This is a genomic window from Bradyrhizobium sp. BLXBL-03 (assembly GCF_051853015.1).
Classification (GTDB): domain Bacteria; phylum Pseudomonadota; class Alphaproteobacteria; order Rhizobiales; family Xanthobacteraceae; genus Bradyrhizobium; species Bradyrhizobium manausense.
The window spans coordinates 3672256-3727155 of record NZ_CP182470.1 but is presented as its reverse complement, the minus strand read 5'-3'; the positions used below and the strand labels follow the sequence as shown (position 1 = coordinate 3727155).

56 protein-coding genes and 1 tRNA gene (2 of these 57 cut by a window edge) are annotated in these 54900 nt (G+C 64.1%); 15 read left to right on the top strand and 42 right to left on the bottom strand.

Features of this window, described 5'->3' with window-relative positions:
* Positions 1-39, top strand: the final stretch of a protein-coding gene (locus tag ACNJX9_RS17850) for a class I SAM-dependent methyltransferase (protein WP_439409770.1). The gene continues 729 nt to the left of window position 1, outside the view; the window shows 39 of its 768 coding nt (coding positions 730-768); its start codon lies off the left edge, out of view; it ends in the stop codon at positions 37-39.
* A 634-nt stretch (positions 40-673) separates the two neighbouring features.
* Here ACNJX9_RS17850 and ACNJX9_RS17845 read toward each other — a convergent pair.
* The 14 genes from ACNJX9_RS17845 to ACNJX9_RS17780 all read right to left on the bottom strand — a co-directional run bounded on the left by ACNJX9_RS17845 (position 674) and on the right by ACNJX9_RS17780 (position 9172).
* Positions 674-2476, bottom strand: a complete 1803-nt coding sequence (locus tag ACNJX9_RS17845) for a hypothetical protein (protein ID WP_439409769.1) — start codon at positions 2474-2476, stop codon at positions 674-676.
* A gap of 118 nt (positions 2477-2594) precedes the next feature.
* Complete coding sequence (locus ACNJX9_RS17840) at positions 2595-2783, bottom strand: hypothetical protein (protein ID WP_439409768.1); 189 nt, start codon at positions 2781-2783, stop codon at positions 2595-2597.
* Between the two features lie 172 nt (positions 2784-2955).
* A complete protein-coding gene (locus tag ACNJX9_RS17835; protein ID WP_439409767.1) occupies positions 2956-3171 on the bottom strand; it encodes a hypothetical protein in 216 nt (71 codons plus the stop codon).
* Between the two features lies 1 nt (position 3172).
* Positions 3173-3442 carry a hypothetical protein gene (locus ACNJX9_RS17830; RefSeq protein ID WP_439409766.1) on the bottom strand — a complete coding sequence of 90 codons (270 nt, stop codon included), beginning with the start codon at positions 3440-3442 and terminating at the stop codon, positions 3173-3175.
* On the bottom strand, positions 3439-3636 hold the full coding sequence (locus ACNJX9_RS17825; protein ID WP_439409765.1) for a hypothetical protein: 198 nt from the start codon (positions 3634-3636) through the stop codon (positions 3439-3441). The genes ACNJX9_RS17830 and ACNJX9_RS17825 overlap by 4 nt, the downstream gene beginning before the upstream one ends.
* Entirely contained in the window at positions 3633-4061 is a 429-nt protein-coding gene (locus ACNJX9_RS17820) for a hypothetical protein (RefSeq protein WP_439409764.1), read from the bottom strand. Before ACNJX9_RS17820 ends, ACNJX9_RS17825 begins: the two co-directional genes overlap by 4 nt.
* Positions 4062-4248: 187 nt before the next feature.
* A complete protein-coding gene (locus ACNJX9_RS17815; RefSeq protein ID WP_439409763.1) occupies positions 4249-4998 on the bottom strand; it encodes a hypothetical protein in 750 nt (249 codons plus the stop codon).
* Between the two features lie 5 nt (positions 4999-5003).
* Positions 5004-5168: a type II toxin -antitoxin system TacA 1-like antitoxin gene (locus ACNJX9_RS17810; RefSeq protein ID WP_439409762.1), complete on the bottom strand. Its 165-nt coding sequence runs from the start codon at positions 5166-5168 to the stop codon at positions 5004-5006.
* Complete coding sequence (locus ACNJX9_RS17805) at positions 5131-5751, bottom strand: hypothetical protein (RefSeq protein WP_439409761.1); 621 nt, start codon at positions 5749-5751, stop codon at positions 5131-5133. Before ACNJX9_RS17805 ends, ACNJX9_RS17810 begins: the two co-directional genes overlap by 38 nt.
* 598 nt (positions 5752-6349) lie before the next feature.
* Positions 6350-7618: an AAA family ATPase gene (locus ACNJX9_RS17800; RefSeq protein ID WP_439409760.1), complete on the bottom strand. Its 1269-nt coding sequence runs from the start codon at positions 7616-7618 to the stop codon at positions 6350-6352.
* Positions 7615-8487 carry a DUF7146 domain-containing protein gene (locus ACNJX9_RS17795; protein WP_439409759.1) on the bottom strand — a complete coding sequence of 291 codons (873 nt, stop codon included), beginning with the start codon at positions 8485-8487 and terminating at the stop codon, positions 7615-7617. The genes ACNJX9_RS17800 and ACNJX9_RS17795 overlap by 4 nt, the downstream gene beginning before the upstream one ends.
* Positions 8484-8648, bottom strand: a complete 165-nt coding sequence (locus tag ACNJX9_RS17790; protein WP_439409758.1) for a hypothetical protein — start codon at positions 8646-8648, stop codon at positions 8484-8486. The genes ACNJX9_RS17795 and ACNJX9_RS17790 overlap by 4 nt, the downstream gene beginning before the upstream one ends.
* Entirely contained in the window at positions 8645-8929 is a 285-nt protein-coding gene (locus ACNJX9_RS17785; RefSeq protein WP_439409757.1) for a transcriptional coactivator p15/PC4 family protein, read from the bottom strand. Before ACNJX9_RS17785 ends, ACNJX9_RS17790 begins: the two co-directional genes overlap by 4 nt.
* 12 nt (positions 8930-8941) lie before the next feature.
* Positions 8942-9172 carry a helix-turn-helix domain-containing protein gene (locus ACNJX9_RS17780; protein WP_439409756.1) on the bottom strand — a complete coding sequence of 77 codons (231 nt, stop codon included), beginning with the start codon at positions 9170-9172 and terminating at the stop codon, positions 8942-8944.
* 115 nt (positions 9173-9287) lie between these two features.
* Between ACNJX9_RS17780 and ACNJX9_RS17775 the strand changes: the two genes are divergently transcribed.
* Both ACNJX9_RS17775 and ACNJX9_RS17770 read left to right on the top strand, forming a co-directional pair.
* Positions 9288-9806 carry a hypothetical protein gene (locus ACNJX9_RS17775; RefSeq protein WP_439409755.1) on the top strand — a complete coding sequence of 173 codons (519 nt, stop codon included), beginning with the start codon at positions 9288-9290 and terminating at the stop codon, positions 9804-9806.
* A 100-nt stretch (positions 9807-9906) separates the two neighbouring features.
* Positions 9907-10995, top strand: a complete 1089-nt coding sequence (locus ACNJX9_RS17770) for a tyrosine-type recombinase/integrase (protein WP_439409754.1) — start codon at positions 9907-9909, stop codon at positions 10993-10995.
* A gap of 90 nt (positions 10996-11085) precedes the next feature.
* Here the strand turns inward: ACNJX9_RS17770 and ACNJX9_RS17765 are convergent.
* A tRNA-Trp gene (locus tag ACNJX9_RS17765) sits at positions 11086-11161 on the bottom strand.
* 149 nt (positions 11162-11310) lie between these two features.
* On the opposite strand from ACNJX9_RS17765, the gene ACNJX9_RS17760 reads away from it, so the two are divergent.
* Positions 11311-12534 (top strand): serine hydrolase domain-containing protein, encoded by a 1224-nt coding sequence (locus ACNJX9_RS17760; protein WP_439409753.1) that lies wholly within the window; start codon positions 11311-11313, stop codon positions 12532-12534.
* 173 nt (positions 12535-12707) lie between these two features.
* Here ACNJX9_RS17760 and ACNJX9_RS17755 read toward each other — a convergent pair whose 3' ends face one another.
* Together ACNJX9_RS17755 and ACNJX9_RS17750 are read right to left on the bottom strand one after the other, a co-directional pair.
* Positions 12708-13475: an SDR family NAD(P)-dependent oxidoreductase gene (locus tag ACNJX9_RS17755; RefSeq protein ID WP_439409752.1), complete on the bottom strand. Its 768-nt coding sequence runs from the start codon at positions 13473-13475 to the stop codon at positions 12708-12710.
* A gap of 113 nt (positions 13476-13588) precedes the next feature.
* The gene (locus ACNJX9_RS17750) at positions 13589-14287 is read right to left on the bottom strand and encodes a histidine phosphatase family protein (RefSeq protein ID WP_439409751.1); all 699 of its coding nucleotides are present in this window, start codon (positions 14285-14287) and stop codon (positions 13589-13591) included.
* Positions 14288-14420: 133 nt separating this feature from the next.
* Between ACNJX9_RS17750 and ACNJX9_RS17745 the strand changes: the two genes are divergently transcribed.
* Positions 14421-15206 (top strand): SDR family NAD(P)-dependent oxidoreductase, encoded by a 786-nt coding sequence (locus ACNJX9_RS17745; protein WP_271597643.1) that lies wholly within the window; start codon positions 14421-14423, stop codon positions 15204-15206.
* A 1281-nt stretch (positions 15207-16487) separates the two neighbouring features.
* Positions 16488-17675: an acetylornithine deacetylase gene (gene argE, locus ACNJX9_RS17740; protein ID WP_439409750.1), complete on the top strand. Its 1188-nt coding sequence runs from the start codon at positions 16488-16490 to the stop codon at positions 17673-17675.
* Between the two features lie 116 nt (positions 17676-17791).
* On the opposite strand, the gene ACNJX9_RS17735 is transcribed toward argE, so the two are convergent.
* The 3 genes from ACNJX9_RS17735 to ACNJX9_RS17725 all read right to left on the bottom strand — a co-directional run bounded on the left by ACNJX9_RS17735 (position 17792) and on the right by ACNJX9_RS17725 (position 21238).
* Complete coding sequence (locus ACNJX9_RS17735; RefSeq protein ID WP_057745667.1) at positions 17792-18418, bottom strand: LysE family translocator; 627 nt, start codon at positions 18416-18418, stop codon at positions 17792-17794.
* Positions 18419-18805: 387 nt separating this feature from the next.
* A complete protein-coding gene (locus ACNJX9_RS17730; RefSeq protein WP_439409749.1) occupies positions 18806-19864 on the bottom strand; it encodes a phosphotransferase family protein in 1059 nt (352 codons plus the stop codon).
* A gap of 138 nt (positions 19865-20002) precedes the next feature.
* A complete protein-coding gene (locus ACNJX9_RS17725) occupies positions 20003-21238 on the bottom strand; it encodes an acyl-CoA dehydrogenase family protein (RefSeq protein WP_057745676.1) in 1236 nt (411 codons plus the stop codon).
* A 331-nt stretch (positions 21239-21569) separates the two neighbouring features.
* Here ACNJX9_RS17725 and ACNJX9_RS17720 point away from each other — a divergent pair, with 331 nt between their 5' ends.
* Positions 21570-22232, top strand: coding sequence for a TetR/AcrR family transcriptional regulator (locus ACNJX9_RS17720; protein WP_439409748.1), 663 nt, complete (start codon positions 21570-21572; stop codon positions 22230-22232).
* Positions 22233-22235: 3 nt separating this feature from the next.
* Here the strand turns inward: ACNJX9_RS17720 and ACNJX9_RS17715 are convergent, their stop codons facing one another.
* The 7 genes from ACNJX9_RS17715 to ACNJX9_RS17685 form a co-directional block, all read right to left on the bottom strand.
* The gene (locus ACNJX9_RS17715) at positions 22236-22628 is read right to left on the bottom strand and encodes a RidA family protein (RefSeq protein ID WP_439409747.1); all 393 of its coding nucleotides are present in this window, start codon (positions 22626-22628) and stop codon (positions 22236-22238) included.
* Between the two features lie 90 nt (positions 22629-22718).
* Positions 22719-22934, bottom strand: coding sequence for a hypothetical protein (locus ACNJX9_RS17710; protein ID WP_057745682.1), 216 nt, complete (start codon positions 22932-22934; stop codon positions 22719-22721).
* 285 nt (positions 22935-23219) lie between these two features.
* Positions 23220-24449 (bottom strand): CaiB/BaiF CoA transferase family protein, encoded by a 1230-nt coding sequence (locus ACNJX9_RS17705; protein WP_057745916.1) that lies wholly within the window; start codon positions 24447-24449, stop codon positions 23220-23222.
* Positions 24450-24631: 182 nt separating this feature from the next.
* Positions 24632-25837 carry an MFS transporter gene (locus ACNJX9_RS17700; protein WP_439409746.1) on the bottom strand — a complete coding sequence of 402 codons (1206 nt, stop codon included), beginning with the start codon at positions 25835-25837 and terminating at the stop codon, positions 24632-24634.
* Positions 25838-25970: 133 nt separating this feature from the next.
* On the bottom strand, positions 25971-26798 hold the full coding sequence (locus ACNJX9_RS17695) for a 3-keto-5-aminohexanoate cleavage protein (RefSeq protein ID WP_439409745.1): 828 nt from the start codon (positions 26796-26798) through the stop codon (positions 25971-25973).
* 115 nt (positions 26799-26913) lie between these two features.
* A complete protein-coding gene (locus ACNJX9_RS17690; protein ID WP_439409744.1) occupies positions 26914-28302 on the bottom strand; it encodes an MFS transporter in 1389 nt (462 codons plus the stop codon).
* A gap of 225 nt (positions 28303-28527) precedes the next feature.
* Positions 28528-29256 (bottom strand): NUDIX hydrolase, encoded by a 729-nt coding sequence (locus ACNJX9_RS17685; RefSeq protein ID WP_057745694.1) that lies wholly within the window; start codon positions 29254-29256, stop codon positions 28528-28530.
* Between the two features lie 101 nt (positions 29257-29357).
* Between ACNJX9_RS17685 and ACNJX9_RS17680 the strand changes: the two genes are divergently transcribed.
* Together ACNJX9_RS17680 and ACNJX9_RS17675 are read left to right on the top strand one after the other, a co-directional pair.
* Complete coding sequence (locus ACNJX9_RS17680; RefSeq protein WP_439409743.1) at positions 29358-30401, top strand: SPFH domain-containing protein; 1044 nt, start codon at positions 29358-29360, stop codon at positions 30399-30401.
* Positions 30385-31320, top strand: coding sequence for a sugar kinase (locus ACNJX9_RS17675; RefSeq protein ID WP_439409742.1), 936 nt, complete (start codon positions 30385-30387; stop codon positions 31318-31320). Before ACNJX9_RS17680 ends, ACNJX9_RS17675 begins: the two co-directional genes overlap by 17 nt.
* Before the next feature lie 5 nt (positions 31321-31325).
* Here the strand turns inward: ACNJX9_RS17675 and ACNJX9_RS17670 are convergent, their stop codons facing one another.
* The 8 genes from ACNJX9_RS17670 to xylB form a co-directional block, all read right to left on the bottom strand.
* Complete coding sequence (locus ACNJX9_RS17670; protein WP_439410077.1) at positions 31326-31529, bottom strand: hypothetical protein; 204 nt, start codon at positions 31527-31529, stop codon at positions 31326-31328.
* A gap of 29 nt (positions 31530-31558) precedes the next feature.
* Positions 31559-32896, bottom strand: a complete 1338-nt coding sequence (locus ACNJX9_RS17665) for a PQQ-dependent sugar dehydrogenase (RefSeq protein ID WP_439409741.1) — start codon at positions 32894-32896, stop codon at positions 31559-31561.
* Positions 32893-33345: a DUF2231 domain-containing protein gene (locus ACNJX9_RS17660; RefSeq protein WP_057745711.1), complete on the bottom strand. Its 453-nt coding sequence runs from the start codon at positions 33343-33345 to the stop codon at positions 32893-32895. The genes ACNJX9_RS17665 and ACNJX9_RS17660 overlap by 4 nt, the downstream gene beginning before the upstream one ends.
* Before the next feature lie 58 nt (positions 33346-33403).
* The gene (gene fcl, locus ACNJX9_RS17655; RefSeq protein ID WP_439409740.1) at positions 33404-34363 is read right to left on the bottom strand and encodes a GDP-L-fucose synthase; all 960 of its coding nucleotides are present in this window, start codon (positions 34361-34363) and stop codon (positions 33404-33406) included.
* Between the two features lie 162 nt (positions 34364-34525).
* A complete protein-coding gene (locus tag ACNJX9_RS17650) occupies positions 34526-35473 on the bottom strand; it encodes an ABC transporter substrate-binding protein (RefSeq protein ID WP_057745920.1) in 948 nt (315 codons plus the stop codon).
* A 96-nt stretch (positions 35474-35569) separates the two neighbouring features.
* Complete coding sequence (locus ACNJX9_RS17645) at positions 35570-36610, bottom strand: ABC transporter permease subunit (RefSeq protein WP_439409739.1); 1041 nt, start codon at positions 36608-36610, stop codon at positions 35570-35572.
* A complete protein-coding gene (locus ACNJX9_RS17640) occupies positions 36603-38126 on the bottom strand; it encodes a sugar ABC transporter ATP-binding protein (RefSeq protein ID WP_439409738.1) in 1524 nt (507 codons plus the stop codon). Before ACNJX9_RS17640 ends, ACNJX9_RS17645 begins: the two co-directional genes overlap by 8 nt.
* Before the next feature lie 123 nt (positions 38127-38249).
* A complete protein-coding gene (gene xylB / locus ACNJX9_RS17635; RefSeq protein WP_439409737.1) occupies positions 38250-39695 on the bottom strand; it encodes a xylulokinase in 1446 nt (481 codons plus the stop codon).
* A gap of 244 nt (positions 39696-39939) precedes the next feature.
* Here xylB and ACNJX9_RS17630 point away from each other — a divergent pair, with 244 nt between their 5' ends.
* Positions 39940-42312 carry a glucose/quinate/shikimate family membrane-bound PQQ-dependent dehydrogenase gene (locus ACNJX9_RS17630; RefSeq protein WP_439409736.1) on the top strand — a complete coding sequence of 791 codons (2373 nt, stop codon included), beginning with the start codon at positions 39940-39942 and terminating at the stop codon, positions 42310-42312.
* 34 nt (positions 42313-42346) lie between these two features.
* On the opposite strand, the gene ACNJX9_RS17625 is transcribed toward ACNJX9_RS17630, so the two are convergent.
* Genes ACNJX9_RS17625 through ACNJX9_RS17595 form a run of 7 tightly spaced genes read right to left on the bottom strand, consistent with a single transcriptional unit; the run spans position 42347 to position 50264 of the window.
* On the bottom strand, positions 42347-43726 hold the full coding sequence (locus ACNJX9_RS17625; protein ID WP_439409735.1) for an amidase: 1380 nt from the start codon (positions 43724-43726) through the stop codon (positions 42347-42349).
* A 3-nt stretch (positions 43727-43729) separates the two neighbouring features.
* The gene (locus ACNJX9_RS17620; RefSeq protein WP_439409734.1) at positions 43730-44236 is read right to left on the bottom strand and encodes a VOC family protein; all 507 of its coding nucleotides are present in this window, start codon (positions 44234-44236) and stop codon (positions 43730-43732) included.
* Positions 44233-45450, bottom strand: a complete 1218-nt coding sequence (locus ACNJX9_RS17615) for an FAD-dependent monooxygenase (RefSeq protein WP_439409733.1) — start codon at positions 45448-45450, stop codon at positions 44233-44235. The genes ACNJX9_RS17620 and ACNJX9_RS17615 overlap by 4 nt, the downstream gene beginning before the upstream one ends.
* Entirely contained in the window at positions 45451-46566 is a 1116-nt protein-coding gene (locus ACNJX9_RS17610) for a ring-opening amidohydrolase (RefSeq protein ID WP_439409732.1), read from the bottom strand.
* Positions 46563-48908 (bottom strand): molybdopterin cofactor-binding domain-containing protein, encoded by a 2346-nt coding sequence (locus ACNJX9_RS17605; protein WP_439409731.1) that lies wholly within the window; start codon positions 48906-48908, stop codon positions 46563-46565. The genes ACNJX9_RS17610 and ACNJX9_RS17605 overlap by 4 nt, the downstream gene beginning before the upstream one ends.
* Entirely contained in the window at positions 48905-49396 is a 492-nt protein-coding gene (locus ACNJX9_RS17600; RefSeq protein WP_439409730.1) for a (2Fe-2S)-binding protein, read from the bottom strand. The genes ACNJX9_RS17605 and ACNJX9_RS17600 overlap by 4 nt, the downstream gene beginning before the upstream one ends.
* A complete protein-coding gene (locus ACNJX9_RS17595) occupies positions 49386-50264 on the bottom strand; it encodes an FAD binding domain-containing protein (protein WP_439409729.1) in 879 nt (292 codons plus the stop codon). The genes ACNJX9_RS17600 and ACNJX9_RS17595 overlap by 11 nt, the downstream gene beginning before the upstream one ends.
* Before the next feature lie 198 nt (positions 50265-50462).
* Between ACNJX9_RS17595 and ACNJX9_RS17590 the strand changes: the two genes are divergently transcribed.
* The 5 genes from ACNJX9_RS17590 to ACNJX9_RS17570 form a co-directional block, all read left to right on the top strand.
* Entirely contained in the window at positions 50463-51296 is an 834-nt protein-coding gene (locus tag ACNJX9_RS17590) for an ABC transporter ATP-binding protein (protein WP_439409728.1), read from the top strand.
* The gene (locus ACNJX9_RS17585) at positions 51286-52209 is read left to right on the top strand and encodes an ABC transporter permease (protein ID WP_439409727.1); all 924 of its coding nucleotides are present in this window, start codon (positions 51286-51288) and stop codon (positions 52207-52209) included. Before ACNJX9_RS17590 ends, ACNJX9_RS17585 begins: the two co-directional genes overlap by 11 nt.
* On the top strand, positions 52209-53330 hold the full coding sequence (locus ACNJX9_RS17580; protein ID WP_439409726.1) for an ABC transporter permease: 1122 nt from the start codon (positions 52209-52211) through the stop codon (positions 53328-53330). The genes ACNJX9_RS17585 and ACNJX9_RS17580 overlap by 1 nt, the downstream gene beginning before the upstream one ends.
* 34 nt (positions 53331-53364) lie before the next feature.
* On the top strand, positions 53365-54354 hold the full coding sequence (locus ACNJX9_RS17575; protein WP_057745753.1) for an ABC transporter substrate-binding protein: 990 nt from the start codon (positions 53365-53367) through the stop codon (positions 54352-54354).
* An 87-nt stretch (positions 54355-54441) separates the two neighbouring features.
* Positions 54442-54900 carry the beginning of an ABC transporter substrate-binding protein gene (locus ACNJX9_RS17570; RefSeq protein WP_439409725.1) on the top strand. Its footprint extends 516 nt past the window's final position, so 459 of the gene's 975 nt are visible here — the first part of the coding sequence; the start codon lies at positions 54442-54444; its stop codon lies beyond the right edge, outside the window.

The window sequence follows — 54900 nt, the reverse complement described above, 5'->3', positions numbered from 1 at the left end:
TCGATCTTCGGCCACAACCTCTTTGCCACCAAGGCGTAGCATTCGACCGCAGATCGGCGGCAAATTGCAGAGGCTTCATGCATTCGCCGGCGTCACGTCGACCGTGCGATCGAAGTGTCAGCTCGCCGTACAAGCGACGTTCGCTCGCGCACCAGCCTCTAGCGGTGCTGGAGATGAATGGCCGATGAACACCGCGCGTCTGCGCGCAGAATCCACTTCCTTCCAAGGAAACCGGCGGGAGCTTTGCTGCGTTTAGTTCCTGCCCGCCAAAGGAGGAACTGAACATGCCACTGACCAGCGCAGCAGCCGCGACGATCCTTGCTCTCCAGCTCGGGACGCCCACCGCGGTCCAGAGCGAAGCACCCGCAATCCAAAGCGACTCCCCGATCGTACAGGTTGGGTACTGCGGAAACGGCTATGACATCGACATCCACGGCCGCTGTTATCCGAACGGGGTGATACCTCCGCAGTTTCAGGCCGCACGACAATACGGTCGGCAACGGCGATATGACGCTTATGCCGGCCCCGTTCCGTGCGGCAACGGCGCTGATATCGATAGCCGAGACGGCCGCTGCTACCCAACCGGGACAGTACCGCCCCGGTTTCAGCAGGGACGGCAGGGTTACTACTATGGTCATCCACGTCGCGGCTACTATTACGACGAAGACTGAGGTCACGAACAAGCGCCCGCGTTCGGGCAGGTCACTGGCTTATAGACGTTCGTCGTCATATTGTTCGTGCCACCCTGCAGGTTGCTGATCGTATTGGTGCAGCCTCCGATAGGGATTTGGCTCATGAGGGCGTTTGACGGGTTGTTGGCAGCAGTGAGCTGAACCACAGAAGCGCAGGCCGGCGCCGGCGCTCCGGTCGAAGCCGAATTGACATTGGTGATCGAGATCAGATCGTTATTGCCCGTACCAGCGGGCGTATCGACTTGAATGCAGATCGCCATGTCCTCGCAGTGAACATTCTCGACGCGGGGGAAGCCGCCGTTGAGCAGGATGCCAACACCGGTCTGATACGTACCTCCGCCCGAAGGGCCGCCCAGAACGATATCGCGAAGGGACTCGATCGTGCTGCCGAAATTGACGCCTGACCCGGTGTTATTTCCCATCCAGACCTGAGGCAATGTCGACTGAGCAGTGCAGCTCAGCTTGTTGACGAATACCGTGCTGGCGCCGCCATAGCCCTTCTCGAAGTGCACGCAGCCGCGCGTGCCAGCATAGATGTAGACGTTATCGATCCCGCCGAAATCCTGCGTGTTGTTCGAATACACCATGTAGGCGTTGCTCGACGAGACGGACGGTCTTGCCGAGAGCTGAATGTTGCGCAGAACTGCATTGAAGCAGGTCGTGTGCCAGTTAGGGTCACAAAGATCAAGAAAGTGAGACGTCGACGTGAAGGTGTCACACATTCTGATAGCGGAGCCCTGGTTGCTGGCTCCTTCTAAGACGACGCCAAAGGGGACAATGAGACCTGCGGTTATGCCGCACGACGACATAAACGTGCCCTGCGGCACCCACAAACGACCGCCCCAGAAGCCACCGTTTCCAGACGTCAGGTTCTGGCCGTTCATGTTTCCGGTGAACCACAGCGCGGCCTGAAGCGCATTGTAGTTATCGGTTGCAGATGCGTCCGTTCCAGCCCAATCGCCAACCGCTCCAAACTGCTTGATGTTCGGAGAGTCGCCGTCATAGACGATCTGCCAGTGATTGCTGGCGCTATCGGTGAACGATCCGCGCGGGGTCGAGCAAGCGGTGGTCGTGATCGAGAAGCCGGTGCCGCCGGGAGGCACGCCGCTGGCTGAAGTATAGTTGTCACCAATCTTGCAGAGGCCGCCGGGGGTTCCCGCGAAGTTGGTCGAGGTAACGGCGCCGCCGGAGACGGTCACGCCACCTACGATCACAGGTTTGTTGGCGTTGGACATAACAACGCCGTTGTAGCTGCCATTGGTGTAGCCGCTGCCACCTGCCGTCGAGTACGACGTGATGAACGAGTCGATGACAGGATTGCTGGTGACGTTCTTGAACGTCGCGCCGCCACCGTCGCCTGGGGTCGCATAGCCCAGCGTGGTTACGGAGGAAAATGCCGATAGATCAAGCGTCGCAGCGGTCGCGCGCGACGGCAGCACTGGGATCAAGCCACACTGCCAACCCGTGCCAGAGACCCACTGTGTAAACTGGTAGAGCGCCGAGCAGGACGCGATCGCGAGATCTGATGTCGTCGTTCCGTTGAGCGAGCCCTTCACGGTGTTTGCCGCACCCGTGACCAGCTTGGCATTAGTGACCGAGCTGTTCGGCAGCGTGGCCGCTTGGATCGAGGAAAACGGGATCGCCTGGGCGGGGCCTGTCCCAGCCTGCGTTCGGCCGATGATCGTTCCACTCGGAACGGTGGGAAATTGCTGTGCGATCGCGGGGAAGGAAGCAGCGAACAGCGCGAGTGTAAGAGCAGCGCGGCGCAGACGGCGGAAAGACATAGACCGACCTCGAGGATCGGCTCAGATCGGTGAGCCGCCGGAGGTCGTTTGCGCCGTTGACCGTGGCGGAGCCTGTTGCGGAAGGCCCGATCCGAGACGCGCTTGAGGTGCGCGCTACCTACTCGACAGGAAGGGACTCGGCCTTGAGCAGATTGCAAAACTGTCCATCATCAAGACCGGCAAGACCGCGGAGCGTACCGCACACCTTGCGCCAGCGTGCGTTCTGCTCCTTCAAGTCTCGCGCCGTCGCGCGGACCGCCTTGATCTCGCGCTTCAGTCCGATGATGGCCGTCTCGCTATTGCTCATATAGTCCTTCAATAAGGCGGGTTGATTTCTCTCCCGCACTCAACCCTAAGCGCGGATGCACGGAGCCATCGCCTAGCTCCTTGGAGCTGCAAAATTGTGGGCCGATTTCTCCCCGCACTCGGCCCGGGCACGGATGAAAGGGCCGCCGGTGCCCCTGGAGCTCTCAAACGCATCACTCGCCACCGGTGCCGAGCTCGCGCAACGCACTCGTGTTGCACTCGAAGCCGATGCTGTTCGCCTTCGCGGAGGCCTTGACGGCGCGGTGGTAAGCGATGTCCGCGGCCTTAATCGCAGCCTGGTTACCAGCAGTCTTGTAGGCGGCCTGCTGCGTCATCTCTGCCAAAAACACGTTGTTATCGTGAGTCCGGTTGCCGGAATATCCACTCATGTCAGTTGCTCCAATTTGTGAGGACGCACATGCCGGCTACAACCGGCGTTTCGAACGACGTCATTTTCAAGAGCGCATCGAAACGATCGACGAGTGACTTGTCTTTGCGCGAAATTATCCACTCCACTCCGCGCAGAAATTCACGCGTATTCTTGTTCGTGCGCGCTTCAACTTCCATCGTCCGATGGACAGTCTCGATCGCGTCGACAAGCTCGGCACCGAAGCAGGGCTGTTCTCGCATCTCAGTCAGAAAGCTCTCGAGCGGGGTCATGCGTTTGCCACCGCTCGCACGGCACAGCTGATGAACATGAAGCCCTTCGGCATGCGGGGGCGCGCCAGCCGCTGAACTTCCCCCATCCAATCGGGACTGGCCTTGGCGGCCGCGACCTGATCGTCGGACAGTTCAACAACGATCGTCCGCTGCGTGCTCTTATTCGGGTTAACGACACCAAGTTCGTATTTCACGGCTTTGCCTCCGCATTGATCATCGTGTTGGCGATCGTTAGCATCCGCAGTTCTTGCGATCCGCCCTGAAGGAGGTTGCGGACAAATTCGGGATTGCGGCCGAGCGCATCAAGCCGCTCACGTGCTTGACGCTGCATCGTCGCATCGATGGTGCCGCCTTGGGCCCATGCCAGAACCTCGCGCCCAGCTTGCTCCGAAGCTGGCAATCCGACGCCAGCGAGGTAATCCGAGAGGCCCGCGGCATCTTGGGCGTCCGCTGCGGCTGCCTGCGCCTTAAGGAGATCATCCACGGTCGGCGTAGACGGCTGCTGCGGCGCCTGTCCGGTGGAAGCCGCGTAATCCTTGGCGATCTGCGTAAGCTTCTCGGTCGCGGCGTCTGAAGACATGGCCCAAATGTCTTGCGGCTCGTTCGTTTGGTCGGTCATGCGGCCTTCTCCGAATGCATGCCGAGCGCCTTGCGGGCTTCCGCGCGGTTCGCCAGCGTCATCGGACCGCAACCCTCGTCAGAGGATTTGCACGGGTGTTTGCAGCAGTTGACCGTGCTGACCACACACCGCTCGTTCGTACAGGCGGATGGGCAGCGATCTCGCGTCAGTCCAGCGAGGTTCAATTTCATGCCGCGTCCTTTCTGGCCGGTTTCAGCCCGTCCAGGTGCTGGCGGAGGAGGCTCACATAGTAGGCTCCCATCCGCGAGAAAACATCGGCGAGCGGCTCGATGCTGGCCGGGTTGTCGATCTGGCTTAAAGCCGGCGACCTCGCACCCGGAAGATAGGCGCCTGAGACGCAGTTCCTGTGCATCTCACCTGCGATCAACACATCGGTGCTTGCCGGGAAGACCGCGCCGCCGATCGTGGTGTCCATCAGGTCGAAGTTGAGCGCAAACGGAATGATCCCGCTCGGCAATGCCTGCTGCAAACCTTGCGTGCAGGTCAGAAGTTCGTCCCGCAATTTCGCGGCCTTTGCGACCGCCGCTGCGAGCTCACTTCCCTTTTCCCGCCACGCTTCGGCGGCTGCCCGGAAGACATCGAACTGCGCTTCTCGCCCGGCCGCTTGCCGGCGGTCCTCATCCTCGATGTCTAGACGCTCCGCCAGCTGCAGAGCCGCCGTAAGCTCGTCAGCGGCCGTTCTGGCGGCGGCGATCTTCGCGCGGTGCGCGCTCAGCCGCTCGGCTGCGCCCGGCTTCCGTTCGACGGCCTCAAGCGTGAGCTCGGCGACCTCGACCTCGAGCGCAGCCAGGACTGCCTTGGCTCCGTCAAGTTTGACTCTTACAGCCGGCGCGCGCGGCCCGCCGTCGGCAGCCACGTCGCTCTGCTCTGGCTGGTCGCTGATCTCGGCGCCAGCTTTCCTGCGAAACATGCTCATGATTTTCACGCTGCTTCGCTGCGCTGCTGGCCGGCCTGCCTGGCGGCGATCGCGTCCTCCACCAGGTTGGCGACAAACTGGCTGACAGTGCGCCGATCGGCTGACGCCGCCGCACGTATGGCCTGTTCGAGCTCAGGCTTCGGGCGGAAGCTGATGTGGGGTTTTGACATCGTTGTTCTCCGTTGTGGACGCCACCATCGTCTCGGCGCGCGGGTCCAACAACGCACCGTCTGTGGCCGGACGTGGTCCAAAGTTCTGCCGGGCAACCCAGCGACGACGCATCTTTGCCGTTTGATCGGGATCCTCGAGCAGCACGATCGCGACAACACCAAGCCCCAACGCCTGGAGGACGAGCTGCAACGTGCCACCGGACAGCCCCTTGCGCGGGCGCGGGCTCAGCACCTTCGAGCTGTACCGGTCCGCCCAGCCGATCAGCGCGTCGATGCCGTCGTGCGACAAATCGAGGAATTCCTTGCGTGCCCGCAGCGCTGCAACGAGCTCGGCACGACTTGTGACAATCCTGGCGACATCCGCAGTCGGCTCGGCCGGAGCGGACACGGCTCCAGGCGCGCAAGCGGCGGGCGCTGGTGGGTCTTTCGGCGGGCGGGCGACCTTCGCGCGCGTGAAAGCTGGCGAAACGCTCAGGCGTCGGCCTCGCCGCTTTGGCAGATACTTGACCAGCGTCGTGCCGGCGTTCGGAGCCGCACTGGACTGATCCGCGATATCTTCCAGGAGTTCGAACTGATCACTCATGCGGGAGGGCGCAGCATTTGTGGACGAGTAATGCTGAAAGACGCGCCGGAATTTTCCAGGCCGCCGCGAAAAAGAGCGGGGAGCTTCGATATAGCGATCGAGTCCTGGCGTCGGCCCCCGGCACCCCACCCACCGGTCAAAAGGGCTCGATCCCCAGCCTTTTCGGAGACTTCAGCCGTTTCGCCAGCGATCGGCCGCCTCGCGCGCGCCTGGACTGCTTCAACAGAGTGAAAGACTGAGTTGGCACCCGCGCGCGAAATCCCCTCCCCGAATGCGCAAACCGGTGGCGAGCCGATGCCAAACGTCTGATCTTGCACGCGATCGTTAGGCTTGTACGCGGTGCCTGTCCCAAGCCATGGCCCAACTAACCGGTTACTTGCTCGGCGGCGGCTGCGGAATATTGCTCTCGCGATTGCTGGCGGATTGATGGTTAGCACACGCTCTCGGCCAATGAGCTCTTCCTGCTTACTGCCTATCACATGAGAGGAGCAGCACGTGCACTGCGTGCTAGCTCCTATGTGTAGGCAGTTGGAGTAGTACACACGGGAGTAAGCAGCCAGTGAGCAGGCAGCACACACGGGAGTAAGCATGGTGTTGGTCATGCTTGCCGCCTCTCTGCAAGCCGCTCGAACTGGCGGGAATGCTGACGGTATGTCTCGACGTAAAGCCTGTTGGTGTTGAACAGCCGGGACATTGCGTCCTCGAAATCGCCCTTCTTGATGCGGAGGCACTTGGCGCCGTCCTCCTTGGCGAAGAGGCTTGGCGCGTAAGTCGGAGCGTTCTTCTTGTGGCTGACGTTGCGTCCCTGCCCATCAAATCGCCGCAGCAGTTCGAGGAACAGGTCCTCGGTCTTCATCTCGCGGGCGAGCTTGTCGAGGCTCGAGGCGCCGCCTTCGGGCAGGAATAGACCGTTCTGATAGCGCAGGACGATGCTTTCGCCGATCGGCCCATACTGATTCTTCTTGAACTCGATCTCGCGCAGATCGCTGTCGGGCTGCTCGCCGTCGGCTGCTTTGACGCCTTTGAGGTATTGTCGGAAGCGGAAAGCGCCGTGCCAAGCCGTCGACCCCGAGATCCCGGAACCTGAATTGATGCCTTGCAAGCTGGGGTGGCTCAGGATCGTCACCGCGCCATCGGCAACAGCAGCCAGTGCCTGCATATGCATCGCGAAGGCGTAGACCTGGACGCGGTCAATCTCGTTTCCGGAGAAGGCTCGCGACAAGGTGTCGATGGAGATGTTCCGCGGCTTGATGTCGCCGGCGGCCTCGTAGAGCCGGCGATAGAGGCCCGTGACCTCTACCCGGCCGGTCCGCGGATTGACGGCGCACAGGGTCGCGTCCTGGCCGAGCAGCGGCAGCACATGCAGGCCGCCCTTGATCAGGTCGGCAAAGGTGACGTTGCAGTGCTTGGCGATGCCAGCAAGTCGGATGTGGATTTCTTCCTGGTCGTCCTCGGCGCCCAGGTAGAAAGCGGGGCCAGGCTCAGGGAGAGAACCGAGCCAATCCAGGCCCATGACGTGAGCGACGTTCTTGTGGAGCTCGACGAGGCTCTTCCCTGTGCCGCCCTCTCCCGAGAACAAGCCCGCCTGCTTGATCGGCACCCGGTCCTTGATCACCCACTTGCGTTCTGGAACGGGCGCGCCGTCCCACACCGACATGTCGAGCCAGGGCAGCTTCTCACCGGGCTTGGCCTCTGCCGGCTTCTCGGGGCCGTCGTCGGTCGAATCTTGAAATTCATCATAGCTCTCCGCCGGCGGTGTATCCGCGCGCGGATCGCTCAGACCAAGCCCGGTGAACGTGTCATCAGGAACAAACCTGGTCAATTTGACGACCTCGGCTGCGCGCGCGGTGGGTGCTGGAATGTTCATGATGCCAAGGCGTCATTCATGTCGCCGACTGCGTGCGGCGTTACGACAATCACTTCACGCTGTTCCGCTACCCACCGATTGCCGCAGGCCTGGACCCCGCGCGCATTGGCGCCGCTGTCGTCCGTCTCAGCCAGTATTGTCAGCGCATCGATGCCGGGCAGCACCGGGAATGTGCTGATTGCGCCAGCCGAGCCGAGCGCCCACACCGGCCTGAAACCGAGTTGGCGGCCCGCAAGGCAAGTCTCAAAGCCCTCACCGATAGTCAGACCCTGCTCGACATCCTCGTCGGCATCGATCTTGATTGCACCGCCGGCCACCGGGCCTAGCATCTTGCGGTCGATCTTCTTGCCGTCGCGCGTGAGCGCTGTACGGTGTATCGCCTGGAGCTTGTCATCGGCGATCGACCGGAACGCGGTGACCATGCACGGCAGGCGGACACCGGGCCCGAACGGGCAAGCGGGATGGAAGCGAACAACGCGGTTCGCAATGTCTTCCGGCAACTCGAGGCGTCGGCTCGCAAGATAGACTTCAGCCAGCGTGCCCCGCGGATCAACCGCTTCGCTCCAGAGCGAAAGCACCGTGCCGTTGTCGTTACGCTTGGCCGTTACGGAAACGTTTCGCTGCCGTTTCACATAATCAGCCGGCGCCTGCCCAAGCCGCTGCAGGATGTGCTTTCGGCAGTCCTGCCAAGCGTCATTGGCGTGCGAGAAACAGACAAAGCCATCGGGGTCCGTCGCCGATGGTGCGACACTGAGTGAACGGTCTTTTGCGGAGTGTCCGGGACCAGGGCAAAGGATGAAGGCGCCATCGCGCCCTTTCATGACGTCGCCGCCGAGTGCCGTGGCCATGCTGCGAAGGGAGAGCGTCATGGCCTCGCCTCCTGGACAAGGTCGCGCGCGGCCTGAACTGCTTCGCGCCGGCTGCCGTAAAGCCAGCCAAAGCGGTCCTTGATGACGAACCAGCCGCCAGGCTCGTCTGGCACGATGCGCGGGATACTCGCAGTGATGATTGTGGTGGGGCGTGCGTTCACTCGTCGCCCTCGCCTTCGCTGATCAGACCGATCTCGCGCGCTTTCGCCACTGCCTTGGCCACTCCCGCGGAAAACTCTTCCAGGCGGCCAGGCGTCACCGTCACGCCGGCTTTCGTCGGGACAGCTTGACCCTGGGCGTTCAGGGTAAAGGTGCGAATATCCAGGTAGGCGTGTCCCTCATATTCGCGGAGCACGAGATGGATGGTGTGCCTCCGATTGCGAGGCGACTTCCACATCTTTGCGATCTCAACGGGCTCGTCGAGCTGCGGGCGCTTGCTCATGATGAAGCGCCCTCACGCCAGCGCCAGAAGCTTCGCGAACGCCGCTTTCGGCACCAACATCCGGTTGCCGAGCTTGATGGTCGGAATGTGCCCGGCCTTGGCGTGGGCGTAGGCCGCAGCCCGTCCCAGCCCCAGCTTGCGTCCGGCTTCTTCGACCGACAGGACCAAGCACGATTCGTCATGGTCGCGAGCGATAACCTGCTGATTTTCTGTGTCTTTTACCTCTTCGGAACGGGTTTTCACCGCTGCTCTCCGTCTGTAATTGTCCAAATTTGTGCGATTTGTATTGCACAAATCACCAAATCTGCTATACGCATAGTCCTAATTTGTATAACTTACAACCGGGAGAACACGGGCTGTGAAAAAACCGGAGAAGGAATCTGTGCAGACGGCAATTCGTCTGCCGCGCCAAACTCATCAATGGCTAAGCGAGCGGTCGGAGGGGATCACCGACACGATCAAGCGTGGGCTCGAGCTCGTCGCGATCGAGGAAACGGCTGATGAGCCAACCCGCGAATTCGCTCGGCTGATTTTCGAGTTAGCGCGAGAGGTTGAGCTTGAAACTGGCGCAGCATGGCACGCTGACGCCGGCGCCTACCGCACCTTCCGAAAGGCCATGAGCATGGCCAATGCGAAGTGGCGCCCTGCAGGTGTCCCCGACAGTACGCTGGAAAAGGTCGAGCTAAAGGCCTTTCAGGACCGATCGCATGCCAGTCGGCCCACAAACGACACGGACGAACTTGGCGTCTGGCTTGCCCATGACGTCGTAGATGCCCCGGATCGTGAGGCTCGCGCTCGAATTCGGGCAGCTCGTGAGAAGGCGCTCAAAGAGATCGTCAAGCTGCATCAGACCGGAGGAGAAGAAGGCAATGGCTAAATCCAGGCGCAAGCGCTCGCACAACAGCGGATCGATCCAGAAGTTTGGCACCGATAAATATAGGCTTCGGTATCGTGTCGACGGCAAGCGGCATTCGCAGATGTTCGACGGCACCAAGGACGAGGCAGAGGCCAAGCTGCGCGATATCTTCACGTCGGCGGACAAGGGCACGTTCGTTGCCCCCACTGACAAGACCGTTGGAGGATGGATCGACTATTGGCTGAAGATCGGTGCACCTGGAAGCCGGCGCAACAAGCCGGTCAGCCCGCGGACGCTGGAACGGTATTCGCAATTGCTCCGCACGCATGTGAAGCCGAGCCTCGATAAGATCCAGCTTCAGAAGCTTACGGCTCGTCGGATTTCGGAACTGTATGCTGAGCTTCAGACCAAAGACATCGCACCTCGTACGCTCGTGCACGTGCATGTGGTCTTCGGTGCCGCACTTGGTGCGGCCGTGCGATCAAAAGAGCTATCTGTCAGCCCGATGGCGCACCTGCTCAACGCACCGACCGCGGACGAGGCAGACCACGGCATCGCGCTCGACGAAGCGCAGATGAAGAAACTGGTCGAAGGCTTCCGGCGCTCAGCGCTTTTCCTGATCGTCGCGATCGCGGCCTATACCGGCATGCGCCGCAACGAGATCCTCGCCTTGCGGTGGAATGACCTCGACGTCACGGATAGAACGCTGCGCATCCGGCGCGCGCTCGAGCAGACCAAGGGCCACATCGGCTTCAAGCCACCCAAGACGAAGCGCGGCATCCGGGACATCGACATCGAGCAGCGTCTAGTCGACCTCTTGATTGCCGAGCGGGAACGGTACTTGCGGCTGAAGGCAGGGATTGTGGATAATTCGGCGCAGGTCGACCTATCGCTGCTGAAGCTACCGGAGGAGGCCCTGATTTTTCCCTCCTTCGCCGGTCCCAAGTCGGACTTCACCCGCCCCCGCGATCCCCGCGCTGTGACCCGAGCGTTCACGAAGCTGGCCGACAAGGTGGGCTTCCCCGGCCTCCGGTTCCACGATCTACGGGGCAGCCACGGCACCCAACTCCTTCGCCGTGGCGTACCTGTCGACGTCGTCGCCCGGCGCCTGGGCCACGATCCCTATACGCTGCTGAAGTCCTACGCGAAGGAGATCGCCACCGATAAGGACCGCATCACGAAAGAGCTTACCGGCATGGTGTCGCTCTAATAGAACGGCCGCAGAACGGCTTTGGGACACGGGTTGGGACAGCGCTAGGAGAGGAAGAGTTTAAGGAGCCGGCTAAACCATTGATTTTGCTGGCAGGAGTGGCAGGGCTCGAACCTGCGACCCCCGGTTTTGGAGACCGGTGCTCTACCAATTGAGCTACACTCCTACGAACCTGCGTCGCCGCGGCTCAGGGGCGCTTTCAAGCACAGGGGACGACCGGATTGCAAGGGAGAAGCGCATTGGGCCCGCTTGTTCACAGTGCCGCTTCTGGGCCAGTGTTGCGCCCGAACGACAAGAACACAGCCGGGAGCCCCCATGAACGCCCACGCCGCCACGACAGTCGCCTCTGCAGCCCGCACACCGGCCCTGCCGGACGCCCGCCCCGAAACCCTCGGCCTGTCGCGGCCCCGCCTGCAGGCGATGTCGGATGCGTTCAAGCGCGAGATCGACAAGGGAACCATCCCCGGTGCGACCGTGCTGGTCGCCCGAGGCGGCCAGGTCGGCTGGTTCGAGGCGCTCGGCAAGCAGAGCCCGGCAGCCGCAGCGCCGATGGCGCTTGATTCGATCTTCCGGATCTTCTCGATGACCAAGCCGATCGTTTCGGTCGGTGTCATGGCGCTGGTCGAGGACGGCCACCTCCTGCTCGGCGATCCCGTCGCCAAGTTCATTCCGGAATTCGCGAACCAGAAGGTCGGCGTCGTCAGCGGCGGCAAATTGGAACTGGTTGCACCAAAGCGGCCGATGACGGTGCAGGACCTGCTCCGCCACACCTCGGGTCTTACTTACGAGCACCAGGGCGAGGGCCCCGTGCACAAGCTCTATCAGGAATCCCGCGTCCGCAGCCGCAAGATCACCAATGCGGAGCACGCCGCACTGGTGGCGAGCTTTCCGCTGGTCTGCCATCCCGGCGACGAATTCAACTACAGCCGCTCTACCGATATCCTCGGCCGCATCATCGAGGTCGTCACCGGCAAATCGCTCGGCGCATTCCTGTCGGAGCGTATCCTTGCGCCCTTGCAGATGACCGAGACCGGCTTCTCGACCTCCGAGGCCAATGCCGGCAGGCTCGCCCAGCCGTTCGAAGCCGACCCATGGACCGGCGACAAGGTCGCGCTGTTCAACATGCTCGAGCAGCCGGTGATGGAGTCCGGCGGCGGCGGTCTGGTCTCGACCACGATGGACTACGCCCGCTTCGCACTGATGCTGCGCAATGGCGGCACCCTCGACGGCGCCAGGATCATCGGTCGCAAGACGCTGGAGCTGATGGCCTCGGATCACCTCGGACCCCACATTCAGACCAACGGCACGCTGCTCGCGCCCGGCCACGGCTTTGGCCTCGGCTTCGCCGTGCGCCGCGAAGCTGGTATCGCGCCGTTCCCCGGCAGCGTCGGCCAGTACTCCTGGAGCGGCATCGCCGGCACGTTCTTCTGGATCGATCCGAAGGAGGACCTGATCACGGTGTTCATGAGCCAGGGCCCGGGACAGCGTGATTTGACAAGGACGCTGGTGCGGAACCTGGTTTACGCGGCGGTGGAGTGAGGTCGCTTCCCGTCGTTTAGTCGCAACGCTGCATCCTAATCCTCGCTGCCATGCCCCGGCTTGACCGGGGCATCCAGTACGCCGAGGCGGATGTTGTGAGAGCGAGCTCTCTATTGCCGGCCACAGCGATACTGGATCGCCCGCCTTCGCGGGCGATGACACCTGTTGTTATCTCAACTGATCGTCGCGCCGCCGTCGATCACCATGGTCTGGCCGGTCATGAAGTCGCCGGCCCTCGAACCCAGGAACACGGCTGCACCCGCGATCTCGTCGGGAATGCCGATGCGCAAGAGCGGCGAACGTGAGGTCGACGCTTTCAAATTCTCCGGATTGTCCCACAGCGCCTTGGCAAAATCGGTCTTGATCAGGCCGGGCGCGATGCAGTTCACGCGGATGTTGTGCTTGCCGTATTCGCAAGCGAGGTTGCGCGCGAGCTGCATGTCGGCGGCCTTCGAGATCGCGTAGGCGCCGAGAATGGTCGAGCCTTTCAGTCCGCCGATCGAGGAGACGATGATGATCGAGCCGTCCTTGCGCTCGATCATCTGCGGCACCACCATCGAGATCAGCCAGTTGTTGGCGACGATGTTGTTGTCGAGAATCTTGCGGAACTGGTCGTCGGAAATGCCGGCCAGCGGGCCGTAATACGGGTTCGACGCGGCGTTGCAGACCAGCACGTCGATCTTGCCGAAGGCGCGGTTGCTCTCGTCGACGAGGTTTTGCAGATTCTCCTTCGAGGAGATGTTGGCGGCGATCGCGACCGCGGTGCCCTTGCCGTACTTCTCGTTGATGTCCTTGGCGACCTGCTCGCAAACGTCAGCCTTGCGCGAGGAGATCACGACCTTGGCGCCGTGCTCGGCCATGCGCTCGGCGATCGCAAGCCCGATGCCGCGCGTCGAGCCGGTGATGACGGCAACTTTACCCTTCATGTCGAACAAGGTCATGCTTTCCTCCCAGATTGATCTTCAATGTCATTCCGGGGCGATGCGAAGCATCGAACCCGGAACCTCGAGATTCCGGGTTCGGCTCTTCGAGCCGCCCCGGAATGACTGCGAACTCACGCGAGCTTCTTGACTTCCGGCCCTGACGGCTGATGCATCTCGGCATGGGCATCGTCGGCGATCCAGGGTTGCTGGTTCACCATCGGCAGCCGCCAGACCGAGCGCTCGGTGCTGGCGAAATAATCGAGCCGCGTGATCGAGACGTTGTCGATGTCGAACGACAGCGCCCGCTCGACCTGGCCGTCGAGCGCTAGGCCGATCGCCGCCTTGATGGTGCCGCCATGCGCGACCGCGATCACGTCCCGCCCAGCCGCCTCATTGTTGATCCGATCGATGGTCCGGCGCGTCCTGATATAGAGATCCATAAAGCTCTCGCCGCCGGGTGCGGGCTCGTTGATGTCGGCAAACCAGTTCGAGCCGACGGGACGGCTCGCAATGAAGGCGGCGCGGTTCATGCCCTGCCAGCGGCCGAGATTCTGCTCGGCGAGGTCCGCCTCCCATGTCATCGATTCAGGCTTTGGATAGCCCGCCGCCCAGATCGCTTCCGCGGTCTGATGCGTGCGCATCAGATTGCTCGAATACCAAACCGCCTGGCGCGGCAGCACCTTGGCAACGGCATTGAAGACGTAGGTGTCGCTGGTATCGCAGGCGATGTCGCTCTGCCCGTAGATGTTGCCGCCGTCGTTGCGCACCGGCGCATGCCGGACCCACCACCATCGCGTGATGACCACATCAGGCTTGTCTTCGGCTGCCATCGAAACCCTTCCATCCTGTCTCATGTCGCTGTACGTGAGGTGTGAACGTGTCTCAAGACACTTTACTGTTTGAAATCTTGTTTGAAATTCCGTCGCGCGGCAAGCGTCGCGTGCCAAGCAAAGGGAGAAACGCATGGGCCGCCTGCAAGGCAAATCCGTCATCATCACCGGCGCCGGCAGCGGCATCGGCCGCGCGGCTTCGCTGCTGTTCACCAAAGAAGGCGCCAAGCTGATCGCGGTCGATCGCACCGAGGCGGTGAAAGAGACCGTCGACGAGGTGAAGAAGGCCGGCGGCGTTGCGGAAGCCATGATCGCCGACGCGGGCTCGGAGAAGGATGTCATTGATGTCATCGACAAGGCGGTGACGACGCATGGAAGGCTCGACGTGATCTGGGCCAATGCCGGCGTCTCCGGCGGGCTCGTTCCGCTCGGCGAGCAGACCGTCGAGCATTGGCAGGAGGTGCTGCGCGTCAATCTGATCGGGCCGTTCCTCGCGGTGAAGCATGCGATGCCGCATATGGTGAGGCAGCAATCCGGCGCGATCGTGCTCACGGCGTCGGTGGCGGGCCTCAAGGCCGGCGCCAGCGGACATCCCTATGCCGCGAGCAAGGCCGGCGTTATCTCGCTGGTGCAGACCACGGCCTATTCGCTCTCCGGCACCGGCGTGCGCATCAATGCGGTCTGCCCCGGCCTGATCGAAACCGGCATGACCAAGCCGATCTTCGACCGCGCCAAGGAGCGCGGCACCCATGACAAGATCGGCCAGCTCAATCCGCTGAAGCGTGCCGGCCAGCCGCACGAGCTCGCGGCGATGGGATTGTTCCTGGCGAGCGATGAAGCCTCTTATGTCAACGGCCAGGCGTTCCCGGTGGATGGTGGTCTCACGGCGTCGATGCCGTATACGGGCAAGCCGGTTTAGTCCAGTCTCGCGTCCCGGACGCGCTGCAGCGTTCTTACGCTGTTGCGCAGAGCCGGGACCCAGCAGGCTTCAGGGCTCGCTGAGAGATGGGCCCCGGCTCTGCAGCGCACCGCACCGGACGATGCTCCGCATCGCCGGGTACGCTGCGCTGCGTCCGGGGCAGGAGAGCGAAGTTTGGTGCGAATCTCTCTCGACACCGTCATTGCGAGCGCAGCGAAGCAATCCAGAGTTTTTCCGCGATGACACTGTACCATCCGTCATCCTGAGGTGCGAGTGGCGCAGTGCATTGGCACTGCGCCGGGAGCCTCGAAGGATGAACGGCCGAGATGCAGCCGGGCCGTCGCCCTTCGAGGCTCGCCGAAGAGGCGAGCACCTCAGGGTGACGGCGATGGGTAAGCGCCCGCCGCAGCATTCGCTCTCTCAGACACAGCTTCGCATCCTCGCGGCCCATCTCGCCCGAGCTTTGCTCTGCAACGTCACCCTCAAATGAAAGAGGGCGCAGGGAAGACCGGGTGCCCGACCGGCACCCACGGTCCACTGTGCAATAGGTTGCGCTACAAGAGGCTGCACAGCGGCATACAGGTGAAGCCGAAACATCCGGCCTTCCCTGCGCAGTGGTTTGACGGCTTATGTCGTGCTCTCCCCGGGGAGCGATGCACTATTGCCCCCGTCGTCTCGCAGATGACTGATGCGAGGACCCGGTTGGGCCACACGCACCACCACGAGCCTTGGCGCCCAGGCTCCGGGCGCCAGGACCACACGATTTTGCCGTACGCAGGAACCACACCGGTCGTTTGCGCGACGTTTCTGCTCACGGTTGCCCGCCCTGCAAAGCCTAATCGCGCCGATGTGGCCTGCGCCTACCACCGTCCGGCCCGCGTCGTGACGATCGCGATACGCCCCTCTTCCATGGGCCGGGATGCGCGATACATACGCCATTTCCGAATTTCGGTAAAGTAGAATACTTTTTGCCGGCCGGCATTGCCCCACGCCTCGTGTGTTTTGCCCGACGGGCAACGCAAGGTTTGGTGGCTCTCCTTCGTCATTCCGGGGCGCGGCGAAGGCGCGAACCCGGAATCCATTTCACCGCGCGTGAGTAGCCTGTAGCCCGGATGGAGCGAAGCGCAATCCGGGATTCCATCCAAGGCGGACAGAGCGGCCCCGGATTTCGCTGCGCTCCATCCGGGCTACGCGCCTGTGTTGATTTGCTTGCCAAGCCGCCCCATTGGTATGGTTCATGCAGGCGATTTCAGCCTCTGCAATCTCCGACAAGAAATGACAATGCCCAATCCGATCTTCCCGAACTCACGCCCCGACCGTATCCGCAACATGCTTGCCGAGCTTGTCGGCTTCGACACGATCAGCGACCGCACCAACCTGCCCCTGATCGCACATATCGAAAGCTACCTCGCCTTCCTCGGCGTCAAAGGCGAGCGCATCACCGACGAAACAGGGACGAAGGCCTCGCTCTGGGTCACGATCGGACCGGAGGATAAGCCCGGTCTCGTGCTGTCAGGGCACACCGACGTCGTACCCGTCGTCGGCCAAGACTGGAGCCACGACCCGTTCAGGCTGGTCGAGCGCGACGGCAAGCTTTTCGGCCGCGGCACCACCGACATGAAGGGCTTTGTCGCGGTGTGCCTCGCCATGGTGCCGGAGATGCTGGAAGCGAAGCTGACGACGCCGATTCATCTTGCGATCTCCTATGACGAGGAGATCGGCTGCGTCGGGGTGCGGCCGATGCTTGCCGAGGTCGCGAAGAAGAAAGTGAGGCCGCTCGGCGCCTTCATCGGCGAGCCGACCGAGATGAAGGTCATCATCGGCCACAAGGGCAAGCACGGCGTGCGCGCGACGTTCCACGGCCTCGCCCGCCATTCGTCGATCGCGCCGGACGGCGTCAACGCCATCGAATATGCCGCCGAGCTGATCACCGAGATCCGCCGCCGCGCGGTGAAGCTCGCTGGCGAAGCCGAGCGCAACGGCCTCTACGACGTGCCGCATTCGACGCTGCTGACCAGCATCGTGCATGGCGGCGCGGCGCTGAACATCGTGCCTGACACATGTACCGTAGATTTCGAATGCCGCGGCATCGGCATCACCGAGTCCAAGGAGGTGACGGATGCGATCATCGCCTGGGCCAGGGCCGAGCTCGAGCCGGCGATGAAGGCGAGACATCCCGAATGCGGCATCGATTTCGAGGAGATCCTCGACTACCCCGCGCTCGACACCAGGGCGGATGCGGCGATCGTCACGCTGGCCAAGAGCCTTGCGGGGCGCAACGACCATGCCAAGGTCGCGTTCGGTACTGAAGCCAGTTTGTTCGCCAGCATGGCCGATATTCCGTCTGTGGTGATCGGACCGGGCTCGATTGCACAGGCGCATACGCCGGATGAGTTCATCGCGATGGCCGAGCTGGAAAAGTGCGCGAGCTTTGTGGAGAGACTGATCGCGCATTGCGCGAACAATTGAAAACGTAGGGCGGATTAGCGCAGCGTAATCCGCCATTCTCTCCGCTCTCAGCACTGTGGCGGATTACGCTGCGCTAATCCGCCCTACGGGTCCGGGCTCAGAGTCAGCGTTGCCCCTCATCGCTCCTGCAACGCCAGTCGCACGCCGACGGCACAGTAGATGGTCCCGACCACCTTGCCCTGCCACTTCACCACGGCAGGGTGGCGGCGCAGGAGATTGCCGAGCCGGCCGGCGCCGAGGGCGAATACGACGGTGCTGACCAGGCCAAGCAGCACGAAGACAATGCCCAGGATCGCAAGCTGAAGTCCGATCGAACCGTGCTCCGGCCGCACGAATTGCGGCAGGAAGGCAAGGAAGAACAGCGCGGTCTTGGGGTTGAGCACCTCGGTCAGCACGGCCTGGCGAAAGGCGCGGCCCGCGCCGATCGCGGGCACGCCGCCGTTCAGCTCGATCGGCGCCTTGTCGAGCATGGCGCGAATGCCGAGATAGATCAGGAATGCGGCGCCCGCATATTTAACGATGCTGAACAGCAGCGCCGAGGTCGCGATGATCGCCGAGAGGCCGACGATGGCCATGCTGGTGTGGATCAGGTCACCGGCGGCAATCCCGGCGCCGGTCGCGATGCCGGCCTTTGTGCCGGAGCTTGCGGCGCGCGCCATGGTAAGCAGCGTCGCCGGGCCCGGGATGAAGACGAAGCCGAGAACGATGAGGACGTAGGTGATGAGAGTGGCGTGGTCGATCATGCGGCGGGCTCCGGGGGCGGATCAGTGCAGAGGAGATATGATGGATGTCGGGGTGTCAAATCCGCCCTACGCACCAGTGCGGATAGGGCGTCTCGCAATTCGCCTCCGCGTCATTGCGAGCGCAGCGCAGCAATCCAGACTGCAACCGCGAAAAGATTCTGGATTGCTTCGCTGCGCTCGCAATGACGGCGGAACGAGCTTACCCTATCGCAGGTGTCATGCCCCGGCTTGACCGGGGCATCCAGTACGCCGCGGCCTTTCGGTCAACATCAGCGTCTCTGGAATACTGGATTGTCCGCCTTCGCGGGCAATGACAGAGAGGCCGTGGAGAGAGTGCTCGATCAAAACAGAAAAAAGGCGCAGCCACCAGCCACGCCTTCGTTGTGTCTACACCGCGCCGGCCCTCTGCGCGTATTCCCACGACGCCTTCGACAGCGGCACGGTGCGCTTGGCTGACTCCAGCGCCTTGGCGTTGGCGGCGGTGCCGTCCCGGACGCGACCGGCGATGCCCTGGGTGATGCCGGCGAGGCGGAACAGATTGTAGGCGAAGTACCAGTTCAGATCGGGCACCGTCATCCTGGTGACATTGCAATAGATCTGCGCGGCTTCCTCGACGCTCGGGATGTTGAGCGCCTTGAGGTCGGCGCCTTCGAGGCCCGGCATGATCCACTGCATCAACAGATAGGTGAAATCGGCCATGGGATCGCCGAGCGTCGACAGTTCCCAGTCGAGCACGGCCTGCACGCGTGGTTCCGTCGGGTGGAAAATCATGTTGTCGAGGCGGTAGTCGCCATGGACGATCGAGACGCGCGCCTGCTCCGGCACGGTCTTGGGCAGCCATTCAGCAACCTTCTCGAACTCCGGAATGTGCTGGGTCTCGGACGCGCGATACTGCTTGGTCCAGCGGTCGATCTGGCGCGCGAAATAATTGCCAGGCTTGCCGAAGTCGCCGAGGCCAATCGCGACCGGATCGTACATATGGAGCTTCGCCAGCGTCTCGATCTTGCTGGTGAAGATCTTTCGGCGCGCATCTTTGTCCTGGCTCGGCAGCGTCGGATCCCAGAACACGCGCCCCTCCTCCATCGACATGATGTAGAAGGCAGCGCCGATGACGCCGTCGTCCTGGCACAGCGCATAGGCGCGCGCGACCGGGAAGCCCTGCTTTCCAAGGGCTGCGATGACGCGATACTCGCGGTCGACGGCGTGTGCGGACGGCAGCAATTTGCCGAACGGTTTTCTGCGCATCACGTAGGAGCGCGTGGGCGTGTTGAGCCGGTAGGTCGGATTGGACTGGCCGCCCTTGAACTGGAGGACGACGAGCGGGCCTTCAAAGCCTTCGACATGCTCGCGCATCCAGGCCTCAAGCCTGAGCTCGTCGAAGCGATGACGCTCCTCGACTGGCTTGGTGCCCGAGAACTCCTCGTCTTTCCTGACGCCGTCAGTCACGTGACGCTCCCCTCTTTTCATTGCCGTCATTCCGGGATGGTCCGAAGGACCAGACCCGGAATCTCGAGATTCCGGGTTCGCGCTTTGCGCGCCCCGGAATGACGGTGAGGAGAGCGCTGCTAGCGCTCTCCGCCGTTTCTAGTGCTTCGGAGAATTTGCATACTTCCGAACCTCGAGCCTTGCAATGGCGCGATTGTGCACTTCGTCCGGACCGTCAGCGAGACGCAGCGTGCGGATGTGGGCGTAGTCCTTGGCAAGGCCGGCCTCATCGGAGACGCCGGCGCCGCCGAACGCCTGGATCGCCTCGTCGATGATCTTCAGCGCCATGTTGGGCGCGGCGACCTTGATCATGGCGATCTCCGCCTGCGCGGTCTTGTTGCCGACCTTGTCCATCATGTCGGCAGCCTTCAGACACAGAAGACGCGTCATCTCGATGTTGGTGCGGGCGTCGCCAATGCGCTGCTCCCACACCGAATGCTCGACGATCTTCTTGCCGAAGGCGGTGCGCGAGGAGAGCCGCCTCACCATCTTCTCCAGCGCTTCCTCGGCCTTGCCGATGGTGCGCATGCAGTGATGAATACGGCCGGGCCCGAGGCGGCCCTGCGCGATCTCGAAGCCGCGGCCCTCGCCCAGCAGGATGTTCTCCTTCGGGACCCGCACGTTCTCGAGCAGCACCTGGGCGTGACCGTGCGGCGCATCATCGAAGCCGAACACCGGCAGCATCTTCTCGACCTTGATGCCTGGCGTGTCGAGCGGAACCAGGATCTGCGACTGCTGCTGATGCTTCGCGGCGTTGAAATCGGTCTTGCCCATCAGGATCGCGATCTTGCAGCGGGGATCGCCGACGCCTGATGACCACCATTTGCGGCCGTTGATGACGTAGTGATCGCCGTCCTTCTCGATGCGGGTCTCGATGTTGGTGGCATCGGACGAGGCCACGGCCGGTTCCGTCATCAGGAAGGCCGAGCGGATCTCGCCGTCCATCAGTGGACGCAGCCATTTGCGCTTCTGCTCCCTGGAGCCGTAGCGGATGAAGACTTCCATGTTGCCGGTGTCGGGCGCCGAGCAGTTGAACACTTCCGAGGCCCAGGTGATGCGGCCCATCTCTTCCGAGAGCAGCGCGTATTCGAGATTGGTCAATCCCGCGCCGCGGAATTCATCGTCCTCATGCTCGCTCGGCGGCAGGAACATGTTCCAGAGGCCTTCGGCCTTCGCCTTCTTCTTGAGGTCTTCAAGGATCGGAATCACCTTCCAGCGGTCGCCGCTCTTGTCCTGCTGATCGTAGATCGGCACCGCCGGACGCACGTGCTTGGCCATGAAGGACTGCACGCGCTCGAGCCATTCCTTCTGCTTGGGCGACATATCGAAGTCCATGGGACGCTCCTCGTCTCTCGCTTTGAAAGCCTGTTTTGCGCCGGACTGTCCTCCCGCGGTGCGCGGCCCGCAACCGCCATAAGGCGGATTGCGGGGCGTGGAACCGGCGGCACCCTGGTGCGGCACAATTCCATCAGGCGGATTGACTTTCGCCGGCCTTCAAACGATAGTTTCATACAAGTGTTTGAAATGCAACTCCCCTCGGCGCTGCGCGGCCCTCCTCACGTCATTCCGGGGCGACGCGAAGCGTCGAACCCGGAATCTCGAAATTGCAGCGCGAGATTCCGGGTTCGGCACTTTCGTGCCGCCCCGGAATGACGAGGTCCCGATCATGGCCAGCGATCATACGAGGTCTGCCATTCTCGCCGCCGCCGAACGGCTCTATGCCGATCGCGGCTTTGGCGACGTCACACTGCGCGACATCGTCGCCGCGGCGGGCGTCAACCTCGCGGCTGTGAACTATCATTTCGGCTCGAAGGACGAGCTGATCGCGGAATTATTTGTCACCCGCTCGATCGCAACCAATCGCGAGCGCTTGCGCGAATTGAAGGCGGCGGAAGAAGCCGGCGGCGGCCGCGCGCCGATCGAGGTGATCTTGCGCGCGCTGGTCGGTCCCACACTGCGCGGGTGCCTGGGCCCCGAGAACCAGCGCTCCACCGCGGCGCGCTTCATGATCCGCGCCTCGATCGAGTCAGTGCCGCCGATCCGCCGCATCAAGAACCGCGAGATCGACCATTTGCGCAAATTCGCGGGCGCGATGCGCAGGTCCCTGCCCGACCGCAGCGACGTCGATATCTATTGGGGCCTGAATTTCGCGCTGGCGATGGCGCATCACACCATCCGCGAGAGCGAGCGCCTGACGAAACTGTCGGAGGGAAAATGCGATCTCGACGACGTCGAGGACGTGGTCGAGCGCGTCGTCAGCGTCGCGACGATGGCGCTGACGGCGGGACGAACGGAGACCAAGGCGGCGCCGAAGGTCGCGGCGCGGTAGTCCTCAAATCATCGCGATGCAGTCGATCTCGACGTCGAACGGACCGAACCATTCCGGCGTCACGACGAAGATCCGCGCCGGCGGATCTTCAGGGAAATAGCGCGCATAGATCGTGTTGAACGTGGCGAAGTGCCTGGTCGAGGTGCAGTAGACGTTGCACTTCATGACATTGTCGAGCGAGGCGCCGGCCGTCTGAAGGCACAGCTTCATCTGCTCCATGACGATTTCGCTTTGGCGCTCGATTCCCATCCCGCCGATCTCGCCCGTCTCCGGGTGAAACGGCGGCAGGCCGGCAACGAAGACCATGTTGCCGGCGCGCGTCACCGGCGAGGTCGGCGCCTTCACACGATCGAGAAAGGACGAGATCGGTTCGACGCGGAGCACTTCGCGTTTCATGGGCCACCTTCGGTTCAAGCGGGACTGCCTGCTGACTACATTATTCCGCAGCCAGCATGTTTCGCTTCTGATCGAAGTGTGGGTGCGGGGCTAGCCCCGCTGCGGCATCTCCTCAGCCTCTTCCTTGGCTAGCAGCAGCAGCATCTCGATGCCCATGTCGCCTTCCTGCGGCGAGCGGATGTACTTGATCTCTTCGGCGCTTTGCCGCAGTGCGGCAATGATCGCGACCGCCTGATTGGCAGTCGCTGCTTCGGTCGCCAGAATTGCCTTCTGGTCCTTCGCCTGGAACCCGATCGTGTAGGACATGCACGTGTCTCCCCGAACTCAGTAATGAGATCGAATCTGAGTCGGAGCCGAAACGAAAGCCTGTGCGCGTACGGACCGGGTTTATCTGGGGATTGCGCGCAAGCCTCAGATAAGGCCGCGCCATCGTCATGCTTTGGTCACCAGATGATGCGCAGGGCTAAAGCATGATCCGGAAAAGTGCGAAGCGGTTTTCCCTCGCGACGAACGAGGAACGCGTTTGCGCGGAGATCATGCTCAAACAATAACCTAAAGCGCGATGACGATTCATCATAGTCTCATCGCGCCTTAGATGATCCCCTGCTTCTTCAGCTCGTCGATCTTCCCGGCATCATAGCCGAGCTTGCCGCCGAGCACCTCCTTTGTGTGCTCGCCGAGCAGCGGCGGAGCGCGGTAGTCGGTGATCGGCGTGCCGGCGAAGGTCAGCGCATTGCGGATCAGCGACAGATCAGGCTGGAAGGGATGGTCCACCTTCACCCGCATGCCGCGCGACTGGACGTGCGGATCGGAAAACACCTGCTCGAAATCGTTGATCGGGCCTGACGGCACGCCGGCCTCCTCGAGCTTGTCCAGCCAATAGGCCACCGGCTTTTTCAGGAACAGGCCGGCGAAGATCGCCATGATCTCCTTGCCGTGCACGACGCGGTCGTTGTTCTTGACGAAGCGCGGATCGCTCGCGAGCTCGGGCTCGCCGAGAACGGCGCAGGTGCGCTGGAACTGGCCGTCATTGCCGACCACCACCATCAGCTCGCCGTCGGTGCAGCGGAATACGCCGGCCGGCATGCCGCCATTGCCCCAGGTGCCGCGGCGCGGCGGGATCTTGCCGTTGACGAGGTAGATCTGCAGCCAGTGGCTGAGCGAGGCGATCACGGTGTCGAACAGGCAGACGTCGAGATGCTGCCCGACGCCGCCATTGGCGTCGCGATGGTAGAGCGCCGAGAGAATCCCGATCGAGGCGTTCATGCCGGTCATGTAGTCGACGATGGAAGGACCGACCTTCATCGGGCCCTCGCCGGGCTCGCCGTCGATATGGCCGGTGACGCTCATCAAGCCGCCCATCGCCTGCAGAATGGCGTCGTAACCGGCACGCGGCGCGTAAGGGCCGGTCTGGCCAAAGCCGGTCACCGAGCAATAGATGATCCTGGGGTTGATCGCCTTGATCGTCTCGTAGTCGAGGCCGTAGCGCTTGAGATCGCCGACCTTGTAATTCTCCATGAAGACGTCGGCGTCCTTGGCGAGTTCGCGGATGATCGCCTGCCCCTCGGGCTTGGCGATGTTGACGGTGACCGACTTCTTGTTGCGGTTGGCGCAGAGATAGAACGAATTGTTGTTGTTGGCCTTGCCCTCGGGGTCGGCGAGGTAAGGCGGGCCAAAGGCGCGGGCGTCGTCGCCGGTGCCGGGCCGCTCGATCTTGATCACCTCGGCGCCCAGATCACCCAGCATCTGGGCCGACAAGGGGCCGGCGAGGACGCGCGTGAGATCAAGGATCTTGATGCCTGAGAGCGGCAAGGCCGACATGCGATTTCCTCCGGGGAACTGGATCTTGAAGCTGATCTTGGCGCAGCGGCGAGAGGCCGTGCCGCGCACCTGCGGATACACCATTTTGGTGCCCTGAGCACTGCACTGGCGGCATACGGCCATCCCCTGCCCGGCAGCGGACGCAGCCCCGCTGCGACGAATTCCGCGCTGCGAGTAACGCCTCAGGTCGCGGCCGCTGCGGCCAGCCGCGGCCGACGCCGTCCGAGCAGGATCAGGATCAGCACCGTCGCGCAGGAGATCACCAGCGTGAGGCCAAGCGCACCGCGGCTGCCGAACTGGGTGAGCAGGCCGGCAAGCAGCGGCGGCGAGATCGCCGAGGCCAGATTGAGCGGCAGTGCGATCATCGACATCGCCTTGGCGAACTCGGCCTGGTCGTAGAAGACCAGCGGGATCGTCGCCCGCGCCACCCCCATCGCGCCACTGCCGGCGCCATAGAGCAGGATGAAGGTTGCGACCGCCCAGGTCGCGCCCTCGCTCAGCATCAGCAGCACCATGGCGATGGGAAGCGCCGTACCGGCAACCAGCCCGGTGGTGATGCCGTCCCAGCGGCCGCCGCCGAGGAAGTCGAGGCCGCGGGCGCTGACCTGGATCACCCCCAGCATCGAGCCGAACGCGAGCGCCTGCGCGGGCGCGAGGCCCTCCGCTCGCAACAGCTCGATCAGGATGGCGCCAATGCCGAAATTGACGAAGGCGTTCATCGTGATCACGGAGGCAACGAGGCCGAAAGTGCTTCTTGGAATCGCAGGCGGCCGCACCGTCTTCACGGCCTCGGCATGTTCGTCGGTCACGATTTTGCGGCGCGGCGCGACGAACGCGTAGAGCGGGAGATTGATGCCGAGCAGCATGACTGCAAAGACCAGACAAGTGCCGCGCCAGCCGAACAGGTCGCTGAGGAAGGACGTCGTCGGCCAGAAGATGCTGCTGGACAGACCCGTCACCAGCATCAGCCCGCCGATGGCATTCTTGGCGCCCCGCCCTGCGACCTCGTTCAGCATGATGTAGGCGCCGGTCGACAAGGTGGCGCTGCCGCCCATGCCGAGAAATATCCAGCCGGCAAAATACAGGATCGGCTCGCGCGCGAAAAACAGAACGACGTAGCCCGGCGCGGAGACGACAGTGCCCACCATCATCACCTTGCGCGCGCCGTGGCGCGCAAAGGCCTTGGCGAGCCAGGGTCCGCACAGGCCCATGGTGACATAGAGCACCGAGCTGCCCGCGAACACCGCCGGCAAGCTCATGCCGAGATCGGACCCGAGGTCGCGGCCGACCACGGCCGGAAGGCCGATCGTACCCCATGCAATGAGCTGGGTGATTGCAAGCACCAGCAGGACCCCGATAAGCCTGCTGTCAGATTTCAAGAACCGCATTCCAGTCGTCGCCTGCCCGGCAGGCGCCGATCACGCCTGTGAGCCCCTCTTACCGGGAGACTCAGCACACGGGAACGCCGGCCGCCGAATGGCAGAAGGCAGCCAGGAGCATGTCAGGTGCGGGACGGTCGCCCTACCGTACGATCCCGAGCAAGGATCGCGCCTCCGTCGCGGTTGCGGCTCGGCGGCCGTGCCGCGCCAAGGCCTCGCAGGCGATGCTCACGAGCTCCGCATTGCTGGCGGCGAGGCGCGTCTTGTCGACCCTGATATTGTCCTCGAGCCCGGTGCGAACCGCATCGGCGCCGCGCGCAAGGGCCCAGTCCATGACCTCGGCCTGATGGCGACCGATGCCGGCCGCGGTCCAGGTTGCCTTCGGGATCAGGCGACGCAGCTCGGCCAGCAGAATGTCGAGCACGTGCTCGTCGGCCGGCATCGCGTTCTTGACGCCCATGACGAATTGCACATGCGGACGCGCATCCATCAGCCCCGCCTCGATCAGGCGTCGTGCGCCGTGCAGATGCGACAGATCGAAGATCTCGATTTCAGGACGAACGCCATTTGCCTTCATGCCGGTGGCGAGAGTCTCGACCAGCGCGGCGCTGTTCTCATAGACAATGGTCGGAAAGTTCACCGACCCCGTCGACAGCGAGGCCATGTCCGGCTTCAGATAGAGCGATGACCCGCGTGCCGAGGGATCGCGGCCGCGCCCGCCGGTCGAGAACTGCACGATCATCCCGGGGCAATGCTTGCGGATGCCTTCCTGCACCAGGGCGAAGCGCTCCGGGTCGGAAGACGGCGTCTCGTCGTCGTTGCGAACATGAATATGGGCGAGCGTAGCACCGGCCTCGAAGGCCTGGTGCGTCGATTCGATCTGCTCGGCGGGCAGGATCGGCACCGCGGGATTGTCCTTCTTGCGCGGAACAGAGCCGGTGATGGCGACGGCAACAACAGCGGGATTCATCCTGCAACCTCATCATGTGCGCTCACGCGCATACCAAGTCGATCGATCGTCAGTCTATACCGTGAAGCCGCGCCGCTGCGAGCGTCATCGATCGCAGCGGCGCCCCCTCTCTCGGTCAGGTCCGGGCGGCGGCAGCACCGCTCGCTGCCTCCGTCCGCTGCCGATCATAGTCGGCCCGCGCGATCGGAACGGCTTTGGGATTACCGAGATCGTCGATGCGGACCCGATAGGTTTCCCGGGCCGTAACGGCTGCCAGCGCCGCGATGACCGTGATGCCGAAGGCGATCGCCCCCACCGTCAAGGGAATGTTGGCGGAGCCGGGAGGCGCCACGGTCGCGAACAGGGCCGGAAGCAGCGCGGTGATGGTGGTGCCGATGTTCTGCGAGATCGCCATCGCCGACACGCGGGTGCGGGTCGGAAACAGCTCCGGATAGAAGCTCGGGAAGATTGCGTTGTAGCCCTGATAGACCACACCCCACATCAACAGCGACAGCACGATCGCCAGCGGCACGCTCTTGATGCTGATGGCATAGAGATAGCCGAAAGCGAGCAGGCCGGAGAGCAGCGCGCCCACGACGATGGGAGGCTTGCGGCCGACCTTGTCGGACAGATTGCCGACGAAGGGAATGACGAAGATGGCCAGCATGTTTCCGAGGACCGGGATCCACAGATAGACGTCCTTGGCAAAACCGATGCCATAGGCCGGCTGCACCGCATAGGCGGCACCGAAGATGGTCGCGACCACAGGGATGACGTTCATCAGCGCCATGCAGATGACCCTGAGCATGTCGGGCCAGCTCAGCTTGATGGCCTGGACGATGGGCGAGCGCGGGGTTTCTCCCCGCCCCTCCTCGCGGGCAAAGGCAGGGGTTTCGTCGACTTCGCGGCGGATGATGTAGCCTGCGACGATGACGAAGAAGCTGAGCAGGAACGGAATCCGCCAGCCCCAGCTGTTGAAGGCCTCGGTCGGCATATAGGCCGCCAGCGGCAGGAAGACGGCGGCTGCGAGAATCTGTCCGGCCTGCACGCCCTGAAGCGCAAAGCTCGCATAGAAGCCGCGACGGCCGAACGGCGCGTGCTCCAGGATCATCGAGCTCGCGCCGGAGATTTCGCCGGCAACGGCAAAGCCCTGGATCAGGCGCAGGACGACCAGCAGGATCGGCGCGAGGATGCCGACCTGATGATAGGTCGGCAGGAGGCCCACCGCCATGGTCGACAGACCCATCAGGAACATGCAGACGATCAGAACGGTCTTGCGGCCATGGGTGTCGCCCCAATGTCCGAGCACGAAGGCGCCGATCGGCCGCGCCACATAGCCGACGCCGTAGGTCGCCAGCGATGCGACGATGGCGACGGTGGGATTTTCCGACGGGAAGAAGATTTGCGGGAAGATCAGCGACGCGGCGGTCGCGTAGATGAAGAAGTCATAATATTCGAGAGCCGACCCGATCCAGCCGCTTGCAGCGGCCTTCCTTGACTGGCTCACCTGATGGATTCCGGTCATCCTGGGAGTCCTCCAAACTGGTTTTTTTGACGTCCCTTGGCGGGCTTCTTGGAGAAATTGGGCAGCCCTCTCCGCGCGCTGTGCGGACTTTTCCGCCAGCGCTTGTCACTGCCGATACGTGCTTGAGTGACGTGATAATAGGCTGTCACCGCGCTAACACAATTACCCTGTTATGCGATAAACCTAACACGATGTTATGCCCGTCCGGAGCGGGCGGACGCTGCATCACTCCGGCGGATTGAAGGTCCGCACGAAATACACCGGCTTGCTGTTCTTCTTCAGGCGATAGAGCTGCGCCGGACGATTCGGGCCGCGCCGCATCTTAGCCACCGGCTCGATCATGTCGGCCGACAGGATCCGGGTGCGGAAGGCGCTCTTCTCCAAGGGACGGTCAAGCACGATCTCGTAGACCCGCTGCAAGTCGGGCAGCGTGAATTCCGCGGGCATCAGGTAAGCGGGCAGCGAGGTGTATTCCACCTTGTTGCGCAGGCGCTGGATCGCGCTGGCCAGGATGTCGCTGTGATCGAAGGCAAGCTTCTCCTTGAGCCTGCCGCCTTGAATCGGAAACCAGCGCGCATCTGGCGTGAGCGCGCCCGCCTCTTCCGGAATCAGCGCGAAATAGGCGTGCGTTGCCGACCAGCCGCGCGGATCGCGCGAGGCGCTCCCCCAGCTTCCGAGCTGCTCCAGATAAGGAGCGGTGACGCCGGTCTTCTCCTTCAACTTGCGCGCTGCACAGGCCGCGAGATCGCGGTCCTTCACAACGTCGACGAAGCCGCCTGGGAGAGCCAGCGCCTGCGGAAAGGGCTCGTCCTCACCGGCCGGACGCCGTACCAGCAACACCTGGAGCTGGTCGCCGCGAATCGAGAAGATCACGACGTCGACCGTGGTCAGCGGCCGCGGGAAGTCCAGATCTCCTGATTTTTCAAAGCCTTCGGCCCGATCCTCGCCTGCCACCGGCAGCCTCCTTCGTTGGGCCTTGACAGTAACATAGTTAGTTGTACAGTCCAACTTACTTAGTTGCTCAGACCAACTTATAGCAGCCATTGGAGACGGCCATGTTCGGCATCAGGTTTATCAAGGCCCAGCCCACCACCTATCTGATGAAGTACCGCGCCGGCGCCGTTGTCGCCGAGGGCACCGGCCTCTCGGCGTTCTACTATGCGCCGGTGACTACGCTCGTCGCCGTGCCGGTCGGCAGCCGCGACGCCTCCTTCATCTTTCAGCAGATCGCGCGCGACTTTCAGACCCTGACCGTGCAGGGCCACGTCACCTATCGCGTCAGCGAGCCGAAGAAAGCGGCCTCGATGCTCAACTTCACCCTGAAGCCCGACGGCAAGACCTATGAGAGCGACGATCCCGAGAAGCTGCCGGAGCGCATTCTCGGCACGGTCGAGGTGCTGGCGCAGCAGGCGATCAAGGAGCTGACGCTGAAGGAGGCGCTGCAAGCCTCCGACCGCATCGCCGACATCATCGCCGGCGGCCTGCGCGGACGCGCCGACATCGAGGCGCTTGGCCTGGAAATCCTCGGTGTCTCGATCCGCGGCATCAAGCCGACGCCTGATACGGCCAAGGCGCTGGAGGCGCAGGCGCGCGAAGCGATTTTGAAGAACGCGGACGAGGCGATCTTCGCCCGGCGCAATTTCGCCGTCGAGCAGGAGCGCGCCATTCGCGAGAGCGAGCTCGACACCGAGATCGCGGTCGAGCAGAAGAAGCGCTCGATCCGCGAGACCCAGATGGATGCCGAGGCGAGCGTTGCCGCCAAGCGCAACGAGTTGCGCGAGGCCGGCATGGCCGCGGATATCGTGCTGGAGGGCAAGCGCAAGGATTTCGTCGGCCTCAATGCCGAAAACACCCGCACTCTGGCCGATGCCGAGGCCTATCGCGTCGGCGCGCTGATGAAGATCTTCGAGGGCGTCGACACCCGCGTGATCCAGGCGCTCGCCGCCGCCGGCATGCAGCCGGGTCAGCTGATCGCGCAGGCCTTTTCCGGCATCGCCGAGAAGGCCGAGAAGATCGGCCAGCTCAACGTCTCGCCCGACCTGCTCAGCCAGCTGATCGAGAAGCCGAAGCCGGAGGCCGCCAATGCCCGCCGCCAATGATCGCAAGATCGTGCTGGTGACGCGCAAGACCAGGCTGGAAGACCTGGTCGCGCGTTACCTGACGGCGGCGCAGGCACGCTTCTATGTCGAGCATCTCGGCGCCGATTTCTCCGATTATGAGAGGGAGCACGAGGTCTACCAGGCGCAGCGGCGCGCGACACTTCAGGTGCTCGAGCAATGGGGGCGCTATCAGGTGATCGAGCGCGCATACCTTCCGAACTTCATCTTCGCCCCTGACGACATCGTGGTCGCGCTCGGCCAGGATGGCGTCGTCGCCAATACGATGAAATATCTCGACGACCATCCGCTTGTTGGCCTCAACCCCGATCCGGCGCGCTACGACGGCATCCTGCTGCCCTTCGCGCCGCGCGACCTCGCAAAGCTGCTGCCTGATGTCGCCGCCGACAAGCGCGACAGCCAGGCCGTGACGATGGCGGAGGCCCGGCTCGGCGACGGCCAGGTGCTGCATGCGGTGAACGACCTTTTCATCGGCGCGCGGACGCATGTCTCCGCGATCTACGAGATCGCGGCCGGCGGGACGAGGGAGCGGCAATCCTCGAGCGGGCTGATCGTCTCGACCGGGCTCGGCTCGACCGCGTGGTTCAAGAGCATCGTCACCGGCTCACTGGCGATCGCCGGCAGCTTCGGTCAGCCGCCCTCGCTGACGGGCTATGAGGCCCTGCCCTGGGACGCCGCTGAGCTGCGCTTCGCCGTGCGCGAGCCGTTCCCGAGCCGGCACTCGGAGACCAATCTGGTCTGCGGCCGGCTCGCATCCGAAGAGCAATTGCGCATCCGCTCGCTGATGGCGGAGAACGGCGTGATCTTCAGCGACGGCGTCGAAGCCGACCGGCTCGATTTCAACGCGGGCGCCGAGGTCACGATCGGCATCGCCAAGCGGCGCGGACGCCTGATCGTGTGAGGCCGCTAGATTCCGAGCGCGTTCTCGCCCGGCTCGCGGCCCGGCACGCTGACATGGACTTCGTGGCCCTCACGTAGTGCCAGGGACGCTGCGGCAACAGCCGACTCGAATGCGGCTTCCTTGGTGGCGTATCTGCTCTTGACGTCGCCGTCGTGCAGCACGCCCCATTCGTCCTGGACCGGTACGATCGCATATTGGGCAAGGCCCATCATCCCTCTCCTATCATTGCGCGGCTTGCCTATCGCAGCGTCACTTGCGGATGCGCCGCGGTCACCCGCCAGACCGTATTGCCGCTGTCGTCGGCGACCAGCAGCGCGCCGGTCTTGTCCAGCGCGACGCCGACGGGACGGCCGCGCGCCTGGTTGTCGCTGGTGAGGAAGCCGGTGACGACGTCCTGCGCCGGCCCGCTCGGCTTGCCGTCCGTGAACGGCACATAGACGACCTTGTAGCCGTTAAGCACCTGCCGGTTCCAGCTGCCGTGCTCGCCGACGAAGGCGCCGCCGCGATATGCTTCCGGCAGGCTGTTGCCGGTGGAGAAGGCAAGCCCGAGCGGTGCGACATGCGAGCTCAGGGCGTAATCGGGCACGATCGCCTTTTCCACGAGATCCGGCCGCTGCGGCTTGACGCGGGGATCGACGTGCTGGCCGTAATAGCTGTAGGGCCAGCCATAGAAGGCGCCGTCCTTCACCGAGGTCATGTAGTCAGGCACGAGATCGGGCCCGAGCTCATCGCGCTCGTTCACCACGGTCCACAGCGCGCCGGTCTGCGGCTCGAAGCTGAGACCGTTGGGATTGCGCAGGCCACTGGCAAAGATCCGCCAGCGGCCGCTGGCGCGGTCGACCTCGAGAATGTCGGCGCGATTGTGCTCGGCCTCCATCCCGTTCTCGGTGATGTTGCTGTTGGAGCCGACGCCGACATAGAGCCTTGAGCCGTCGGGGCTTGCGACCAGGCTCTTGGTCCAGTGGTGGTCGATCGGGCCGCCCGGCAGCGGCGTCAGCACCGTGCCCGGCGCGGTGATCTTGGTGTCGGCTTCGGCGTAGGGATATTTCACGATCGCGTCGGTGTTGGCGACGTAGAGCTCGTTGCCGACCAGGGCGACGCCGAACGGCGAATTGAGATGGTCGAGGAAGACGCTCTGCGTATCCGGTACGCCGTCGCCATTGGTATCGCGCAGCAGCGTGATGCGGTTGCTGGGCCCGGTATCGCCGCCCGAAGTCGCCCAGGACTCGATGTAGCCCATCACGATTTCCTTCGGCCGCTTGATCGCGGCGGCCTTCGGCGCCTTGGATTCCACCACCAGCACGTCGCCATTGGGCAGCACGTAGATTGAGCGCGGGTGCTGCAGGCCGGTCGCCACCGCCTTGACCTGCAAGCCCTGCGCAACATCAGGCGTCTCGTCCTTCTTCCAGCCGATGATGCGGGCGATGTGCATCGGCGGCAGCAGATATTGCTGGATGTCGGGCAGCACAGGATTGGCGCCGATCTGCGCCTTGGGATCGCCGCTGCCGTCATTGCAGCCGGCGAGAAGAGCCAGAAGCGAAGCGCATAGCAGCGCGCGCGTTTGCAAGGACATCATCGCGCAACTCCGACACCGTGGCGATACACCATGGCCCAGCCGAGCCAGCCGGTAACAGGCAGGATCAGCACGGTGAGCACCGAAAGCACCAGCCCCCATGGCCATACCGAGGTCCAGGCATCACGCGTGTGTATCAGCGCATTGATGATCGCGAGGATCAGAACCACGGCGTTGCCGATCAGATGCGGCCAGGCCGGCGTCTGCGCCCGCACCAGGCGGTTGCCGAGGAAATCGGTCAGGCCGGCGATCGCAGCCAGCACACCAAAGACGACGCCGACGAGCAGAAGCCAGGCGGAGAAATCCGCCCACATGATCTCGGCGGAGACGAGATAGACGATGTCGGTCAGCAACGCGCCGATGAAGCACGCGATCGGGATCGGCACCAGCATCGGATGAATGGGATGACCCGCGATTTGCGCAGTGGAGCGCACGGGCACGATATCTTGCACGGTAGGTCTCGCATGTCGCCCTGCCCCTGCGCCCAACTCGTGCTTGCTACGATGGTTCCTATGGCTGCGTCGGAACCAGCAGGGTCGCCCGATACGCCTCGTAGGCGCGCTCCAAGCCCTCGCGAAGCGAGGTCGTCGCGCGCCAGCCGAGCTTGTCGAGCCTGCTGACGTCGAGCAGCTTGCGCGGCGTGCCGTCGGGCCGCGACGTATCGTAGGAAATCTCGCCGCGATAGCCGACGATCTCCGCGACCACGCGCGCAAACTCGGCGATGGCGATATCCTCGCCGGTGCCGATGTTGATGAGGTCGCTGCCCGAATAGGTCTTCATCAGATGCACGCAGGCATCCGCCATGTCGTCGACATAGAGGAACTCGCGCCGCGGCGTCCCCGTGCCCCAGACGACGACGCTCCTGGCGCCCGACTCTTTCGCCTCATGGAAGCGGCGGATCAGCGCCGCGACGACGTGGCTCAATTCAGGATGATAATTGTCGCCGGGACCGTAGAGGTTGGTCGGCATCACGCTGATGAAGTCGCTGCCATATTGGCTGCGATAGGCCTCGGCCATCTTGATGCCGGCGATCTTGGCGATGGCATAGGGCTCGTTGGTCGGCTCCAGCGGACCGGTGAGCACGGCATCCTCGCGCAGCGGCTGGGCTGCCAGCTTTGGATAGATGCAGGACGAGCCCAGGAACATCAACTTCTCCGCGCCATTCACATGCGCGGCCTGGATCACGTTCGCGGCGATCGCGATGTTGTCGTAGATGAACTCGGCGCGCAGCGTGTTGTTGGCGACGATGCCGCCAACCTTGGCCGCGGCGAGGAAGACGACCTGCGGCCGCACCCGCGCGAACCAGTCGAACACTTGGGCCTGGTTGCAGAGATCGACCTCGCGCCGGTCCACGGTCACGAGCTTGACGTCCTCTCGCGCCAGCCGGCGCAGCAGCGCGCTACCGACCATGCCGCGATGGCCGGCGACGTAGACGCTCTTGCCCTTCAGCTCAAACGGTACGCTTGCCATTCGCGATGTCCCAATGCCCGATCGGCTTGCTTCCAGCTCCCGCCGAAAACCCGTCCTTCTTTGACATATCAGTCGCTGAGGTCAACCTCACAGGCGCGCCCCGGGCTGGTTTCCCGGGGCGTCCTGCTCGAATTGCCAATGGCAACAATAATTGGCGGGACGTTACTGCGAACGGTCCGAGGTCCAGCCCTTGTATTCCGAGATATTGTCGCGGGTCACGAGCTTCGAGGGCAGCAGCTCGACGGTCGAGGCCGGCTTCTGCCCATTGAGGATGCCGACGCCGACCTGCACCGCGCGCCGCGCCATGAAGAACGGGTCCTGCGAGGCCGACGCCTGGATCTGCGGCGAGCCGGGGTCCTTCAGCGAGGCCTCGATGTCGGGCGCGCCGTCGACCGCGGTGATGATGATGCCGCTGCGGTTTTGCTGCTTGGCCGCGAGATCGGTGCCGATCGCCTGGGGGTCGTTGATGGCGAAGATGGCGTCGATCTTGGGGAAGCGGGTCAGATAGCCTTGCGCAACGGTGAGGCCACCTTCGCGCGAGCCCTTGCCGTCCTGGTCGCTGGACAGCACCTTGATGCCGGGATTCTTGCCGAAGACGTTCTTGCAGCCTGTGACGCGGTCAATCACCGCGGAGACCTGCGGTCCGTTCTCGATGATGACGTCGCCCTTGCCGCCCAGCTTGTCGACAATGTACTGGCACGCGATCTCGCCGGCCTGGACGTTGTTGGTCGTCACGGTGGCATCGGCGCCTTCGGCCGCGGTGTCGACCGCGACCACGACGATGCCCGCCGCCTGCGCCTTCTTGATCGCCGGGCCGATCGCCTTGGGATCGCCGGGGTTGAGCAGGATCAGGTCGACGCCGGCGGCGATGAAATTGTCGATCTGGGTGACCTGCTTGCCGAGATCATATTCGAAGCCGACGGTGGTGATCTTCACATTGGGATTGGTCTTCTTGGCCTCGAACTCGGCGCCCTTTGACAGCGCGACGAAGAACGGGTTGCCCATCGAGCCCAGCGAGACGCCGATCGATTTGAGCTCCTTGGCAGAGGCCGGCGCGGTGGTCAGGGCAAGCGCCATCGCGGCGCCGGCGAGCATGGTCATCTTCAACATTGTCTTCCTCCCCTGGTCTGTCTTCATCCCCGGGCGCGGCAGACCAGTTGCCGCAACCGAATTTCACACCATGCGCTCAGATGCGCGTAAAACCGTTCAAGTCCTGGCGGAGCCTTGCAGCCGGTAGCGATCCAGCGCCACGGCGCCGATGATCACCAGGCCCTTGATCACATATTGCCAGATGTCGGAGACGCCGACGAGGATCAGGCCGTTCGAGAGCACCGCGATGATCAGTGCGCCGACCAGCGTCCCCCAGATCGAGCCGATGCCGCCGACGAAAGACGTGCCGCCGAGGATGACCGCGGTGATGGCATCGAGCTCGTAGCTTTGTCCGAGCTGCAGGCCGTTGGCGGCATAGAGCCGCGCCGCCTGCATGGCGCCGCCAAGGCCTGCGAAAAGCCCCGATACGCCATAGACGAAGGTCAGCACGGCCCAGACCTTGATGCCGGCAAGCCGCGCGGCGCTCTCATTGCCGCCGACCGCATAGATGTGCACGCCCAGCACGGTCCGGCGCAGCACCACCCACGACACGAGAATGACGAGCAGCGCAATGACCGACAGCCAGGGAATCGACGCGACGCCCGGAATCAGCGTCAGCGAGCCGTTGCCGATGAAGGCATAGGGAATCGACGGATTGAACACCGTGGTGTCGGCGCCGAGCAGACGCGCCAGTCCGCGCACGGCGGTGAGCGAGCCCAGCGTGACGATGAAGGGCGGCAGGCGCAACAGCGCGATCAGCGCGCCATTGACGATGCCGAAGCCAAGGCCGGTGAGCACAGCGACCGGCAGCCAAAGCGCGCTCAGCTCGGGCAGTTTGGAGACCGTCAGGCCCGCCATCGCCGAGGCGGCCAGGATCGAGCCGACCGAGAGATCGATGCCGCCGGTGAGGATGACGAAGGTCATGCCCGCGGCGAGCACGGTGTTGACGGCAGCCTGCTGCAGCACGATCCCGAGATTCTGTCCGGTGAAGAAGCGGCCATCCGACAGATAGTGGAAACCGATGCACAGCAGTAGCAGCACCGGCAGCATGCCGGCGGCGCGGATCAGGAGCCTGATGCGCTGGCGCTTCGTCGCCTCGGCAGCGGCGGTGCCGTTTACGGTCGCGGCCTTCGCCTGCGTCGATCCATTGTCAGGCATCGAGATGCTCCGTCCCCGTGGCGAGGGCCATGATGTCTTCCTGCGTTAAAGGCGCCGTCTCGGTTCGCCTGACCTCGCCTGCGATATGCCCCGACCGCATCACCAGGACGCGGTCACAGATACCGATGATTTCTGGCAGATCGGACGAAATGACGAGGATGGCGGTGCCGGCCTTGGCGAGATTGTCGATGATGGTATAGATCTCCGACTTGGCGCCGACGTCAACGCCGCGCGTCGGCTCGTCGAGGATCAGCACCTTCGGCGCAATGGCGAGCAGCCGCGACAGCAACACCTTTTGCTGATTGCCTCCGGACAGGCCTCCTGCCGGCACGCCAGGATTGGCGGCGCGGATACTGAGTCCAGCAAACGCCCTGTCGGCGCGTTCGCGCGCCTTGTCGCGGTCCAGGAACCAGCCGAGCTTGGCGTCGCGTCCGATCACGGCGAGATTGATGTTGTCCAGGCACGACATGTCGAGGAACAGGCCGAGCGCCTTCCGGTCTTCGGTCAGATAGGCGATGCCGGCCTCGAGCGCCTCGCCGGGCGTGCGGATGTCGATCGGCTGGCCTTCGAGTTCGAGACGGCCCGAAATCCTCGGTGCGGCACCAACGATCAGATGCGCAAGCTCGGTGCGGCCGGCGCCGATCAGTCCGGCAAGCCCGACCACCTCGCCGGCATGGACGGTGAGCGAGCAGCCCTTGACGCGCTGCCCATCCGCCATGTCGGTCGCCGTCAGCACGGGATGCCCCTTCCCGGCCTCGGGATCATGATCCTTCTTGTAGAAGGAGGAGACGTCGCGCCCGACCATCATGCGGACGATGGCATCGGCGCGAATATCCTGCTTGCCGAGCGAACCGACCAGCCGGCCGTCGCGCAGCACGGTGACGCGGTCACCGAGCGCATAGACCTCGTCCATGCGGTGCGAGATATAGATGATGGCAAGCCCTTCGGCGCGAAGTTGCCGGATCAGCGCAAACAGCCGCTCGCTCTCGCCGGCGGACAGCGCCGTGGTCGGCTCGTCCATGATCAGGATTTTCGAGCGCGCGTGCAGCGCACGCGCGATCTCGACGAGCTGGCGCTGCCCCATGGAGAGATGCGCCACCAATGTCGACGGTGTGAAATCCGCGCCCAGCCGCTCCAGGATCGGGCCAACACCTTCGCGCATGGCACCGCGCGCCAGCAGACCTGAACGCGACATCTCGCGGCCGAGATAAATATTCTCCGCAACGCTCAGATTGGGGGCCAGAGACAGTTCCTGATAGATGATCGAGATACCCGCGGCGCGACCGCCGAGCGGGCCGTGGATATGCACCGGCTTGCCTTCGATGCGGATCTCGCCGCCAGGATCGGGCCGGTAGGCCCCCGACAGGATTTTCATCAGGGTCGATTTGCCGGCGCCATTCTCGCCCATCAAGGCATGGACCTCGCCGGCATAGACCGTCAGGTCAACCGCACGCAGCGCCTTGATGCCGAAAAAGGATTTTGACACTCCTCGCATCTCGAGGATCGGCTCGTTCATCGTGCCTCCCGGCGCACAATGCGTTTCCTGTTCGCGCCTCGTCGGGCGCGGTTTTGCGCATTAAACAAAAGGCCGCCGCACAGGGCAACAGCGAACAGGTCAAAATGCGCAACCAAAGCGAAGCTAGTGGCGTGGCCGATACAGCTGGCGCCAGGCGGGAAGCCGCTCGGCATAGGCCCGAGCCAGCACGGGGTCAGGTTCGAAAGTCTCGACGCGTTGTGGTGGCGTGCAGACGTCTGCGACGGCCTCGCCGGTGACAGCAAGTCGCCCCAATCTCGCCGCACCGAACGCCGCGCCGGTTTCGCCTTCGGCAAAGCGATGGATCGGAACATTCAAGACGTTTGCAAGCACCGACAGCCAGAACCGGGACCGCGAACCGCCGCCGATGACGTCGGCCTCGGTCACTGCAATGCCGGCATCGCCAAGCGCGTCCCTGCAATCGGCTAGCGCGAAGGCTACGCCCTCCAGCACGGCCTGCACGATCGCCGTGCGGTCGGTGCCGTGGCTCAACCCATCGAGCATGCCGCGCACGACGGGATCATCGTGCGGTGTCCGCTCGCCCGCAAGATATGGCAGGAAGCTCACGGGCGACGGCGCCTGCGCCCGTGGGCCCAGCGGCGCCAGCAGTTCGCTTTCAGGGACGCCGAACAGGCGCGCAGCCCAGGCAAGGCACGAAGCCGCCGAGAGAATGGCGCCGGCCTGAATCCACATGCCAGGGATTGCGTGGCAAAAGGTGTGGACCACCCGGTCCGGGTTTGTCGCAATATGGTCTGATGGCGCCAGCAAGGCGCCTGAGGTTCCCAGCGAGATGAATGCAGTTCCGGGACGGATCGCGCCGATGCCGATGGCACCGGCGGGGTTGTCGCCGGCGCCGCCCGCGATTACCGGCCGGCGAACCATGCCCCAACGCTCTGCAAGCTCGCTGCGCAATGAAGCCGCCGGCGCGCACCCCTCCACCAGGCGCGGCATGTGCGCGCGCGACAGGTCGGTCGCGGCCAATGCCGCATCCGACCAGTCCCGGCGCGCCGCGTCAAGCCATAGCGAACCCGATGCGTCGGAGACGTCCTCGACGGCCTCTCCCGATAGAACGAGGCGCAGATAGGCTTTCGGCAACAGCACGCGCCGCGTCGCCGCAAAAACCTCGGGCTCGTGCTTTGCGATCCAGAGCAGCTTTGGCGCCGCAAAGCCGGGCATCGCCTTGTTGCCCGTGATCGCGCGCAAGGCGGCCCAGCGCTGCTCCAGAATGCGACACTCCCCGGCCGAGCGTCCGTCGTTCCAGAGGATGCAGGGCCGCAATGGCCTATCGTTCGCATCGAGCAGCGTCGGGCCGTGCATCTGGCCCGACAGCCCGATGCCTTCGACCCTCGCCAGCTCTTCTCCATGCGAGGCCTTCAAGGCGTCCAGCGTGGCAAAGGTCGCCTCGATCCACTGCGCTGGATCCTGCTCGAAATAGCCTTGCTGCGGCGAGGCGATCGTCAGCGCTCGACTCTCGCTCGCGATCACGCGCTGCGCGCCGTCCACCAGAACGGTCTTGACTGCGGAGGTGCCGAGATCGATGCCCAGATACATGACGGATGTGGTTCCCGGCTATTGCGAGTCCTGAAGACACGACAATGATCGTATTCAACGAGCGCGCAATTCCGAACAAAGACTTATCACATCGGATCGCAAGTTTTTGCCCGCGGATGTTGCATCGACGCAGCAGTCGAAGCTTGCCAGCTGTGGTTGACTTGACCACAGTAACTGCAACTCGGCGCCGTCTGCTGCGTTTGCACCGGACAGTGCTCGATCTTTTTGCCCCGCCGGAGCAACCATGCAGCGATCCAGGGCCGTCTTTGTCACAGGTCTCGTCTATGCCCTGATTGGTTTAGTGCTCGCCGGCGGCGGCCTCTGGCTCGCCGCGCTCGGCGGATCCATCTTCTACCTTGTTCTCGGTGCCGGGATTGTCGCGACGGCCGCGTTGTTGCTGGCACGGCGTCATCAGGCGCTCTGGCTGTTCGCGATCGTGCTGGTCGCCACGGTGGCGTGGGCCATCTCGGAGGTGCGGTTCGACTGGTGGCCGCTGGCATCGCGGGGTGACATCGTCTTTCCAATGGCGCTCTGGCTGCTCGCGCCCGTGATCGTTCGCGGGCTGCTGCGAGACCGGCCGGTGTCGTACCGAAGCGCGACGCTGCCACTCTGGATCGGCGTAGCTGCCTCTTCGGTCGTCCTCGTCATCTCGCTTCTGTCCAGCTATCACGACAGCAACGGCACGATCGCCGAGCAAGCATCGAGCGTGCCGCAAAGCGAAGCCGACCCTCAGCCGGATGGCGATTGGCGGGCGTATGGACGCACGCAATTCGGACAGCGCTATTCGCCGCTGCAGCAGATCACGCCCGACAATGTCGGCAAGCTCAAGGTCGCCTGGACCTTCCGCACCGGCGACATGCCGACACCGGAGGATTCCGGCGAGACCACCTTCGAGGTCACCCCGATCAAGGTCCGCGACACGCTTTATCTTTGCTCACAGCACCAGGTGCTGTTCGCGCTCGACGCCAGCACCGGCAAGGAACGCTGGCGATACGATCCCAGGCTGGTGTTCAACAAGACGTTCCAGCACATGACCTGCCGCGGCGTCTCCTATCATGAAACCGCTGATGCCGTCGACAGCAGCGGCGCTCCCGCGCCCGGCGAATGCCCCCGCCGGATTTTCCTGCCGGTCAATGACGGCCGCATGATCGCGCTCGATGCCGACAGCGGCAGGCCGTGCGAGAGCTTTGGCGATCACGGCAGCCTCGATCTCCAGGAAGGCATGGGGATCAAGACGCTGGGCTTCTTCGAGCCGACGTCGCCGCCTGTGGTCAGCGACAAGATATTGGTCGTCGCAGCGGCAGTGATCGACAATTATGGGGTCGACGTGCCCTCCGGTGTCATCCGCGGCTTCGACGTCTACACCGGCAAGCTGGTTTGGGCCTGGGACTCCGGCGCAGCGGATGAAAACGCGCTGCCGTCGCCGACGCGTCACTACACCAACGGCTCGCCGAATTCGTGGATCACGGCCTCGTTCGATCCGAAATTGAACCTCGTCTACATCCCGACAGGCAATAACGGACCCGACATCTGGGGCGGCAATCGCAATGCCCTGGTCGAGCGCTATTCCAGCTCGATCGTTGCGCTCGACGTCAACTCCGGCAAGCGCGTCTGGTCGTACCAGACGGTGCATCACGACCTCTGGGACATGGACGTGCCCTCGCAGCCGAGCCTGGTCGATGTCACCACGGCCAAGGGCGTCGTTCCCGCGATCATCCAGCCGACCAAGGTGGGCAACATCTTCGTGCTCGATCGGCGGACCGGCGAGCTGATCGTGCCGGCACCGGAACGCCCGGTGCCGCAAGGCGCCGCGCCCGGCGATCGCAGTGCGCCGACGCAACCGTTCTCCGAGCTGACGTTCCGCCCCGAGGCGAAGCTGACCGGCGCGGATATGTGGGGCGGCACGATCTTCGATCAGCTCTTGTGCCGGATCATGTTCCACCGGCTGCGTTACGAGGGCACGTTCACGCCGCCCTCGTTGCAGGGCACGCTCGTCTTTCCCGGCAATCTCGGCATGTTCGAATGGGGCGGCATCGCGATCGATCCGGTGCGACAGATCGCCATCGCCAATCCCATGTCGTTGCCGTTCGTCTCGAAGCTCATTCCGCGAGGTCCCGGCAATCCTCCCGCGCCGACGGCCGAGAAGCCTGTCGGCAGCGAGGTCGGCACGCAGCCGATGTATGGCACGCCGTTCGGGGTGGACATCCAGAGCTTCCTCTCGCCCCTCTCCGTGCCGTGCTACCGGCCGCCATGGGGCTCGATGGCGGCGATCGATCTGAAGACGATGAAGATCGTCTGGCAGCATCCCAACGGCACGATCCGCGACACCACGCCGCTGCCTTTGCCTTTCCGGATGGGCGTGCCGATGCTGGGCGGGCCGATCACGACCGCCGGCGGCGTTGCGTTCTACACCGGCACCTACGAATACACGATCCGGGCCTACGACGTGCGCGACGGCAAGGTGCTCTGGGAAGACCGCCTGCCCGCCGGCGCCCAATCGACACCGATGAGCTACGAGGCAGGCGGCAAGCAATATGTCGTCACCGCGGCCGGCGGTCACGGCTCGTTCGGCACCAAGCGCGGCGACTACGTCATCGCCTATGCGTTGAAGGATTGACCCGCTGCGGCATCGTTATCCCAGCTTCACCCCGTCAGGGCGAATTCGGCCATCGGTGCACGAACAGCCGGCCTTCATATTCTCGAGCAAACCTCACCAGCGGGCCATCATGATCGCGGCCCGCGATCACTTGAAGTCCGACAGGAAGCGCACCGTCCGGGATGACACAAGGAAGAGACATGGCAGGCAGGCCGAGTGCATTCACGATCGCCGTGAACACGGCATGGCCGCGCGGCCCGACCGGCTGGCCGTCGATGACGGGGGGATGGGATTCGGCGGCCGGCCACGGCATCGCGGCGGCGCACGGCGTGATCAGGAAGTCGTACTGCGCGAACAACGCATCGAAAGACCGGCGCAAGGCTGCGACCTGGTCGAGTGCATTGAGATAGTCGCGCGCCGACAGGCGGCGCCCGGCCGCCTCCATCTCGGCGATGGCGGGACTAACCTGGCCCTGCCAAGCTGGATGCTGTTCCAGGAGCCAGGCGACCCCGGTCTGGCTGATCACGGGCCACACCGCTTCAAGCGGATCGGCCAGCGTGAACGGAGAAAGGGTCTCGACGTCGAGGCCGAGCGCCCGAGCCTCCGCGATCGTGCGTTCGATCACGTCGCGAATGAAGGGGTCGACGGGCGCTCCGCCAAATGTCGGCGCATAGGCGATCCGCGGCCGTGGCGGCAACGGCGCAGCCATGAGGCGCGGCCACGCCGGCGCAGCGATCACCTCCATCGCTGCGAGAACATCCTCGACGCCGCGTGCGATCGGGCCGATCACCTCGAACTCACCCAGGATGGCCGGAAAACCTTTGCCGCGCACCACTGTGTCGCGCGAGGGCTTGAAGCCGACGAGGCCGGTATGAGCGGCCGGGCGCCGGATCGAGCCGCCGCCGTCGGTGCAGAGCGCGAACGCGCACATGCCGGTGGCAACCGCCGCCACCGCACCGCCGCTCGAACCACCTGGTGTCAGAGCCGGATCCCAGGGATTGCCGGTGGTGCCGAACAGCGCATTGTCGGTGTAACCGTGCACGGTGAATTCAGGCACGTTGGTCTTGCCGAGGATGATGGCGCCGGCCTCGCGCAGCCGGCGCACCGGCAATTCGTCCTCATCGGGCACGAAGTCGCGATAGAGCTTCGACCCCCAGGTTGCGCGCAGCCCCGCGACGAGGATGTTGTCCTTGACCGTAACAGGCACGCCGTCGAGTGCACTTGCGGGCTTCCCGTCGTGCCAACGCCGCGCGCTTGCATCTGCCGCGGCGAGCGCGCCCGAAGCATCCAGCGTCACGATCGCATTGAGGCGCGGATTGGTCGCGGCGATATGTGAGAGCGTCGCCTCGATCACCGCGCGTGGCGAAAGGCCATCCGCAAAGGCGCGCGCGAACTCACACGCCGACATGGCCCAGAGCGGAGCGCGATCGTTCATGGATCAGCCGAGTTTCGGGTAGGTCGCCTTGTCGAAGAAGCTCGCGCCCGCGACATATTTGCGGCCCGGCGACACGTCCGGCTTCTCCTCGCCTTCGCCCGATGATTCGAAGGTCAGCTCGAGCTGCACGCCGGAGGGATCGTAGACGAACAGCTGCCACAGCGAGGTGCCGGGCACGATGAATTCGCGCCAGTCGAGCCCGGCGGCCTTGAAGCGCGCCACATAGGAGCGATAGCCCGAGCAGGACAGCGAGACGTGATCGATCGCCGCCGTGCCTGATGGCGCCTTGCCTTCGGGGCCGAGCGCGGGGCCGCCGGCATAGACGTGGATGATGCCGAGCCCGCCCGGCTGGGGGCAGCCGAGCCAGGCACCGGGATAGCCGAAATCGGGCCGGGGAAATTCGCGCAGCCCGATGATCGCGGTCCAGAACGTCCTGGTCGCGGCGAGATCATCGGTCTTGATCGCGATGTGATAGAGACCATGGACGGTCGCGAGCGGCAGATCGGTCATCTCAATATCTCCTCACGCTTGCCGCCGTCGATCGGCGGGCCGATTTGACGATACAGCGCCTTCAGATTGTTGCGAAAGGGCTCGTCACTCTTCTTGCGCGTGCCCGCGACCGGATCTCCGCCAACGAGAATCGTGTCGCTCGCGGCCAGCGACAGCTCCATCACGAAGCGCATGCGATCAGACCGCAGCGCCTCGATCTCCGCAAGCCACGCCGCGACGTCACGCACACCGCCCTGATGGCGTTGCGTGATCAGCGCGGCCGCACAGGCGGCATCCTCGATCGCCTGGGTCGCGCCCTGGCCGAGCGTCGGCACCATGCCATGAGCGGCGTCGCCAAGATAGAGCACGTTGCAGTCGGCGGCGCGGTAGAGCAAATCATGCTCCTGCATCCGCGCCCAATGGGTGTCGGCGACTCCATTGCAGAGCTGGTCGATCAGCCAGCGCGCCTGGTCGCTCGGCGGCGCCTCCGTCGGTGTATAGGCGGCGCGCAGTGCCTCAGGCACCTTGCGGGCCTCGGGGATCTCCCCCTCGATCGGGAACGTGCCGGCCAGATACACGTGATCCGGCGGCACGCGGAACGCCAGCAACCGGTTCGGCCCGTTGAACCATTGCTCATAATCGTCGATCAGGCCGCGCGAGGTGTCAGGCACCAGGAGACGCGAGATCGCAACGCCCGTGAGGCGCACCGGCACTTCGCCGGAGATGGTCCGCCGCACATCGGAGTAACGGCCGTCGGCCGCAATCAGGAGATCGATGCCGTCAAGCCGATGCTCGCTTCCATCCTGGCGCCAGGCGACTTCTGTCCTTCGCGGATCGGCGGCATCGCGCGCGATTTTCGTAACCTCGCAGCCATAAGCGACGCTCGCGCCGGCTGCCTCGCGCAACACGCGGTAGAGCTCCGACCAGCGGATACGCCAGCCGGGCCCATCGGCAACGTCCTTGAGCGGCAGATCGAACAGTACGGTGCCGTCGGTGAGCGATATCCGCCAATTGGCCCAGACGAAGCTCGCCGCCGTGATGCGCGCGGCAAGCTCCGGATCGACCGCACGCAGCGCCTTCACCGCGTTCGGCCCGACATTGAGCCCGGTGCCGGCTTCGGAATGGTCATCGCGGCTGACCCGCTCGAGGCAGACGACTTCGACGCCGTCGAGCGCTGCAAGCCGCCGCGCCATCACGCATCCCGCGACGCCAGCGCCGATGATGACAATCCGCATCTAGCCAGCCCCTTCCTGCGACGCGATCACGGCGATCAGCCCGCCGCCATCCGGCCCCTGATGCTCGGCGCCTCCAGACACGAAAATGCGTCCATCGCCGATCACGCCGGCCACGAGGCCGGCAACCGCACCTCTTATGTGCCGCTGCGCGTTGATATCGGTGTCGTCGAGCATGGTGTGGCGATGGCCGCGGATCCGGCCGCGCCGGTCCGGCTCGCATTTGACCAACACCGAGGCAATGCGCGCCCAGTCCACGGCGGACACCTGCGGGCTGGCCGCGATGCCGAGATCGGCGAGCACGTCGACCACCGCTCCGATATCGAGCGCATCGCTCATGGGCCGGTGCGCGATGCGCAAATTGCCCGCCCAGTTCGGGCTGTTGCCGAGCACCACGACCTCGTTGCTTTCGACCTCGACGCCCGAGGAGATGCTGGCACGCGGCGACTGGATGGCGAAATCGGCGAGCAGCGACGCATCGGTGAAGTCATCCGGCCCGATCTCGGACAGCGCGAGCGCGACGCCAAAGGCGCCGGCGGCGCGCGCAAAGGCCATCGATTTGTTGGGATCGCTGGTGAGCGGCGTCTTGCCGGCGGCGATGGCCGCCGTCGCCCGCGCCACCGTCACGCAGGGGCATTTCACCTGGACGAAATGCACGTCCTCAATCCGTTCGATTCCGGCGTCGCGCATTGCGGCACGCACGGTCGCCGCCACGCTCTCGACATGAGCGCGCCGACCGACCTCTTCGGCCGGCACCGGAGCGCTGAAGGCAGTTCCGATTGCCAGCGCGGACGGATGGTGCTTTGCGGCTTCGCTCTCGCCGACACAGAAGACGCTGTAATGCGGGCTCATCACGCCCTCGGTGCCGCCGGACAGCACGCAGGGGATCTCGCGGATCAGCTCGGCGGCCGGCCGCCCCCGATGCTTCGACAGCAGCGCCATCAGCGTCTGGGTGAAGTAGCCGCGGGTAAAATCGTTGACGCCGCCATTGCCTTCGGTCTTGCCGATGATGGCCGCGACGTCGGCCGCCTTGATCGTGCCGCGCACGATCAGATCATCGAGTTCGGAGAGGTCGCCGGGATGGGCCATCGACAGGCGAAACACGCGTGCTGTTCTCATGCGTCCTCCTGTCGTGTCAGCTCGAACAGCCGGCTCGGGCTCAGTGGAATTTCGAGCAGCTCGACCTTGCGCGAGGTGAGCTGCAGCGCATCCTCGATCGCCTGCGCGAACACCGCACCCACCGGGATGGCTCCCGCCTCGCCCGCGCCCTTGATGCCGAGCGGATTGAGCGGCGAAGGCGTCACCGTATGGTCGAGCTCCATGCGCGGCACGTCGAGCGCGGTCGGCAGCAGATAATCGGCGAGCGAAGCGTTGAGGAGCTGGCCCTGATCGTCGAAGGCAAGCTTCTCGAAGAAGGCATTGCCGATGCCCTGCGCTACGCCGCCGTGGATCTGGCCTTCGAGGATCATCGGATTGATCACCGTGCCGCAGTCATGGACCACGACATACTTAAGCACCTTCAGCTCGAAGGTCAGCGGATCGATCTCGACGATCGCGGCATGAACGCCGTTCGCAGTTGCGCCGGAGGGCGGACCGAAATATTGCGTCGACTCCAGCCCCGGTTCGGTACCCGGCCTCACCGCACCGCGCATCGGATTGGCGCGCTGCGCGAGTTCGCCGAGGCGGATGAATTTTCCTGGAATCCCCGCGATCGACACTTTTCCGTCGGCAAGGACGAGGTCCTCCTCGGCGCATTCGAAGGCGTCGGCCGCGAGCTTCAGGGCTTTCCGCCTCACCGCGGCCGATGCCTCGCTGACGGCGTTGCCGGCTACCACCGCGCCACGGCTCGCAAAGGTCCCGGCGCCCCAATAGAACTGATCGGTGTCACCGGTGACGATATCGACATCGGAAGGATCGACGCCGAGCTGGTCGGCGACGATCTGCGCGAAGCTGGTGAAATGCCCCTGCCCCTGGGTGCCGATGCCGGTCGCCACGTTCACCTTGCCGTTGGCCTGCACCTGCACCTTGGCGCCCTCATAGGGGCCGATGCCTGTGCCTTCGACGTAGCAGGCAACACCGATGCCGACGCAGCGTCCCTCCTCGCGAAACTTCGGCTGCTCCTCCTTCAGGAAGCGCTGATATCCGATCGCGTCGAGCGCCTTGGCGAGCACAGGCTCGTAATTGCCGCTGTCATAGCTGAGCGGCGCAAAGTCCTGGAAGATGATCTGATTGTTGTACGGAAAGGCGTCCGGTGGAATCAGGTTGCGCCGCCGGATCTCGGCGCGATCGATGCCGAGCTCCCGCGCGGCCAGATCGAGCAGCCGCTCGATCACGAAAACCCCGTGCTGCCTGCCGGCGCCGCGATAGGGCGTGACGATCGGCAGATTGGTGAAGACGGCCGTGAACGTGCTGTCATAGGCCGGGATCACGTAGGGGCCGAGCAAGGTACACTGGCTGTTGATCGGTACCGTCAGGCCGTACGTATTGTAGGCGCCGGTGTCGTGCAGGAAGACGTCCTTGACGCCGAGGATGCGGCCGTCGGCCGCGAGCGCGATTTCGGCGTCGTGAATCTGGCCGCGCTCATGCGTGGTCGCGACGAAATGCTCGAGCCGGTCCTCGATCCATTTGACCGGACGGTTGAGCCGCATGGAGATCCACGGCAGCGCCACCTCTTCCGGGTAGAACATCATGATCTTCGGCCCGAAGCCGCCGCCGACGAAGGGCGCGATGACGCGCACCTGCCGCTCGCCGAGGCCGAGCATGGCGGCAAGGCCGTTGCGGATGAACACCGGCGCCTGGGTCGTATCCCAGATCGTCATCTGCTGGCCGCGCGCATTCCAATGCGCGACCACGCCGCGGGTCTCGATCGGCGAGGAGATGCCGTGCTCGTAGCGAAAGCGGCGCTTGAGGATGATCTGCGCGTTCGCGGCGGCCTTGCGATAGTCGCCCTTGACCTGGTGGACATGGGCCGCGACATTCGAGCCGAGGTCGTCATGGACCGGCACCGACGAGGACGTCAACGCCTGCTCGATGTCGACGACCGCAGGCAGCGTCTCCAGCTCCACATCGATATCGTCGAGCGCGTCCTCGGCGAGGTAGCGGCTCTCTGCGACGACAACAGCGAGCGGCTCGCCGACATAGCGCACCTTGTCCCTGGCGAGCGGCACCTGGGTGCGCGGATTGAAGGTGATTCCCGGAATCGGCGGGGGCTGCACCAGAAGCGGACCGGGCTGCCAATAGTCGCCATAGTCCTCGGCAACATAGACCGCGACGACGCCCGGCCGCTGTCTCGCGCGCGATATGTCGATCTGCTTCAGGCGGGCATGCGCAACCTGGCTGCGCAGGAAGGCGACATGCAGCATATCAGGCAGCTCGACATCGTCGATGAACAGCGCCTGTCCGGTCAGGAGCTTCCTGTCCTCGTTGCGCTTGACCGGCGCGCCGAAGAAGCGGGTGCTCATGGCGCCTCCTCCCGCATCCGCGCGGCCGCATCCATCATCGCATCGACGATGTTCTGATAGCCGGTGCAGCGGCAGAGATTACCAGATAGCGCCTCTCGCACCTCGTCCTCCGACGGCGATGGATGCTCGTTCAGATAGGCCGTCATGGTCATCAGGATCCCGGGCGTGCAATAGCCGCATTGCAGGCCGTGATGGGCGTGCATCGCCTGCTGCACCGGATGCAGCTCGCCGCTCGCAGGCGCCAGCCCCTCGACCGTCCCAAGCGCGTGGCCGTTGGCCTGCACCGCCAGCATCAGGCAGGACCGAACCGGATCACCGTCGAGAAGGATGGTGCAGGCCCCGCACACGCCGTGCTCGCAGCCGACATGGGTGCCGGCGAGCCCCAGCTCGTGACGCAGGAAATCGGACAGCAGCAGGCGCGATTCCACCGTGCGCCGATATCCGGTGCCGTTCACCGTGAGCTCGATCTCGTGGTGGTCAGGCTGCATGGCTGATCCGTTGGTGAGCAGTGCGGATGGCGCGCTGGACCAGCACGCCGGCCACATGCCGCTGGTAGTCCGGGCTGGCGTGAACGTTGCCGGACGGCGCGATGAGGTCCCGCACGCCTGCGGCGACCGCTTCGACCGCATCGCCGGTCAAACGGCTGCCGATCATCGGCAATGCTGCGGCACCAGCATCCACCGGCGTCTCGCCGACGCCGCAGAGCGCGAGCCGCACGCTGGCGCAGCGGCGCTCCTCGTCCAAGGACACGACGGCCGCTACGCCTGCAATGGCAAAATCGCCGCGGCGGCGGGCGATTTCCATGAAGCAGGCGCCGCTGCGCGGGGCCAGGACCGGATAAGTGATATCGACCAGCATCTCGTCGCTGGCGAGGTCGGTGGTGAGCAGGCCGGCAAAGAAGTCGGACGCCGCCACCGTTCGCTCGCCTGCTGCCGACCTGATCCGCATCCTTGCCTGCATGGCGATTGCGAGCGCCGGCAGCTCCGATGCCGGATCGGCGTGGGAGAGATTGCCGCCGATGGTGCCGCGGTTACGAACTTGCGGATGCGCGATATGCGGCAGTGCGTCGGCGAACAGCGGACAGTTCCTGAGGAAGTCGCCATCCCGCTCGAGCGCCCGATAGCGCGTCAAGGCACCGACCCTGACCTGCCCCGCCTCCGGGCGATCAATGCCGGAGAGGCGCGTGAGCGCGTTGATATCGATCAGCACCGAAGGCCGCGCCAGGCGAAAATTCATCGCCGGGATAAGGCTTTGGCCACCTGCGAGAAAGCGCGCTTCGTCGCCGTGTTCGGCCTTCAGCGCGAGCGCGTGGTCGAGCGACGACGCCAGGACATATTTGAATGGAGCAGGCTTCATATGGCTCGCATATCGAGGGCTCGCGCGCTTGTTGCGAAAGCGAACACGAAACTATCTGCTGTGAACAAGGCAAGTCAAAAGTCACCCGCGCGTCAATTGCTTCGAAATCAGACAAAAACCTGCTTATTATGCACTTCGCCTGCGTAAAGATTGGGCGCGCCACGACAAACCGCTTTTGCGACAATATTTCGCATCGCCATGCCAAAGCCAAGTCTCTCCATATCAGACGAACCGATCGCGGCCCCCCGACCGGGGCGGCTCGTCGTCGACGCCCAAAACATCTCGCTGACCTTCGACACCGCCGACGGCCGGGTCGAGGCGCTCTCCAACGTCGATCTGCAAGTCGCCGAGGGCGAGTTCGTCTCCTTCATCGGGCCGTCCGGCTGCGGCAAGACCACGATGCTGCGGGTGATCGCCGATCTGCAGCAGCCTTCCTCCGGCACGCTCACGGTGAACGACATGAGCGCGGAAGCGGCGCGGCTTGCCCGCAGCTATGGCTATGTATTCCAGGCACCGGCGCTGTTCCCATGGCGAACCATCGAGAAGAACCTGAAGCTGCCGCTGGAGATCATGGGCTATTCCGAGATCGAGCAGCAGCAGCGCGTCCAGCGCTATTTGTCGATGGTCAACCTCACCGGCTTCGAGCGCAAATTTCCCTGGCAGCTTTCCGGCGGCATGCAGCAGCGGGTCTCGATCGCACGCGCCTTGTCGTTCGATCCGGCGCTGCTGCTGATGGACGAGCCGTTCGGCGCGCTCGACGAGATCGTGCGCGATCACCTCAACGAGCAGCTCCTCCAGCTCTGGAAATCGACCGGCAAGACCGTGCTGTTCGTGACCCATTCGATTCCCGAAGCCGTATTCCTGTCGACCAGGATCGTCGTGATGTCGCCGCGCCCGGGCCGCATCATCGATGTCATCGACTGCGATTTCCCGACCGACCGTTCCCTGGAAATCCGCGAGACGCCGGAATTTTTGAAGGTGGCGCAGCGCGTGCGCAATGGCCTGCGCGCGGGGCACTCCTATGACGAGTAGCGCGCTCGCCCTGCCCTCGCGTCCCGCGCGCGCGCTTCGGGATCATCCCCTGGTCACGCGTTACGCGCCTGTCGTCACAATGGTGCTGGCGCTTGTCGCGATCTGGTATGTCGCGGCCGTCGCCATGAACTGGTCGCTGGTCCGCGACGGCTTCGAGCGCGAAGAGACACCCTATACTATGAGCGACGTGCTCGCCGGCACCATGGATGCCGAGCGGCCCTTGTTGCCGGCCCCGCACCAGATCGCCGCCGCCTTCCTCGATTCCGTGTTCGGCTACCCGCCGCTGGCGCCGCGCAGCCTGGTCTACCATTCGCTGGTGACGCTATCGGCGACCTTGCTCGGCTTCCTGCTCGGCGCGCTGTTCGGGATCGTGCTGGCGCTGCTGATCCTGCACAGCCGCGTGCTGGAGCGCAGCCTGTTGCCCTGGATCATCTGCTCGCAGATGGTACCGGTGCTGGCGCTGGCGCCGATCTTCATCGTGGTGCTGGGGGCGCTCGGGCTGCACGGCCTGCTGCCGAAGTCGATCATCTCGGCCTATCTCTGCTTCTTTCCCATCACCATCGGGATGGTGAAGGGCTTTGCCTCACCCGATCCGCTCCAGCTCGAACTGATGCGGACATGGTCGGCGACACCGCGGCAGGTGCTGTGGAAGCTGCGCTGGCCGGCATCGGTGCCTTATCTGTTCGCGAGCCTCAAGGTCGCCGTGACGATTTCGCTGATCGGCGCCATCGTCGCGGAATTGCCGACCGGCGCGGAAGCCGGCATCGGCGCACGGCTGCTTTCCGGCTCCTATTACGGCCAGACCGTGCAATTGTGGTCGGCGCTGGTCGCCGCCGCCGTCCTCTCCTCCGCCTTGATCGCGCTGATCGGACTGATCGAACGCGCCGTCGGCCGGCGCATGGGGGTGCATTGATGGATCCGCGCAAGCTGAGGCTGGGATTCATCGCCGCGACCGCCGCGCTGGCGCTCGCCTTCGTGCTTCCGCTCGCGCGGCAATCACCGCCTTTGTCGGCTTATGCCGTCGTCCGGTCCATTGTCGGCGCAGCCGCCATCTTGTTCCTGCTGGCCGCCTGGCTGTCGGATCAGCGGGCGACCATTCCCGGTCTTGCCGGCGCGACGCTCGCCGCCACCGCGTCGCTGGTCCTGCTGGACGATGCGGCCGTGGCCGGGACCGCTCGTGCCGGCTTCTGGATGATCGTGATGGCGTGCTGGCTGTCGGCGGCACTGGGCGTCGTCAATCTCGCCGGGACGCATCAAGCTCGGGGCAGACGGCGGCGCGCGCTCGACCTGATGGTGCCGCTCCTGTTCGGTCTCACCGTGTTCTATCTCTGGGAGGTCGCGGTGCGCGGCTTCGGCGTGCCGGCCGTGCTGCTGCCGTCACCGAGCGCGGCGGCGACGAAATTCGCCCATTCGCTGCCGATCCTCGGCGCCGACTTCGTCCAGACCTTCATCCGCGGCGTGCTGGCAGGTTACGTCATCGGCTGCGGCGCCGGCCTTCTGGTTGCGATCCTGGCGCACCGCTACGCCTTCCTCGGCCGCGGGCTCTTGCCGCTCGGCAACTTCTTTTCGGCGCTTCCGCTCGTCGGCGTCGCGCCGATCATGGTGATGTGGTTCGGCTTCGACTGGCCGTCGAAAGCCGCCGTGGTCGTGCTGGTGACTTTCTTCCCGATGCTGGTCAACGCCATCGCCGGGCTGAATGCAGCCGGCCATATCGAGCGCGACCTGATGCGCTCCTACGGCGCCACCCATGCCCAGGCGCTGGCCAAGCTGCATCTGCCGGCCGCGCTGCCTTTTATCTTCAACGCGCTCAAGATCAACGCCACGCTTGCCCTGATTGGCGCGATCGTTGCAGAGTTTTTCGGAACTCCGACACAGGGTATCGGATTTCGCATCTCCACCGAGGCAGGCCGCATGGCCATCGACATGGTCTGGGCGGAGATCGCGTTGGCCGCCCTCGCGGGAATGGCTTTCTACGGCTTTGTCACGCTGGCCGAACGCGCGACAACGTTCTGGCATCCGTCCTATCGGACCTAGGTCGGCGAGGTCCACGTTGAATTTGGAGTCTTGCATGAAGCACGCATTGGCACTGGCCGCAGGTCTTTCGCTCGGCCTGACGCTTTCGAACGCACAAGCAGCCGAACCCGTCACCATCCAGCTCAAATGGGTCGCCCAGGCGCAGTTTGCCGGCTACTTCGTCGCCAGGGACAAGGGCTTCTACAAGGAAGCCGGCCTCGACGTCACCATCAAGCCGGGCGGCCCTGATGTGGCGCCCCCGCAGGTGATCGCCGGCGGCGGCGCCGACGTGACCGTCGACTGGATGCCGTCCGCGCTCGCCTCGCGCGAGAAGGGCGTGCCGCTCGTCAACATCTCGCAGACTTTCAAGAAGAGCGGCCTGGAGCTGACCTGCCGCGCCGACACCGGCATCAAGAAGCCGGCCGATCTCAAGGGCAAGACGCTCGGCGTCTGGTACGGCGGCAACGAATATCCGTTCCTGTCCTGGATGTCGAAGCTCGGCTTCAAGACCGACGGCTCGCCGGGCGGCGTCAAGGTGATCAAGCAGGGCTTCAACGTCGACCCGATCCTGCAGAAGCAGGCCGACTGCGTCTCGACCATGACCTACAACGAGTATTGGCAGGTGATCGACGGCGGCTACAAGCCGAGCCAGCTCGTCGTCTTCAAATACGAGGACGAAGGCGTCGCAACGCTGGAGGACGGCCTCTACGTGCTGGAGAAGAACCTGAAGGACCCCGCCTTCGTCGCCAAGATGGCGAAGTTCGTGAAGGCCTCGATGAAGGGCTGGGAATATGCCAAGGCGCATCCCGATGAGGCCGTGAAGATCATCCTCGCCGCCGACACGACCGGCGCCAAGACCGAGAAGGATCAGAAGCGGATGATGGGCGAGATCGCCAAGCTGCTTGGGGACGCCGACGGCAAGCTCGACGTCAAGGACTATGAGCGTACGGTGGCGACGCTGATGTCGGGCGGTTCCGATCCCGTCATCACCAAGAAGCCCGAAGGCGCCTACAGCTTCGCCGTCATCGAAGCGATGAAGAAGTGACCCAAGGGGAGGACGGCCGCAATGCGTCCCGTCCTCCCTTCATTTCGCCAACGCTCATCAAATCGAACCCTCCGGACGGACATCCCCATGAACTGGACGACGAAGACGCTCGCCGCAATCCTCCTGCTCGCGAGCATGGCCGGGCTTGCAGATCCCGCGCGAGCGCAGGACAAGGTTTCGGTCGGCGTCTTCCCGCTCAGCTCGTCCCTGCCCTATTTCGTCGCGCTCGAGCGTGGGTTCTTCAGGGAGCAGAACATCGAGCCGGAGATGACCAAGCTGATGGGCGGGCCGGCCAATGTCGCGGCGCTCATGACCAATCAGATCGAGGTGTCCGCCGTCCTCGTCACGATCGAGGGGCTGAACGCCAACGTCAAGAAGCCGGGCGTTGCGATGTACATCGCGCTCAACAGCCAGACCAGGACCTGGAAGATGGAGCAATTCGTCGTCCGCAACAGCTTTCCCGCGAACTCGATCGCCGATCTCAAGGGCGCCAAGCTGATGTCGGCGCCGGGACCTGCCAACCTGAACACCGCCAAGGCCATCCTT

Excerpts from the sequence above, each read along its gene's own strand:
- ACNJX9_RS17605 (WP_439409731.1), bottom strand. The coding sequence starts at position 48,908 with ATGAGCACCCGCTTCTTCGGCGCGCCGGTCAAGCGCAACGAGGACAGG.
- ACNJX9_RS17710 (WP_057745682.1), bottom strand. The coding sequence starts at position 22,934 with ATGTCCTACACGATCGGGTTCCAGGCGAAGGACCAGAAGGCAATTCTG.
- ACNJX9_RS17700 (WP_439409746.1), bottom strand. The coding sequence starts at position 25,837 with ATGCGGTTCTTGAAATCTGACAGCAGGCTTATCGGGGTCCTGCTGGTG.
- ACNJX9_RS17690 (WP_439409744.1), bottom strand. The coding sequence starts at position 28,302 with ATGACCGGAATCCATCAGGTGAGCCAGTCAAGGAAGGCCGCTGCAAGC.
- ACNJX9_RS17760 (WP_439409753.1), top strand. The coding sequence starts at position 11,311 with ATGAACGCCCACGCCGCCACGACAGTCGCCTCTGCAGCCCGCACACCG.
- ACNJX9_RS17645 (WP_439409739.1), bottom strand. The coding sequence starts at position 36,610 with ATGCCTGACAATGGATCGACGCAGGCGAAGGCCGCGACCGTAAACGGC.
- ACNJX9_RS17785 (WP_439409757.1), bottom strand. The coding sequence starts at position 8,929 with ATGAGCAAGCGCCCGCAGCTCGACGAGCCCGTTGAGATCGCAAAGATG.
- ACNJX9_RS17750 (WP_439409751.1), bottom strand. The coding sequence starts at position 14,287 with ATGGCAGCCGAAGACAAGCCTGATGTGGTCATCACGCGATGGTGGTGG.
- ACNJX9_RS17720 (WP_439409748.1), top strand. The coding sequence starts at position 21,570 with ATGGCCAGCGATCATACGAGGTCTGCCATTCTCGCCGCCGCCGAACGG.
- ACNJX9_RS17810 (WP_439409762.1), bottom strand. The coding sequence starts at position 5,168 with ATGTCAAAACCCCACATCAGCTTCCGCCCGAAGCCTGAGCTCGAACAG.
- ACNJX9_RS17620 (WP_439409734.1), bottom strand. The coding sequence starts at position 44,236 with ATGACCGATCTGCCGCTCGCGACCGTCCATGGTCTCTATCACATCGCG.
- ACNJX9_RS17845 (WP_439409769.1), bottom strand. The coding sequence starts at position 2,476 with ATGTCTTTCCGCCGTCTGCGCCGCGCTGCTCTTACACTCGCGCTGTTC.
- ACNJX9_RS17680 (WP_439409743.1), top strand. The coding sequence starts at position 29,358 with ATGTTCGGCATCAGGTTTATCAAGGCCCAGCCCACCACCTATCTGATG.
- ACNJX9_RS17585 (WP_439409727.1), top strand. The coding sequence starts at position 51,286 with ATGACGAGTAGCGCGCTCGCCCTGCCCTCGCGTCCCGCGCGCGCGCTT.
- argE (WP_439409750.1), top strand. The coding sequence starts at position 16,488 with ATGCCCAATCCGATCTTCCCGAACTCACGCCCCGACCGTATCCGCAAC.
- ACNJX9_RS17800 (WP_439409760.1), bottom strand. The coding sequence starts at position 7,618 with ATGAACATTCCAGCACCCACCGCGCGCGCAGCCGAGGTCGTCAAATTG.
- ACNJX9_RS17665 (WP_439409741.1), bottom strand. The coding sequence starts at position 32,896 with ATGATGTCCTTGCAAACGCGCGCGCTGCTATGCGCTTCGCTTCTGGCT.
- ACNJX9_RS17670 (WP_439410077.1), bottom strand. The coding sequence starts at position 31,529 with ATGGGCCTTGCCCAATATGCGATCGTACCGGTCCAGGACGAATGGGGC.
- ACNJX9_RS17815 (WP_439409763.1), bottom strand. The coding sequence starts at position 4,998 with ATGAGCATGTTTCGCAGGAAAGCTGGCGCCGAGATCAGCGACCAGCCA.
- ACNJX9_RS17805 (WP_439409761.1), bottom strand. The coding sequence starts at position 5,751 with ATGAGTGATCAGTTCGAACTCCTGGAAGATATCGCGGATCAGTCCAGT.
- ACNJX9_RS17715 (WP_439409747.1), bottom strand. The coding sequence starts at position 22,628 with ATGAAACGCGAAGTGCTCCGCGTCGAACCGATCTCGTCCTTTCTCGAT.
- ACNJX9_RS17575 (WP_057745753.1), top strand. The coding sequence starts at position 53,365 with ATGAAGCACGCATTGGCACTGGCCGCAGGTCTTTCGCTCGGCCTGACG.
- ACNJX9_RS17590 (WP_439409728.1), top strand. The coding sequence starts at position 50,463 with ATGCCAAAGCCAAGTCTCTCCATATCAGACGAACCGATCGCGGCCCCC.
- ACNJX9_RS17840 (WP_439409768.1), bottom strand. The coding sequence starts at position 2,783 with ATGAGCAATAGCGAGACGGCCATCATCGGACTGAAGCGCGAGATCAAG.
- ACNJX9_RS17795 (WP_439409759.1), bottom strand. The coding sequence starts at position 8,487 with ATGACGCTCTCCCTTCGCAGCATGGCCACGGCACTCGGCGGCGACGTC.
- ACNJX9_RS17610 (WP_439409732.1), bottom strand. The coding sequence starts at position 46,566 with ATGAGAACAGCACGCGTGTTTCGCCTGTCGATGGCCCATCCCGGCGAC.
- ACNJX9_RS17580 (WP_439409726.1), top strand. The coding sequence starts at position 52,209 with ATGGATCCGCGCAAGCTGAGGCTGGGATTCATCGCCGCGACCGCCGCG.
- ACNJX9_RS17615 (WP_439409733.1), bottom strand. The coding sequence starts at position 45,450 with ATGCGGATTGTCATCATCGGCGCTGGCGTCGCGGGATGCGTGATGGCG.
- ACNJX9_RS17755 (WP_439409752.1), bottom strand. The coding sequence starts at position 13,475 with ATGACCTTGTTCGACATGAAGGGTAAAGTTGCCGTCATCACCGGCTCG.
- ACNJX9_RS17725 (WP_057745676.1), bottom strand. The coding sequence starts at position 21,238 with ATGGACTTCGATATGTCGCCCAAGCAGAAGGAATGGCTCGAGCGCGTG.
- ACNJX9_RS17705 (WP_057745916.1), bottom strand. The coding sequence starts at position 24,449 with ATGTCGGCCTTGCCGCTCTCAGGCATCAAGATCCTTGATCTCACGCGC.
- ACNJX9_RS17625 (WP_439409735.1), bottom strand. The coding sequence starts at position 43,726 with ATGAACGATCGCGCTCCGCTCTGGGCCATGTCGGCGTGTGAGTTCGCG.
- ACNJX9_RS17640 (WP_439409738.1), bottom strand. The coding sequence starts at position 38,126 with ATGAACGAGCCGATCCTCGAGATGCGAGGAGTGTCAAAATCCTTTTTC.
- ACNJX9_RS17770 (WP_439409754.1), top strand. The coding sequence starts at position 9,907 with ATGTTCGACGGCACCAAGGACGAGGCAGAGGCCAAGCTGCGCGATATC.
- ACNJX9_RS17745 (WP_271597643.1), top strand. The coding sequence starts at position 14,421 with ATGGGCCGCCTGCAAGGCAAATCCGTCATCATCACCGGCGCCGGCAGC.
- ACNJX9_RS17600 (WP_439409730.1), bottom strand. The coding sequence starts at position 49,396 with ATGCAGCCTGACCACCACGAGATCGAGCTCACGGTGAACGGCACCGGA.
- ACNJX9_RS17695 (WP_439409745.1), bottom strand. The coding sequence starts at position 26,798 with ATGAATCCCGCTGTTGTTGCCGTCGCCATCACCGGCTCTGTTCCGCGC.
- ACNJX9_RS17735 (WP_057745667.1), bottom strand. The coding sequence starts at position 18,418 with ATGATCGACCACGCCACTCTCATCACCTACGTCCTCATCGTTCTCGGC.
- ACNJX9_RS17675 (WP_439409742.1), top strand. The coding sequence starts at position 30,385 with ATGCCCGCCGCCAATGATCGCAAGATCGTGCTGGTGACGCGCAAGACC.
- ACNJX9_RS17820 (WP_439409764.1), bottom strand. The coding sequence starts at position 4,061 with ATGACCGACCAAACGAACGAGCCGCAAGACATTTGGGCCATGTCTTCA.
- xylB (WP_439409737.1), bottom strand. The coding sequence starts at position 39,695 with ATGTATCTGGGCATCGATCTCGGCACCTCCGCAGTCAAGACCGTTCTG.
- ACNJX9_RS17650 (WP_057745920.1), bottom strand. The coding sequence starts at position 35,473 with ATGTTGAAGATGACCATGCTCGCCGGCGCCGCGATGGCGCTTGCCCTG.
- ACNJX9_RS17630 (WP_439409736.1), top strand. The coding sequence starts at position 39,940 with ATGCAGCGATCCAGGGCCGTCTTTGTCACAGGTCTCGTCTATGCCCTG.
- fcl (WP_439409740.1), bottom strand. The coding sequence starts at position 34,363 with ATGGCAAGCGTACCGTTTGAGCTGAAGGGCAAGAGCGTCTACGTCGCC.
- ACNJX9_RS17830 (WP_439409766.1), bottom strand. The coding sequence starts at position 3,442 with ATGACCCCGCTCGAGAGCTTTCTGACTGAGATGCGAGAACAGCCCTGC.
- ACNJX9_RS17595 (WP_439409729.1), bottom strand. The coding sequence starts at position 50,264 with ATGAAGCCTGCTCCATTCAAATATGTCCTGGCGTCGTCGCTCGACCAC.
- ACNJX9_RS17835 (WP_439409767.1), bottom strand. The coding sequence starts at position 3,171 with ATGAGTGGATATTCCGGCAACCGGACTCACGATAACAACGTGTTTTTG.